Origin of the sequence: Psychrobacillus psychrotolerans, from assembly GCF_900115805.1 — a bacterium.
GTDB lineage: Bacteria > Bacillota > Bacilli > Bacillales_A > Planococcaceae > Psychrobacillus > Psychrobacillus psychrotolerans.
In genome coordinates this window covers 57,672-115,342 of record NZ_FOXU01000002.1, presented here as the reverse complement: position 1 = coordinate 115,342, position 57,671 = coordinate 57,672, and the positions used below count along the sequence as shown (strand labels likewise).

The 57,671-nt window shown below is 36.8% G+C and carries 52 protein-coding genes and 1 riboswitch; of the genes, 31 read left to right on the top strand and 21 right to left on the bottom strand.

What is annotated here, in order from left to right; all coding sequences use genetic code 11:
* Positions 1 to 132 precede the first annotated feature (132 nt).
* The 3 genes from BM260_RS05665 to BM260_RS05655 are packed head-to-tail and all read left to right on the top strand — an operon-like array spanning position 133 to position 3,911.
* Entirely contained in the window at positions 133 to 1,308 is a 1,176-nt protein-coding gene (locus BM260_RS05665) for a hypothetical protein (protein ID WP_093535969.1), read from the top strand.
* A gap of 25 nt (positions 1,309 to 1,333) precedes the next feature.
* Positions 1,334 to 3,310: a hypothetical protein gene (locus BM260_RS05660; protein ID WP_093535967.1), complete on the top strand. Its 1,977-nt coding sequence runs from the start codon at positions 1,334 to 1,336 to the stop codon at positions 3,308 to 3,310.
* Between the two features lie 13 nt (positions 3,311 to 3,323).
* Positions 3,324 to 3,911: a sortase gene (locus BM260_RS05655; protein ID WP_093535965.1), complete on the top strand. Its 588-nt coding sequence runs from the start codon at positions 3,324 to 3,326 to the stop codon at positions 3,909 to 3,911.
* A gap of 68 nt (positions 3,912 to 3,979) precedes the next feature.
* Here BM260_RS05655 and BM260_RS05650 read toward each other — a convergent pair whose 3' ends face one another.
* The 4 genes from BM260_RS05650 to BM260_RS05635 form a co-directional block, all read right to left on the bottom strand.
* On the bottom strand, positions 3,980 to 5,086 hold the full coding sequence (locus BM260_RS05650) for a 5-methyltetrahydropteroyltriglutamate--homocysteine S-methyltransferase (RefSeq protein WP_093535963.1): 1,107 nt from the start codon (positions 5,084 to 5,086) through the stop codon (positions 3,980 to 3,982).
* Between the two features lies 1 nt (position 5,087).
* Entirely contained in the window at positions 5,088 to 6,275 is a 1,188-nt protein-coding gene (gene metC / locus BM260_RS05645) for a cystathionine beta-lyase (protein ID WP_093535961.1), read from the bottom strand.
* Positions 6,272 to 7,390 (bottom strand): methionine biosynthesis PLP-dependent protein, encoded by a 1,119-nt coding sequence (locus BM260_RS05640; protein WP_093535959.1) that lies wholly within the window; start codon positions 7,388 to 7,390, stop codon positions 6,272 to 6,274. The genes metC and BM260_RS05640 overlap by 4 nt, the downstream gene beginning before the upstream one ends.
* Positions 7,391 to 7,474: 84 nt before the next feature.
* Positions 7,475 to 7,582: riboswitch (SAM riboswitch) on the bottom strand.
* An 83-nt stretch (positions 7,583 to 7,665) separates the two neighbouring features.
* Complete coding sequence (locus BM260_RS05635; RefSeq protein ID WP_093535957.1) at positions 7,666 to 7,866, bottom strand: hypothetical protein; 201 nt, start codon at positions 7,864 to 7,866, stop codon at positions 7,666 to 7,668.
* Between the two features lie 206 nt (positions 7,867 to 8,072).
* Between BM260_RS05635 and BM260_RS05630 the strand changes: the two genes are divergently transcribed.
* Positions 8,073 to 8,633, top strand: a complete 561-nt coding sequence (locus tag BM260_RS05630) for a TetR/AcrR family transcriptional regulator (protein ID WP_093535955.1) — start codon at positions 8,073 to 8,075, stop codon at positions 8,631 to 8,633.
* Positions 8,634 to 8,929: 296 nt separating this feature from the next.
* The gene (locus tag BM260_RS05625; protein WP_093535953.1) at positions 8,930 to 9,445 is read left to right on the top strand and encodes a DUF2798 domain-containing protein; all 516 of its coding nucleotides are present in this window, start codon (positions 8,930 to 8,932) and stop codon (positions 9,443 to 9,445) included.
* 203 nt (positions 9,446 to 9,648) lie between these two features.
* Here BM260_RS05625 and BM260_RS05620 read toward each other — a convergent pair whose 3' ends face one another.
* Together BM260_RS05620 and BM260_RS05615 are read right to left on the bottom strand one after the other, a co-directional pair.
* On the bottom strand, positions 9,649 to 10,095 hold the full coding sequence (locus BM260_RS05620; protein ID WP_093535951.1) for a universal stress protein: 447 nt from the start codon (positions 10,093 to 10,095) through the stop codon (positions 9,649 to 9,651).
* Between the two features lie 129 nt (positions 10,096 to 10,224).
* Complete coding sequence (locus BM260_RS05615; RefSeq protein ID WP_093535949.1) at positions 10,225 to 11,031, bottom strand: TIGR00266 family protein; 807 nt, start codon at positions 11,029 to 11,031, stop codon at positions 10,225 to 10,227.
* A 160-nt stretch (positions 11,032 to 11,191) separates the two neighbouring features.
* Between BM260_RS05615 and BM260_RS05610 the strand changes: the two genes are divergently transcribed.
* The 5 genes from BM260_RS05610 to BM260_RS05590 all read left to right on the top strand — a co-directional run bounded on the left by BM260_RS05610 (position 11,192) and on the right by BM260_RS05590 (position 16,620).
* The gene (locus BM260_RS05610; protein WP_093535947.1) at positions 11,192 to 12,670 is read left to right on the top strand and encodes an aldehyde dehydrogenase family protein; all 1,479 of its coding nucleotides are present in this window, start codon (positions 11,192 to 11,194) and stop codon (positions 12,668 to 12,670) included.
* Positions 12,671 to 12,685: 15 nt separating this feature from the next.
* Complete coding sequence (locus BM260_RS05605) at positions 12,686 to 13,843, top strand: saccharopine dehydrogenase family protein (protein ID WP_093535945.1); 1,158 nt, start codon at positions 12,686 to 12,688, stop codon at positions 13,841 to 13,843.
* A gap of 2 nt (positions 13,844 to 13,845) precedes the next feature.
* Positions 13,846 to 15,039 carry an acyl-CoA dehydrogenase family protein gene (locus tag BM260_RS05600; protein ID WP_093535943.1) on the top strand — a complete coding sequence of 398 codons (1,194 nt, stop codon included), beginning with the start codon at positions 13,846 to 13,848 and terminating at the stop codon, positions 15,037 to 15,039.
* A 351-nt stretch (positions 15,040 to 15,390) separates the two neighbouring features.
* Complete coding sequence (locus BM260_RS05595) at positions 15,391 to 16,158, top strand: threonine/serine exporter family protein (RefSeq protein ID WP_093535941.1); 768 nt, start codon at positions 15,391 to 15,393, stop codon at positions 16,156 to 16,158.
* 12 nt (positions 16,159 to 16,170) lie between these two features.
* The gene (locus BM260_RS05590) at positions 16,171 to 16,620 is read left to right on the top strand and encodes a threonine/serine exporter family protein (protein ID WP_093535939.1); all 450 of its coding nucleotides are present in this window, start codon (positions 16,171 to 16,173) and stop codon (positions 16,618 to 16,620) included.
* 202 nt (positions 16,621 to 16,822) lie between these two features.
* Here the strand turns inward: BM260_RS05590 and BM260_RS05585 are convergent, their stop codons facing one another.
* Complete coding sequence (locus tag BM260_RS05585; protein WP_093535937.1) at positions 16,823 to 18,835, bottom strand: EAL domain-containing protein; 2,013 nt, start codon at positions 18,833 to 18,835, stop codon at positions 16,823 to 16,825.
* Positions 18,836 to 18,966: 131 nt separating this feature from the next.
* Between BM260_RS05585 and BM260_RS05580 the strand changes: the two genes are divergently transcribed.
* The 4 genes from BM260_RS05580 to BM260_RS05565 all read left to right on the top strand — a co-directional run bounded on the left by BM260_RS05580 (position 18,967) and on the right by BM260_RS05565 (position 24,431).
* Positions 18,967 to 19,893: a DMT family transporter gene (locus BM260_RS05580; RefSeq protein WP_281249744.1), complete on the top strand. Its 927-nt coding sequence runs from the start codon at positions 18,967 to 18,969 to the stop codon at positions 19,891 to 19,893.
* A gap of 108 nt (positions 19,894 to 20,001) precedes the next feature.
* Positions 20,002 to 21,738, top strand: a complete 1,737-nt coding sequence (locus BM260_RS05575; protein ID WP_093535935.1) for an ABC transporter ATP-binding protein — start codon at positions 20,002 to 20,004, stop codon at positions 21,736 to 21,738.
* Positions 21,722 to 23,542 (top strand): ABC transporter ATP-binding protein, encoded by a 1,821-nt coding sequence (locus tag BM260_RS05570; RefSeq protein ID WP_139219906.1) that lies wholly within the window; start codon positions 21,722 to 21,724, stop codon positions 23,540 to 23,542. Before BM260_RS05575 ends, BM260_RS05570 begins: the two co-directional genes overlap by 17 nt.
* Before the next feature lie 10 nt (positions 23,543 to 23,552).
* On the top strand, positions 23,553 to 24,431 hold the full coding sequence (locus tag BM260_RS05565) for a GNAT family N-acetyltransferase (protein WP_093535931.1): 879 nt from the start codon (positions 23,553 to 23,555) through the stop codon (positions 24,429 to 24,431).
* Between the two features lie 142 nt (positions 24,432 to 24,573).
* On the opposite strand, the gene BM260_RS05560 is transcribed toward BM260_RS05565, so the two are convergent.
* Positions 24,574 to 24,972 carry a VOC family protein gene (locus BM260_RS05560; protein WP_093535929.1) on the bottom strand — a complete coding sequence of 133 codons (399 nt, stop codon included), beginning with the start codon at positions 24,970 to 24,972 and terminating at the stop codon, positions 24,574 to 24,576.
* A 203-nt stretch (positions 24,973 to 25,175) separates the two neighbouring features.
* Between BM260_RS05560 and BM260_RS05555 the strand changes: the two genes are divergently transcribed.
* The 3 genes from BM260_RS05555 to BM260_RS05545 all read left to right on the top strand — a co-directional run bounded on the left by BM260_RS05555 (position 25,176) and on the right by BM260_RS05545 (position 27,242).
* A complete protein-coding gene (locus tag BM260_RS05555) occupies positions 25,176 to 25,598 on the top strand; it encodes an NUDIX hydrolase (RefSeq protein ID WP_093535927.1) in 423 nt (140 codons plus the stop codon).
* A gap of 132 nt (positions 25,599 to 25,730) precedes the next feature.
* Positions 25,731 to 26,444, top strand: a complete 714-nt coding sequence (locus tag BM260_RS05550) for an AAA family ATPase (protein WP_093535925.1) — start codon at positions 25,731 to 25,733, stop codon at positions 26,442 to 26,444.
* Positions 26,445 to 26,522: 78 nt separating this feature from the next.
* Complete coding sequence (locus tag BM260_RS05545) at positions 26,523 to 27,242, top strand: glycerophosphodiester phosphodiesterase (RefSeq protein WP_093535923.1); 720 nt, start codon at positions 26,523 to 26,525, stop codon at positions 27,240 to 27,242.
* A 191-nt stretch (positions 27,243 to 27,433) separates the two neighbouring features.
* Here BM260_RS05545 and BM260_RS05540 read toward each other — a convergent pair whose 3' ends face one another.
* Genes BM260_RS05540 through BM260_RS05525 form a run of 4 tightly spaced genes read right to left on the bottom strand, consistent with a single transcriptional unit; the run spans position 27,434 to position 31,211 of the window.
* Positions 27,434 to 28,441, bottom strand: a complete 1,008-nt coding sequence (locus tag BM260_RS05540) for a FecCD family ABC transporter permease (protein WP_093535921.1) — start codon at positions 28,439 to 28,441, stop codon at positions 27,434 to 27,436.
* Positions 28,438 to 29,439, bottom strand: coding sequence for a FecCD family ABC transporter permease (locus tag BM260_RS05535; RefSeq protein ID WP_093536710.1), 1,002 nt, complete (start codon positions 29,437 to 29,439; stop codon positions 28,438 to 28,440). The genes BM260_RS05540 and BM260_RS05535 overlap by 4 nt, the downstream gene beginning before the upstream one ends.
* Positions 29,440 to 29,494: 55 nt before the next feature.
* On the bottom strand, positions 29,495 to 30,415 hold the full coding sequence (locus BM260_RS05530) for an iron-hydroxamate ABC transporter substrate-binding protein (RefSeq protein ID WP_093535919.1): 921 nt from the start codon (positions 30,413 to 30,415) through the stop codon (positions 29,495 to 29,497).
* A 4-nt stretch (positions 30,416 to 30,419) separates the two neighbouring features.
* Positions 30,420 to 31,211: an ABC transporter ATP-binding protein gene (locus BM260_RS05525; protein ID WP_093535917.1), complete on the bottom strand. Its 792-nt coding sequence runs from the start codon at positions 31,209 to 31,211 to the stop codon at positions 30,420 to 30,422.
* 126 nt (positions 31,212 to 31,337) lie between these two features.
* Between BM260_RS05525 and BM260_RS05520 the strand changes: the two genes are divergently transcribed.
* The gene (locus BM260_RS05520) at positions 31,338 to 32,378 is read left to right on the top strand and encodes an NAD(P)/FAD-dependent oxidoreductase (RefSeq protein WP_093535915.1); all 1,041 of its coding nucleotides are present in this window, start codon (positions 31,338 to 31,340) and stop codon (positions 32,376 to 32,378) included.
* Positions 32,379 to 32,579: 201 nt separating this feature from the next.
* Here the strand turns inward: BM260_RS05520 and BM260_RS05515 are convergent, their stop codons facing one another.
* A complete protein-coding gene (locus BM260_RS05515; RefSeq protein WP_093535913.1) occupies positions 32,580 to 33,602 on the bottom strand; it encodes a DUF2804 domain-containing protein in 1,023 nt (340 codons plus the stop codon).
* Positions 33,603 to 33,715: 113 nt separating this feature from the next.
* Here BM260_RS05515 and BM260_RS05510 point away from each other — a divergent pair, with 113 nt between their 5' ends.
* A complete protein-coding gene (locus BM260_RS05510) occupies positions 33,716 to 34,204 on the top strand; it encodes an amidase domain-containing protein (protein ID WP_093535911.1) in 489 nt (162 codons plus the stop codon).
* A 100-nt stretch (positions 34,205 to 34,304) separates the two neighbouring features.
* Here the strand turns inward: BM260_RS05510 and BM260_RS05505 are convergent, their stop codons facing one another.
* Positions 34,305 to 35,153, bottom strand: a complete 849-nt coding sequence (locus BM260_RS05505; RefSeq protein ID WP_175496209.1) for a DegV family protein — start codon at positions 35,151 to 35,153, stop codon at positions 34,305 to 34,307.
* A 105-nt stretch (positions 35,154 to 35,258) separates the two neighbouring features.
* Positions 35,259 to 35,831: a glycerol-3-phosphate acyltransferase gene (locus BM260_RS05500; protein WP_093535909.1), complete on the bottom strand. Its 573-nt coding sequence runs from the start codon at positions 35,829 to 35,831 to the stop codon at positions 35,259 to 35,261.
* Between the two features lie 50 nt (positions 35,832 to 35,881).
* Between BM260_RS05500 and BM260_RS05495 the strand changes: the two genes are divergently transcribed.
* Positions 35,882 to 37,699, top strand: a complete 1,818-nt coding sequence (locus BM260_RS05495; protein WP_093535907.1) for a sensor domain-containing diguanylate cyclase — start codon at positions 35,882 to 35,884, stop codon at positions 37,697 to 37,699.
* A gap of 61 nt (positions 37,700 to 37,760) precedes the next feature.
* Positions 37,761 to 38,336, top strand: a complete 576-nt coding sequence (locus tag BM260_RS05490; protein ID WP_093535905.1) for a nitroreductase family protein — start codon at positions 37,761 to 37,763, stop codon at positions 38,334 to 38,336.
* Positions 38,337 to 38,527: 191 nt separating this feature from the next.
* Here BM260_RS05490 and BM260_RS05485 read toward each other — a convergent pair whose 3' ends face one another.
* Positions 38,528 to 39,925, bottom strand: a complete 1,398-nt coding sequence (locus tag BM260_RS05485) for a dipeptidase (RefSeq protein WP_093535903.1) — start codon at positions 39,923 to 39,925, stop codon at positions 38,528 to 38,530.
* Between the two features lie 173 nt (positions 39,926 to 40,098).
* On the opposite strand from BM260_RS05485, the gene BM260_RS05480 reads away from it, so the two are divergent.
* The 3 genes from BM260_RS05480 to BM260_RS05470 all read left to right on the top strand — a co-directional run bounded on the left by BM260_RS05480 (position 40,099) and on the right by BM260_RS05470 (position 42,970).
* Complete coding sequence (locus BM260_RS05480; RefSeq protein ID WP_322788064.1) at positions 40,099 to 41,370, top strand: hemolysin family protein; 1,272 nt, start codon at positions 40,099 to 40,101, stop codon at positions 41,368 to 41,370.
* 108 nt (positions 41,371 to 41,478) lie between these two features.
* Positions 41,479 to 41,937, top strand: a complete 459-nt coding sequence (locus BM260_RS05475) for a DIP1984 family protein (RefSeq protein ID WP_093535901.1) — start codon at positions 41,479 to 41,481, stop codon at positions 41,935 to 41,937.
* Between the two features lie 484 nt (positions 41,938 to 42,421).
* The gene (locus tag BM260_RS05470; RefSeq protein ID WP_093535899.1) at positions 42,422 to 42,970 is read left to right on the top strand and encodes an RNA polymerase sigma factor; all 549 of its coding nucleotides are present in this window, start codon (positions 42,422 to 42,424) and stop codon (positions 42,968 to 42,970) included.
* 631 nt (positions 42,971 to 43,601) lie between these two features.
* Here BM260_RS05470 and BM260_RS05465 read toward each other — a convergent pair.
* Genes BM260_RS05465 through BM260_RS05455 form a run of 3 tightly spaced genes read right to left on the bottom strand, consistent with a single transcriptional unit; the run spans position 43,602 to position 46,440 of the window.
* Entirely contained in the window at positions 43,602 to 45,167 is a 1,566-nt protein-coding gene (locus tag BM260_RS05465; RefSeq protein ID WP_093535897.1) for an ABC-F family ATP-binding cassette domain-containing protein, read from the bottom strand.
* Positions 45,168 to 45,201: 34 nt separating this feature from the next.
* On the bottom strand, positions 45,202 to 45,390 hold the full coding sequence (locus tag BM260_RS05460; RefSeq protein WP_175496208.1) for an SE1832 family protein: 189 nt from the start codon (positions 45,388 to 45,390) through the stop codon (positions 45,202 to 45,204).
* Positions 45,391 to 45,435: 45 nt separating this feature from the next.
* The gene (locus BM260_RS05455) at positions 45,436 to 46,440 is read right to left on the bottom strand and encodes a hypothetical protein (RefSeq protein ID WP_093535893.1); all 1,005 of its coding nucleotides are present in this window, start codon (positions 46,438 to 46,440) and stop codon (positions 45,436 to 45,438) included.
* A 79-nt stretch (positions 46,441 to 46,519) separates the two neighbouring features.
* Here BM260_RS05455 and BM260_RS05450 point away from each other — a divergent pair, with 79 nt between their 5' ends.
* Both BM260_RS05450 and BM260_RS05445 read left to right on the top strand, forming a co-directional pair.
* The gene (locus tag BM260_RS05450; RefSeq protein ID WP_093535891.1) at positions 46,520 to 47,278 is read left to right on the top strand and encodes an NAD-dependent epimerase/dehydratase family protein; all 759 of its coding nucleotides are present in this window, start codon (positions 46,520 to 46,522) and stop codon (positions 47,276 to 47,278) included.
* A 141-nt stretch (positions 47,279 to 47,419) separates the two neighbouring features.
* Positions 47,420 to 47,983 carry an NADPH-dependent FMN reductase gene (locus tag BM260_RS05445; protein ID WP_093535889.1) on the top strand — a complete coding sequence of 188 codons (564 nt, stop codon included), beginning with the start codon at positions 47,420 to 47,422 and terminating at the stop codon, positions 47,981 to 47,983.
* A gap of 396 nt (positions 47,984 to 48,379) precedes the next feature.
* Here BM260_RS05445 and BM260_RS05440 read toward each other — a convergent pair whose 3' ends face one another.
* Complete coding sequence (locus tag BM260_RS05440) at positions 48,380 to 50,368, bottom strand: bifunctional diguanylate cyclase/phosphodiesterase (RefSeq protein WP_093535887.1); 1,989 nt, start codon at positions 50,366 to 50,368, stop codon at positions 48,380 to 48,382.
* 201 nt (positions 50,369 to 50,569) lie between these two features.
* Entirely contained in the window at positions 50,570 to 52,759 is a 2,190-nt protein-coding gene (locus tag BM260_RS05435) for a DNA topoisomerase III (protein WP_093535885.1), read from the bottom strand.
* Between the two features lie 326 nt (positions 52,760 to 53,085).
* Between BM260_RS05435 and BM260_RS05430 the strand changes: the two genes are divergently transcribed.
* The 5 genes from BM260_RS05430 (at position 53,086) to BM260_RS05410 (ending at position 57,464) form a co-directional block, all read left to right on the top strand.
* A complete protein-coding gene (locus BM260_RS05430) occupies positions 53,086 to 53,757 on the top strand; it encodes a hypothetical protein (RefSeq protein WP_139219901.1) in 672 nt (223 codons plus the stop codon).
* 16 nt (positions 53,758 to 53,773) lie between these two features.
* Positions 53,774 to 54,256 carry a Cys-tRNA(Pro) deacylase gene (gene ybaK / locus BM260_RS05425; RefSeq protein ID WP_093535881.1) on the top strand — a complete coding sequence of 161 codons (483 nt, stop codon included), beginning with the start codon at positions 53,774 to 53,776 and terminating at the stop codon, positions 54,254 to 54,256.
* An 86-nt stretch (positions 54,257 to 54,342) separates the two neighbouring features.
* On the top strand, positions 54,343 to 54,990 hold the full coding sequence (locus BM260_RS05420; RefSeq protein ID WP_093535879.1) for a YczE/YyaS/YitT family protein: 648 nt from the start codon (positions 54,343 to 54,345) through the stop codon (positions 54,988 to 54,990).
* A 78-nt stretch (positions 54,991 to 55,068) separates the two neighbouring features.
* Positions 55,069 to 56,130 (top strand): hypothetical protein, encoded by a 1,062-nt coding sequence (locus tag BM260_RS05415; protein ID WP_093535877.1) that lies wholly within the window; start codon positions 55,069 to 55,071, stop codon positions 56,128 to 56,130.
* Between the two features lie 143 nt (positions 56,131 to 56,273).
* Entirely contained in the window at positions 56,274 to 57,464 is a 1,191-nt protein-coding gene (locus tag BM260_RS05410; protein ID WP_093535875.1) for a glycine C-acetyltransferase, read from the top strand.
* Positions 57,465 to 57,671 lie beyond the last annotated feature (207 nt).

Sequence of the window (57,671 nt, the reverse complement as noted above, 5' to 3'; positions counted from 1 at the left end):
ACCTCTGCTCTATATTTACCCATTGCAACCTACCTAAAACATGGCAGGTAAAACTAAATAAGTTTAATATTCTGATATTTAGGGGAAGTAATCTATAGATGAAGCTATTTCTGAAGGCTGGGAGGTGACAATATGGTGAAAAAGATAATAGCTATGATTATATTAGGAATGTTTTTTATAGCTCCATATCAGGTTCAAGCAGAAGAATCTAAGGAAAAAACTGGCGGTATATTAAGCGAAACGACGGACCAATTATTAGGAACAACAGAGAACCTAGTAAAAACGATGCAAACAACAATTCAGGATGTAGAGAATGTTATTCCTGTCTTAAAACCGGTTACTAAGGTTGTTTCAGAAGTTGAAAAAATTACTTTGCCAATAATAGAGGATGTAGTAATAGGTGTTACAGATACGACTGAAACTACACTCACTAAAGTAGTAGAAGGTGTAGATAAAACTGTAAACACATTACCAACAGTACCGGTTGTCACACCAATTTTTACAACAACCACCCATACGTTAAATGGAGTAGTATCAGAAGTTAAAACAGTAGTGAATTCGAGCGAAGAAACAGTTAAAAATGTAGTAGATATAGTGGTAGAAGAAAAGGAAAGAAATCCTATTGTAGAGATTCCAAAAGATCAAGCTATAGTGGGAAGTCCCAAGGATCAAACTATTGTTGACTCTTCAAAAGATCCGATAATTGAGGATACACCTCCAAAAACATCTATTGAGACAATTCCAATCAATCAGCCTATCGAAAATTTAAACCAAGACAGTACTAATCTTTCTTTTGAAAAAGAGAGTGTTTACCCAATTATAGAAAAAAAGACTCCTATTGACGATACTGTTGCAATTGAAACAGTGAAAGAGGAAACTTCTCTTACAGAAGTAGCTGTTGAGGATGATTTGAGACTAGCTGAAAAAGATTTTGAAATTTACTCAAATAATATGGAAGTGCTTGACGCAAAAATGGCTCTGGATAATCGAATAAAGATCCAAGCCAAAGTAATCCAGAATAAGGATGTACAACTTCCAGTTAATCCCGCTACTCCATTAGGACCAGATTCACAAATGGTATTAACCTCCGGAATTACATGGAATGGACAGGGAAATTCATTTTCATCAAGTGGATCATTCATATCGAGTGGAAATGACATTTTACTAGGGTTCTTGCCTGCTGAAGAGATGTTAAAGGAAATGACCAAGAAAAAATGGTATCACAAAAATAGCTATGCAATCATTCAATGGATTCATACTCCTTTGAGGAAACCGCCAGAACTAACTCCTTTTTTATACGTGATTTAATTCATAATAAAAAAGGAGAGAAAAAATGATGAAAAACAATAGCTTAAAAGTAATTGGATCCGTACTTGGTCTAGGGACGTTTCTAATGATAGCACCATCATTAGTAGCAGCGGAGGAAAGTGAATCCACGATACCATCAATTAACATAAATTTATTGAGTCAAGATAATGAACATGCTGGAATTCTAGATGTGAAAGTCAGTGACTTGATTATAATTGATAATATCGATGTGAAGATTCCAAACGTTGAAGAAAATGCTGAGGAATTAGCGCACGTTTCAATTACGAATGAGGAGATAGGTACGATTGAAGCAAGTGTGTTAACGAAAACAGAAACAGTTGCATCAAACGAACAAGCGGTTGTAGATATAGGAAATCAAGATATACCTGTTGTGAATAAAGTAGATGTGGAAATACTAAAACAAGTAGAAAACACATCAAATGATTCTACTTCAAGTGAGTCAGCTTTAGTAGATGTTGCGGTAGAAGATTTAATCGTGACGGAAAACGTAGATGTGGAAGTAATAAAACAAGTAGAGAACACATCAACTGATTCTACTTCAAGTGAGTCAGCTTTAGTAGATGTTGCGGTAGAAGATTTAATCGTGACGGAAAACGTAGATGTGGAAGTAATAAAACAAGTAGAGAACACATCAACTGATTCTACTTCAAGTGAGTCAGCTTTAGTAGATGTTGCGGTAGAAGATTTAATCGTGACGGAAAACGTAGATGTGGAAGTACTAAAGCAAGTAGAGAACACATCAACTAATTCGTTCTCCAATGAATCAACTTTAGTAGATGTTGCGATAGAAGACTTAATCGTGACGGATAGAGTAGAAATAAGTGTGTTAGATAGCGAGAACTTTATGAAGGACGAAAACAAAAAAGAAACTCAAAAAGGTGTTCATTTAAAACTAAGTAACCTTCCGTTACTTGGAACGTTACATGTAGGAGTTTTAGAAAATCAATTCGTTAAAAAGAACCAAAACCAACAGAAAGATTCATCGCTAGTTACTATAGGACTTGGTGAAGAGTCATCGTTATCAAATTCACTTATAGATAAAGTGGAGTTAAATGTGCTAGAAAATAGTCAAATCTCTAGTAAGAATCTTCAAGCAGAAAAGTCAGCTGTCGTAGGGCTTGAACTAAATGATACAAGTTTAGGTGATCTTTCCACATATGTTTTATTATCTGAGTCAACAATGGACAAAGGAAATAGGAAGAATAATAGTGGTTTGCTAGAAGTTAATACAGACGATTTACTTCTTCTTAAAGATATTCATCTAGGTGTATTAGATAGACATGTAGATGAGGGTGAAAAAGCTTTTTCTTTATCTGAGGGGTTATTACAGTTAGATCTAATATCAGACTTAACGGATGAAATAAGTATTGATGTTCTAACGAATGATGAGTTTACAAATAATAGTGGAACTTACCAAAATGGAAAAACTATTTCTATTGGATTAAAGAATGATTTAGTCGGAGAAATAAATGTAGATATTCTACCGACCGAAAACTCTGTAGCGGCAACTCCGACTAATCCAATACCACCAATGGAAGATGTTGTAGAAGAAGTGGAGGGTAACGAGGGAGAGGACGGTAGTAGCGAAGAGATTATCACGGACCATATTCCAGTTGCAGAGAATGACCTTGTTACTGAAAATAATCCGGTTATAAATGAAGATGAAGATAGTGCAGATGAGCAAAATGCACCGAATGATGAAGGAATTATTGTAGTAGAGGAAGAGGGTTCAGATTCCTCAGCAAATACGTTGATTCCCAATCCCAATTTGATAGCAGATGGTGATGATGAAATTTTAACTGAAGAGAAAATAACAGAAGACGATGAAACTAGCTTGGGTGCCAATTTCTTTAATAATGATGGCAATTTTTTCAACGGTTCATCCTTACCGCAAACTGGTGGTTTTTTCACAGGGATAATGCTTTTAGTTATAGCGCTAAGTTTACTGAGTGGCGGTTGGACTATACGTAAGATTGCATAGAGGAGACCTACAGATGATAAAAAAATATGTAGGAAATATATTAATGACAATTGGAGTCGTTTTACTATTCATAGTTATCTATGGGATGTTTGAAAATAAAACACATCAAAATGAGTTAATTGAATCTTTTCATGCTATAAAAACAGAAGCCGCTTTATCTTTAAATGGAAATGTGGAAGAAAAAACAACCGAAAAGGACTCCCAGGCTGTGAGCATTTTAAGGATACCTTCCATCCAATTAGAATCTCCGATTTTAGAGGGAGCAACTTCTGTTCAGTTAAATCGAGCACTTGGAATGATAGAGAATATGGATGAACCAGGCACTATAAATGGCAGTTCAGCAATTGCAGGGCACCAATCACATCAGTTTGGACAATTTTTCAATCGTCTCAATGAATTGCAAATTGGGGACAGCTTTGAATTAGAAACAAGCAAGGATGTATTTGTCTATGAAGTATTTGATATTCAAATAGTAAGTCCAAACAATGTGGAAGTATTGGAGCGTCAGGAAGGAATATCCCTATTATCACTTGTGACTTGTTATCCAGCAAGATCTAATAAATATCGTTTAGTAGTACAAGCAAAGCAGATAGAAGTATGAGAAAGCGAGAAATTTATAAAGGTGTGCATCCATACTATCTGGATGCACACCTTTAGTTTAAAAACTCATTACTTCCATACATCCTGAGAAATTTGAATCACATGATGAATCTTAGACCATTGCTCTTTCTCCGTTAAAAGGTTTCCTTCTTCGGTTGAAGAAAACCCGCATTGAGGACTCAAGCAAAGTTGTTCTAGAGGAACATATTTAGTGGCTTCAGTAATTCTATTTTTGACAAGTTCTGTATCCTCTAAAGCTCCATGTTTGGATGTGATTAATCCTAATACAATTGATAAGTCTGAACGAGTAACGTGACGAAGTGGTTCAAATCCACCTGAGCGCTCATCGTCAAACTCTAGAAAAAGACCGTCTACATCTAGTTTTGCAAAAATAGTTTCCGACACTAACTCATAGCTTCCGCTTGTAATATATGTGGACTTGAAGTTTCCTCGACAAATATGCATAGTAATTAACAGATCATGAGGACGTTTTGCAATAGATTCATTGATGGCACGTGCCGATAAAGCTAACGCCTCATCTAATTCCATACCTTTTTCTTTTAAAGAAATAATGCCTTCCTCAGAAAAAGTAGTTGCCCAAGAAGTATCATCAATTTGAAGGTAACGACAGCCCTCGTCATATAACGCTTGAATCACATCTTGATAAGCAACAACTAAATCTGCAAACAATTCTTCTTGGCTCGCATAAACTCCCTCTTCAATAGTAGCACGGTACAATAACATATTAGGGCTAGGTATAGTAAATTTAGCTACAGCTTCACCAACTATTCCTTGAAGAAACTTAAAGTGTTCAATCATATAGTGCGTGCTAAACCGGATCTTTCCGGTTACTTTAATACCATGTGCTCTTGTTTGTACACCTTTAAACGTTAATCCTTTGTCTGTTTCATAAAACTCTACCCCGTCAAATCCACTAAGAAAATCGAAATGCCACCATTTACGTCTAAATTCTCCGTCCGTAATAGACTGGAGTCCTATATCTTTTTGTTTGGTGACTAGTTTTGTAATTTCTTCATCTTCAATTTGTTTTAAGTGATCTGCAGTTATTTCATTATTTTCGAATTGTAGACGAGCTTCTTTTAAGCGAGCTGGTCGTAAAAAACTTCCTACGTGATCTGCTTTGAATGGTGTATTTACAACTAGTGATTTTGACATTTTATATTCCTACTTTCTCCTGTTGTTTGGATGCTATTTCTAACGATTGTTCAAAGTCAGCTATTAAATCATCAACATTCTCTAATCCAACGGAAAAACGTAGAAGGCCATCTGTTATGCCCCGCTTTTCTCTTTCGGCTTTAGGCATTGCTGCATGCGACATTTGAGCAGGGTGGGAGAGGATGGATTCTACTCCGCCAAGACTAACTGCGAATACAGGAATCCTAATATTTTCTACGAATGACTTAGCAATGGATCTATTTGGTAAACGGAAGGAAAGAACTGCACCGGCACTACTCGACTGTCTGTTATGCGTATCAAATCCTGGATGAGTGGACAGTCCAGGAAAATAGACTTTTTCCACTAAATCATGCCCACTTAAATAGTTGGCAATTTTTCTCGCAGACTCAGCAGATTTTTCAAATCGTACACTTAGTGTTTTTATCCCTTGTATGAGAGAAAATGAATCTTGTGCACCTAAAATAGCACCGAATGAGTTCTGGATAAATGCTAAACGATTACCTAAATCATCATCTTTTGTAACTGCAAGTCCTGCAATAACATCGCTATGTCCGGATAAAAATTTTGTGGCACTATGTAAAACGACATCTACTCCCAAGTCCAGTGGACGTTGGTATAATGGTGTCATAAATGTATTGTCTAAAAAGGTTAAACAGTCATGGGACTTTGCAAGCTCTACTACTGCATGAATATCAGTGATACCCAAGCAAGGGTTCGAGGGTGTCTCAATGTATATTAGTTTTGTATTGGGTTGTATTGCTCTTGTAATTGCATCGATGTCAGTAAAATCTGCAAAGCTGTGCTCAATCCCAAAACGAGGCAATACTTCGGTAACAAAGCGAAAGGTACCGCCGTATACATCTTCTGTAATAACGATATGATCGCCAGAAGACAAAAGCATAAAAGCAGAAGAAATAGCTGCAATTCCCGAAGCAAATGCAAGTCCTCTAGTTCCTCCCTCTAGTTCCGCAATGGTTTTTTCAAGTGCTTCTCTTGTAGGGTTTCCCGATCGACTATAGTCATAAGGGCCGAAATTATCAAAGTTTTCTTGATGAAAAGTGGAGGATAAATAAATAGGAACATTGACAGCTCCCGTTTTTATTTCTGAATTTCCACGAGTAGAGGCGACGACTAGACTAGTTTCCAATGACTCTTTGAAATCACTCATTTTAAAACCTCACTTTCTAAAGTATTAAATACTTGTTGTAAATCTGTTATTAAATCTTCGACCTCTTCAATTCCCACCGAAAAACGAAGGAGACTATTATCAACCCCTCGTGCAATTCGTTCCATCTCCGGTATATCCGCATGTGTTTGTGTAGCAGGATAAGTAATAAAGCTCTCCACACCGCCAAGACTCTCTGCAAATACAATTAATTTCAAATTCTCTAGGAAAGGGGCAACCCACTCGCTTTTATGTAAACGGAAGGACAACATCCCACCAACCCCGGGATATATTACATCTTTAACTGCAGGCTCTTGCTTTAAAAACTCTGTAATCCTTTTAGCGTTTAAATCATGTTGCTTCATACGTAGATGAAGCGTCTTTAATCCTCTTATGAGTAACCAAGAATCGAAAGGAGAAAGGACGGCTCCTGCTGCATTATGATTAGTTTGCAGCTGTTCACTAAGTTCCGCACCCTTCGAGACGACAAGTCCCGCAAGAACGTCATTATGTCCACCAATATATTTGGTACCACTATGAATGACAATATCAGCACCCATTTCAATAGGTCGCTGTAAGTAAGGAGTAAGGAATGTATTGTCTACGATTAAAAGTAGATTATGCTCTTTTGCAACCTCAGCAAATAGTTGGATATCAATTTCCAACATCAAGGGGTTTGTTGGGGTTTCAATAAATAAAGCTTTTGTATTTTTGGTTATCAATGCTGTTACTTCTTCAGCTGATTCAAACTTTGCATAAGTGGTACGAATATTATAAGAATCTGCATACTGGTTAAATAACCGGTAGGTTCCACCATATAAATCATCAGGAGCAATTAATTCATCCCCTGAGCGAAAAAGGGACAAAACCAATTGTATAGCGGCCATGCCAGAACTACAGGCAAAGCCAGCATCTCCATCTTCTAACTTTGCAATTCCATCTTCTAAAATAGCGCGAGTTGGGTTTTTAGTTCGTGTGTAGTCATATCCTGTTGACTGCCCGATCCCATTATGTTTGTAAGCTGTTGATAGATAAATAGGGGGATTTACCGCACCAGTTTTCTCATCACTATGGTTGCCCAATTGAACTAACTGTGTATCGATACTGTTCTTTGACATTAGATGCTCATCCTTTACAATTAAAATAAAAAAAAGAGGATTCTCTAATAAGAAGAGAATCCTCAAGTAATATTGAAGTTTGTCTTCTTATCTTCAAGACGTCAAACGTCTATTTGGAATTAGCACCATACCTAAACGTGGCTGGTTGCTGAGACATCTACGGGCCAATCCCTCCGTCTCTCTGGATAAGAATAATATATTAAATTATCACAATTTTGAATTTAAATAAGCTTAACACGTAGATGTGTTTTTAACAAGATGCATTTTGTTCAACATCATAACAAAAATGTCCATATTAAAACAATTACACCGAGTATTAATGATATCCAACCTACTATTAACTTGTGAGAATAAGCTAAAGCTACTAGCCCCAAAAGAACTGCTCCAGCACCTAGCCAAAGCGGAGCATAAAAGAAACCTAGCACCCCTAAAACGATACCTAACAAACCAACCCATAATCCTGTAGAAGACTCCATCGTATCCACCTCCCATCTTGTATTGTAGGAACATAAGGCATAATGCTCCTCGTAATATTATATGAAGGTTTAGGAAAGGGAGATAAACAATCGAGGGTGTATTGGGTGCTTTGCTATTTATTTAAATAAACAAAATACTAGAATGTTGTTAAAAATTTGTTATACTAACAAACAGACCCGTCGGTATGTTAGGAGGAAATTCAGATATGGATACTAAATCACTCATAATTGAAACTGCTACAACACTGTTTCAACAAAAAGGCTACAAAACTGTAGGACTAACAGAAATTTTAAAAGCATGTAACGTTACAAAAGGGGCTCTTTACCACCACTTTCCAAATGGCAAAGACGAACTCTTAATAACTTGTTTACATGCTTTAAAAGAAGATATTACAACAGATATTAAAGTGATTTTCAGTAAGCATCCTTCGACTGAAGATGCCATAGTTTCCATGATTGATAAATTAATTCGTAGTTTTGAAAAGGATGGGACCATCACTGGCTATACATTTAGCAGTATCGTTAGTGAGATGGCGACAATGAGTGAACCTGTCCGAACCGCTTGTAGTGATTTGTATGAAAATATAGAGCAAATTTATTATATTAAACTATTAGCGGATGGTTTTTCGGTTGAAAAGGCTACTGCCATTTCATTATTATTGACTGCTTCAATTGAAGGAGCAATGATGCTGTGTTTAACTCAGCAATCAACTAATCCCTTAATAAAAATTTCAAAACTATTACCAACTTTATTAAAGAATTTCTGAAAAGGAAAACCAATATCTAAAACAGAGTACAGTAACTCTGTAATATTGTAGGAATTGTCGGCTGTTTAATGAAACAGCTTTTAATAGTGCACTTAGGAATCTGTGGACTATCTTTAATCCAAGCGAAAACCACCATAATAACATGGTTTGCATATAGGATTTAAATGAAAAAATTTTGGACACTTCAAAGAGTTTTTCTCTCTATAACGTTATCCTCTATTATAAAAATCGACTGTTTTGCTTCATATTAATTGCCAAGGTCTAAATAAGCTTTTTGAAAGGAAGATAAGTAAGATATGCATCAAGATAAAAGACTACCAAAGAATGGTAAAGAAGGCGCGATATTCGGCGCAATCATTTGTACATTATCAGTACTATTTATAGGATCGATTAACATAATTCTTGCAGCTGGAGGATTTAACAGTGAGGTTGCAATGGATATGTTAATCTTGTTGCCTATTATTTGGGTTATTGTGATGATTATTGAACCGTTAGCTATCGGTCGTTTTGCTGAATTTTTAGCATCTAAATTTATTTCACCAACAGACGGTTTTGCTGCTCGTATTATGTTCCGTACACTGTTCACAGTTTTAGGTATGTCATTTACAATGACTATTGTTGGCGATATCATGGGGAATGGATTTACAACTGATATCTTTACTAACTTTATCCAAATTTGGCCACGTAACTTTTTAATAGCTCTATTCTTAGAAAGCTTGGTTATTCAACCGATTGCACGTTTTGTAATGGTTAAAATGCATGAAGCTCAAGATAGAAAAGCATTAGTTCAAACAAATACACAAAGTATCTAGGTAAAGTAAGGTACATGGACATTGCACTTACACATCGGATGAAGCTTTCTGTAATAGGGTAAATGAATCAGGAGAAGCTACGAGATACAGTCACGTAGCTTCTCTACTTTTTTAAGTAATCCTCCAATGTCGGTTCCCTAAAAGGTGAATAAGTTAATCCTATAAAAAAAGCGTCCAGACTTTTGAAAGTCTGGACGCTTTTTTTATATTGTTGAACCAGGTGTACGAATGACTAATACATCACATTTAGCTGAACGCACGATTGCTTCAGATACCGAACCAATTAAATAGCGTTCTACTGGCGTATGTCCAGTAGCGCCGCAAATAATTAAATCTGCCTCCACTGATTTAGCAATCTCTTTTGTTATTACTGTTTTAGGTGAACCATATTCAATAATGATATTTACATTTTCAACACGAGCCGCTATAGAGCGAGCCTTATAGCGATCTAAGATTTCCCGAGATTGTTCTTTAACTTCCTCCGCAACTTCTTGATCAAAAGCTCCAAAATAACGCGTATCAATAATGTTTACGATATGTAATTGCGCTCCTTCATTTCGATATGCAATATCAATCGATTTGCGGAATGCATATTCAGCCTCTTTTGAACCATCTACCGCTACTATAATACTATTATATTGATTTTCCATTGTTTACATCTCCTCCTTTTATATATTTGGTTGAAGCTAGAACCATACCTACACCTAGCTTCCAAATTATATGTGTTAATTTCATAAAAAAAATGGCTTAAAAAGCAAGCCATTCTCAAGGATTCTGATTTATTTCCCACCTAGCAGATCAAATAATCCACCAGTTATACTACCTTCACCTTTTGAACCACCACCAGGTGTTTGGGGAGCTGCTGCAAATACTTTACTAGCCAATCTACTAAACGGAAGTGACTGGATCCATACAGTACCTGGACCACGAAGAGTAGCGAAGAATAATCCCTCTCCACCAAATAAGGCTGTTTTAACTCCTTTTACCATTTCAATATTGTAATCAACGTCGGCAGTCATTGCTACGAGACACCCAGTATCTACGCGTAAAACTTCTCCTTGCTGAAGAGACTTTCTATGAATTGCCCCACCAGCATGAACGAAAGCGAGGCCATCACCTTCTAGTTTTTGCATGATGAAACCTTCACCACCAAAAAAGCCTGCTCCTAACTTACGTTGAAATTCGATGCCAATCGTAACCCCTTTTGCTGCTGCTAAGAAAGCATCCTTTTGACAAATAATTTTGCCACGGTATTGGCTTAAATCCAATGGAATAATTTTACCTGGGTAAGGTGATGCAAAGTAGACATGTCTTTTTCCACTACCTGTATTAGTGAAAGTTGTCATGAATAAACTCTCTCCTGTAAGCATACGCTTACCTGCACCCATTAATTTGCCCATAAGACCACCGCCGCTACCAGCAGAACCGGATGAGCCATCGCCGAAAATAGTTTCCATTGAAATACCGTCTTCCATCATCATTAAACTTCCTGCTTCGGCAACAACTGTTTCCTTGGGATCTAATTCGATTTCAACAAATTGCATATCATCACCGTATAATTTGTAGTCAATTTCATGATTATTCATGAACAAATTCCTCCTTAAATTTTTCTCTACCATTTATACGAAAGCAGGGTGAAAAAGTTTCATTCTAAATATCCAAAGATTTTTAAAGGGATTTATGAAATTTTATAGAATATATGAATAATGGAAGCGTTTACATTTAAAAGTGAAAAGAGGGAATAAAATGAAATTAACTAACTTTATTAATGGCAATTGGCAAGACTCCGAGGGTGCAGATTATACACCAGTGGTAAATCCTGCAAATGGTGAACAGCTATCAGAGGTGAGGCTATCTACGGAAGAAGATGTAAATCTTGCGGTAGAAGCCGCAGTAAAAGCACAAAAAAAATGGGCACTCGTTCCTGCACCTAAACGTGCAGATTATTTATATGAAATTGGTAGGATAATGAAAGAAAAGAAAGAGCACCTTGCTCAAGTGTTAACAAAAGAAATGGGAAAAGTAATTGAAGAGGGACGCGGAGAAGTTCAGGAAGGCATTGATATGGCGTTTTACATGGCAGGAGAAGGGCGCCGATTATTTGGAGAAACAACCCCATCGGAATTGGCAGACAAGTTTGCGATGAGTGTCCGTTCACCTATTGGAGTAGTGGGGCTCATTACACCATGGAATTTTCCAGTGGCAATTGCTACGTGGAAATCCTTTCCCGCTATAGTGGCAGGAAATGCATTTATTTGGAAACCGGCAACGGAAACTCCGATGATGGCATATGAAATGGCTAAAATCTTTGAGGAAGCCGGACTTCCACCTGGAGTGGCTAATGTCGTTTTTGGGTCAGGTTCTCAAGTTGGGACGGCTATGATCGAACATCCAGATGTAAAGGTTATCTCGTTTACTGGTTCTACAGAAACAGGGAGTAAGGTAGCCGAGCTTGGTGGTCGTCACTTAAAGAAAGTTTCTCTTGAGATGGGTGGAAAGAATGCAGTAATCGTCATGGAGGATGCAGACCTACCATTAGCAGTGGAAGGTATTTTATGGAGTGCCTTTGGAACAGCGGGACAAAGATGTACAGCATGTAGCCGAGTTATTGTGCATAAAGATGTAAAAGAAGACTTAGAAAAAATGCTCCTAGAACAAATGGAAAAACTAACGATTGGCGATGGACTAGATGAAACGGTGAAAATTGGTCCGGTTATTAATAAAAATGCTCTGGAAAAAATCCATTCCTATATAAAAATTGGACAAGATGAAGGGGCAACTCTCCTAACTGGAGGGGAAATATTAAGTGAGGGTATGTTGGCAAAAGGAAGTTATTATGCCCCTACGTTATTTACAAACGTGAAGCCAAATATGCGAATAGCGCAGGAGGAGATCTTTGGTCCGGTTGTGTCCTTGATAGAAGTAGGTTCTCTAGAAGAAGCGATTGAAGTAAATAATGGAGTGAAATTTGGATTATCCAGCTCAATTTATTCGAATGATGTCAACAAAGTATTCCGTGCACAGCGTGATTTAGATACTGGAATTGTATATATTAACGCAGGTACAACAGGCGCAGAAATTCACCTGCCTTTTGGAGGAACAAAAGGGACTGGAAACGGACATCGCGATTCAGGGGTAGCAGCATTAGATGTGTATACAGAATGGAAGAGCATATATATCGACTACAGTGGGAAATTACAACGCGCACAAATAGACACAGAATAATAGGGGGAAAATTATATGATAGTTGCTGTATTAGGTGCAGGGTTAATGGGGAAAGAAGCAGCTCGTGATTTAGTGTTAAGCCCAAACGTGGATAAGGTTCTTTTATGTGATCTAGATGTAGGTCAAGCGAAGATGTTTAAGGAAAGATTGCAAAACTCCAAGATTGAAGTTTTGAGACTAGATGCTAACGAGGATGATAGCATACGCAAAATCATGAGAGAAGCGGATGTAGTTATTAATGCATTATTTTATACATTTAACGAAAAAATAGCTCGGCTTGCTGTAGAAGAGGGAATCCATTCTATTGATCTGGGAGGACATATTGGAGGAGCGACGGATCACGTATTAATGCTTCATGAAAAAGCTAAAGCTAAGGGGATTACTCTAATTCCGGATTTAGGTGTTGCTCCTGGAATGATTAATATATTGGCTGGATACGGAGCTTCCAAACTTGATGAAGTGAATGCTATTCGTTTATATGTCGGTGGAATACCAGTTGAACCAGAGGGGATTTTTGGTTACAATATTGTTTTTTCATTGGAAGGGGTCTTCGATCATTACACAGATGCTTCACATGTCGTGAGAGAAGGGAAACTTCAGGGAATTCCTTCACTTTCAGAAGTAGAACCGATTACTTTTGAAGGGTATCGTGAACTGGAGGCATTTCATACAGCAGGTGGGACTTCAACTCTACCTAAATCTTTTCCGAATGTGGATACACTTGAATACAAAACGATTCGATATAAAGGACATGCAGAAAAATTCAAACTGCTCGTAGACTTAGGGCTAACAAACAAAAATACAGTTGTTAATGTGAATGGCAATATGGTAAAGGCGCGAGATGTATTAAAGGAAGTCCTAACACCTCAGTTATTACTCGGGGATAAAGAGGATGCAGTATTGCTGCGGGTAATTGTAGAAGGTTTAAAAGATGGGATGCCTACAAGCTTCACTTACGAACTGGCGACCAAAAAAGACTCCCTTTCAGGTGAAACAGCAATGGCTAGAGCTACAGCAAATACGATTTCCATTGTTGCGCAAATGATTGGAAACAACGTCATCAAAAATCGTGGAGTATATCCACCTGAATTAATCGTTCCTGGCGAATTATATATAAGAGAGATGGCGGCAAGAGGCGTAGAAATAAAAGAATCTAGTACTAGAGGTGAGTAAAGATGAACTTTGACTTCTCAGAAGAACAAGTACTGTTGCGCAAAACAGTTCGGCAGTTTGTAGATCATGAAATAATTCCTCATATGGCAAAATGGGAATTAGATGGTGCATTTGATCCTGCCATTTGGAAAAGACTCGCAGACCTTGGATTGATGGGTGTTTGTATACCTGAAAAATATGGTGGCAGTGGAATGGATTATAATTCTCTTGCTATTGTTTGTGAGGAATTGGAGCGCGGAGATACGGCTTTTCGGACGGCAGTTTCAGTTCATACCGGTTTAAATTCCATGACCTTAATGCAATGGGCAACAGAAGAGCAGAAGGTAAAATATTTGTTGCCACAAGCAATTGGTGAAAAAATTGGAGCGTTTGGTTTAACAGAACCAGGTGCAGGTTCAGATGTAGCTTCGATGTCTACAGTAGCAGTACTTGATGGTGACGACTATATATTAAATGGCCAAAAGACATGGATCTCCCTTTGTGATGTGGCTGATCATTTTATTGTTTTTGCTTATACCGATAAATCTAAAAAGCATCATGGTATTAGTGCGTTTATCGTGGAGCGTACACTGGACGGATTTTCATCTAAAGCGATTAAAGGTAAATATGGTATTAAGTCAGGAAATACAGGAGAGCTATTTTTTGATAATATGCGGGTGCCAAAAGAAAATCTTCTTGGGAAAGAGGGAGAAGGATTTAAGATTGCCATGTCAGCCCTAGATAATGGTCGATTCACAGTAGCAGCAGGAGCTGTTGGACTTTCAATAGCTTGTTTGGAAGCAAGTGTGAAGTATAGCAAAGAACGTCAAACGTTCGGAAAAGAGATTGGCAGACATCAGCTTGTTCAACAGATGATTGCTAAGATGGAGGCCGGACTTCAAATGAGTCGCCTTCTCGTATACCGTGTAGGCGAACTAAAAAACAAAGGTGTGCGTAACACAAGAGAAACATCCCTAGCAAAATGGCAGGCATGCGATTTTGCTAATAAGGCAGCAGATGATGCGGTGCAAATACATGGGGCATATGGATACTCCGATGAATATCCAGTAGCTCGATATTTGAGAAATTCTAAGGCTCCAGTTATTTATGAAGGAACGCGAGAGATTCATACAATTATGCAAGCAGAGTACGTCCTCGGTTACCGAGAAGACAAAACGCTAAGCAATATGCTGCCGAAGTGGCCATTTGACGAATAAAGCTTTAGTAGCAGCATGACCATAAACAAAAGCTCCCGAAGAATCTATTCGGCAGGAGTTTAACTTTAATATAACCCAGTACTTATAACTAGCCCGCTAAGTGATAGGAGTTAATTTATTATATAATTTATAACACTAAGCGTGCTAATCGGGAGGAACAAGAATAATAATTGCCTCTATTTTTGCTACGGATGAATTTAAAAGTTATAATATGAATATATATTGATAAACTATATTAGAAAAATATTAAGTCTGAAAGTGGCTATTTTAGTCACTTTCTTTGTTTTTTTATAAAGTAAAGGTTTCATCAGTATTTGTTTTTTTATAGTTGGTTCTATAAGATTAGCTTAAATGGAAGAAAGAAGGTGTTCCTTATTGGATACAGATTATGAATTGGTAGTGGAGAGCTGTTTACTTGCAGGACGGTTAATGATGGAAAGTGGTGCTGAAACGTATCGAGCAGAAGATACGATGGACCGCATGGCTATTTCACAGGAACTTACGCAATCTCAAAGCTTTGTCACTCCAACAGGGATCATTTTTAGTGGGAATAAAAACCTTCCAACAAGATTAGTACGAATAAATGCTAGAACGACGGATTTAGGTAAAATCGCCTCCGTTAATAATGTATCTAGAAAATTAGCTTTTAGAGACATTACAATTGAAGAGGCATATAGCGAGCTTAAACAGATTGAAGATGAACATAAAACCTATCCATTTTGGATTCAAATAGTTGCAGCGGCAATTGCTTCAGGTGCATTTCTTTTATTATTTTCCGGAAAACTAATAGATGTACCTACTGCTTTACTTGCAGGAGGAATTGGTTATGCAATAGCAGATCGGTTAGAGATAAGGACGAGGGTTAAATTTTTTGCGGAATTTTTTGCGGCGTTTGTGGTTACTGTCATTGCAACCATTTCAGTTGCCACTGGTTTGGGAAGTGAAATAGATACCATCATTATTGGTTCTGTTATGCCACTTGTTCCAGGTCTACTCATCACCAATGCAGTCCGCGATTTAATGGCTGGTAGTTTTGTGTCCGGTCTATCCAAGGGAGCAGAAGCTTTCCTCACAGCGTTTGCAATTGGAGCCGGAGTCGCGCTAGTACTATCACTGTAGGGAGGATTCAAATTGATATATGTAGTTCAAGGTATTTTAAGTTTTATCGCAGCTGCAGCGTTTGGAGTAGTATTTAACGCACCTAAGAAATCGCTGTTTTACTGTGGAGTAGTGGGCATGACCGGTTGGATTGTTTATATGTATGTGAACTCGTTAAATCAGGATCAGGTCAGTGCATCGTTTGCAGGAGCCTTCACCGTTGCATTCGTATCCCATATAATGTCCAAAAAATTTAAAATGCCGATGATTATTTTTAGTGTTGCAGGAATCATTCCATTAGTCCCTGGAGGCACGGCTTATAATGCCATGAGAAGTGTTGTGGAAAAAGATTATGCATTAGCTCTTGAATTTGCTTCTCTAGCTTTACTGATTTCAGGTTCGATTGCAATGGGCTTAGTATTTGCTGAAATTATTACACAGCTTTGGACGAAAGCAATTCTAAGATTAAAAACAAAACCGTGAGCAAAGAGACTTTGTCTTTGCCCGCGGTTTTTAAATTTTCAAGTCCGCGAGTATATCACCAATGAGCGCTGGTAATCGAAGAACGAAAGCGAGTAACCGAATGAATACAGCGAGTAAATGCTCAGCGACCGCAAGTAAATTACCTAAAAAATAATGTAAAAAAAGTCTGCCCTGGGGACAGACTCTTTAAATGTTTCCTATTTTATAGCATTTTTTCTACTTCTTCTGCGGAAATTGGCGGGCTAATGTAATAGCCTTGGACTGCGTCACAGCCGACTCGTTTAAGTAGAGCAAACTGTTCGGCACTTTCAACACCTTCCGCGACCACTTGAAGGTCTAATGATTGGCCAAATTGCACCAAACCTTGAACAAGCTTCTCCAGTTTTTCTTGTTTAGTTACAGAATTTATGAAAGATTTGTCTATCTTCAACTTCCCAATTGGTAACATTTGCAAGTATCGTAAAGAAGCATAGCCTGTTCCGAAGTCATCTAACACAAAGACGATTCCATCTTGCTGCAGCTTCTGTATTTGCTGAACAATTGCTTTTTCTGCCTCTGCTTCGAGTGCAAATTTTTCCGTAAATTCGATTTGGATAAGTTCTGGAGAACATTTGTACTTTTCAAGTACTTTTCGAATGGTCTTTACCATATTTTTATCTCTAAATTCGCGAATAGAAGAGTTAAAGCTCACTTTGATAGGCATTCCTTTTTGAGCCCAAATAGCAGCTTGCTCACAAGACTTTTCTAACATAAACTGACCAATCTCATTGATCAATCCTGTTTCCTCAGCGATAGGAATTAGTTCCTCTGGTGAGACCGTGCCCAGTACACTATCTTCCCATCTAACTAATGCCTCTACAGAAGTTATTGCTCCAGTTTTGACATCTTGTTGAGGCAAGAACATGACGTGTAAATCACGATGATTCAATGCTTCTAATAATCGCTTTTCAATTTGAACCTTACGAGAAAGTTTTGAATGGTCAGATTTGGAAAGAGTCGCAATCATACTGCCTCCCTCTAATTTAACCTTTTGAATTGTATTAGTAGTTGCTTTTAACAAATGGAGGTAAGATTGCTGATCTTCCGGATACCTTGTAATTGCTCCACTAACAGTAATCGGGATTATTTTGCTGTCTAAATAGATTGGATTTTGCTTTAAATAATTGGCAAATCCTTGGATATACCAGTCACTTAAAGGAGTGACTATTGCAAAATCATCTCTACCGGATCTTGCTATAATAGAATCTTCAAAGTAAATTTTTAATCGTTTAGTGAACTCATTTAACATTTTTGTTTCTGTTTGATCATTAAAAATTTCTTTTAACGTATAAAATTGATCAATGCCAATGAACACAAAAGAAAATGATTTTTTTTCATTAATATATTCATTTACTACTTCTTCTAGACGATGTCTGCTTAGCAAACCTGTTTCTGTATCTACATAAGCTATTTGTTCAAGTTTAGTCTGCATTAATTTTTTTTCTGTTATTTCATCTTCCAATAATAAAAAGTAAGGAGTATTATTTTGAGTATTGTGGACTGGAATAGCGAGTAAATTCACCCAAAAAGTAGTTCCGTCTTTTGTTATTTTCTCCACGGATCCTTGAAATACTTTTCCATCTCGAAGACGCGTAATTATTTGGTTCCCAATTGCCATATGTTCAGGGGTGTCCGGGAGTAACTGCCAAAATGATTTTCCGACAATTCGTTTAGGAGTCCAGGCACTCTTTTTCAAAAACTTATCATTCGCATGCATGATTAGTCCCTCGGGATCTATATAGACGATCATGTAGGAATTAGACAATCCTTTTTTTATGAGTTGAAGCTCATGAAAAGAAGATGCTTCCATGAGATCCTTTGTATCTGTTTTAATCTGAAATAATACATAGCGCGTGTCTTGCCATGAAAAAGACTTTGCGACGATGGAAGTTTTTATAGCTATTCTATCTTTTGAATATAAAACTACAGGACTAATCTCAAAGGGATCCTCTGTTTGTAAAATAGTTTCCCAATTTGCAGTTATGTGACCTTGTGTATAGTCTGTAAAAAATGGTACATCCATGTCTTGTAGATCATTAATAGAGTAACCTAATTGTTTTACTGCTTCTTGGCTACACCAGACGATCTTGCCTTTGTTGTCCGTCATAAAACTGGGTGTCGGCAAATGTTTAAAAAAGGTGTTGCCTAGGTCTAAAGATTCTTCCTTGAGAAACATATACAGGGCCTCCTTAAATAGTCTAATATTTTTTTTATTTCGTTTCTAAAAGTCATTAGTATAATACCATATATTCATTTATTTATAAACAGGTGGGTAAAAAGTACTTTCGAAAGTGGTGTGTTTAATTGATAAAAAATGATTTTACAAGGTCCAAAGGTATACTGCTTATAATTCTTGGGTCTATACTATGGGGGGCAACCGGACCCATGATGGAATGGATATTAAATAATACAAATCTGTCTGTTTCCTTTTTTTTGACGGTCCGCTTAATAACGGCCGGTTTATGCATACTATTTTTTCTTGCCATAACTGGTAAGCAAATTTTTCTGATATGGACAGATATTAGTTGGCTTAAACAATTAGTTGTTTTCAGCGTGCTAGGAATGTTAGGTGTTCAATACACATTTGTTGCTGCAATTGAAGCAAGTAATGCATCAATCGCTACACTGCTTCAGTTTCTAGGACCTGTCTATATCATTTTATTTTTATCTTGGAAGAACAAAATATTTCCACCTAAATATCAGATTATAGGTATTATCGGTACGCTAATCGGTTTGTTTTTGTTGTTAACGAATGCAAATGTGAAGGTATTATTAATAAGTAAAGAAGCTTTACTTTGGGGCTTAGCGGTAGGTGTAGCTTTTTCCATTTATACCGTCTATCCCGCTCGATTAATGAAAGAGTGGGGAGTTCTTCTTATTGTAGGTTGGGGAATGTTAGTAGGAGGGGTAGTGCTAGCAGGAGTTACCCAAGTATGGAAATCAGATGAATGGACTCACCTTACTGTATTTCCTATAAACTTGATCGTCGTAATTATTATATTAATAGGAACCATTGCGTTTATCTTGTTTTTGTCTAGTATGAAATACATAACAGCAGTGGAAACAAGTATACTTTCTAGCATTGAGCCATTAACCGCAATGATTATATCGGTATTCTGGTTTGGACAAATACTTGGATCATGGCAATATATTGGAGTAATTATTATGCTTCTATTTGTCACCTGGCTCTCTATTGCAGGAGAAATTAAATGGATGCGTAAAAGTAAAGGATGACTTTCGAAATATTAAGTCATCTTTTTCTATGTCTTCAGAAGAGTTTATGGCATAATAGGTTTTACAAGAATTAATTCGAGTATCGAAGAATCTAGGGGTGTTTTAATTTTGAAGACAATTCTTTCTTATTTATCTCCATATAAAATATTGGTTATTGTCGCTTTAGTGTTGATGTTAGTAGAGCTTTCCGTAGAGCTTGTTCAACCATTGCTAATCGCTATTATTATTGATGATGGTATTTTGGCTGAGGACCAGCAAGCTATTATTCTTTGGGGAAGTATCATGCTCGGGATATCTTTTTTGGCATTCTTAGCAGGAATTATTAATACATATATCGCTTCTCATATTGTGCAGAGTTATGGGTTTGATATACGTCAGGCATTATTTAAAAAAGTGCAAGCCTTTACAATGGCTACTTTTTTAAAGTTTCCAACAGCTAGTTTAATCACACGTTTAACTACTGATGTGACAATTACACAAAATTTAATTTTTATGGGATTACGTATTATGCTTCGAGCGCCTTTACTAGTCGTGGGAAGTATTATTATGTCCTTTATAGTGAATCCATACTTGGCTATGTTCTTAGTAATAGGTGCTCCATTTTTAGTTGTATTCTTATACATAATGAGTAGGAATGGCTTAAAGTTATTTAGTAAAGTTCAAAAAAGGGTAGACCAGGTCACAAGAAAAATACAAGAAAATTTACAGGCGGTACGTTTAATAAAAGCATATTTGCGTGGTAATTTTGAGTCAAGTCGTTTTGCATCTGTTGCAGATAACTTAAAAGTGGATAATGTTAAAGCATTCCGTATCATGGAGTTAATACTGCCTGTATTGCTCTTTGTAATGAATGTCAGCTTATTGGCAGTATTATGGTTTGGAGCAAAAGAAATTCAAACGGGTGACGTGGAATTAGGGGAGCTAGTAGCTATTATTAACTATGCGATGCGTATGACAGGTGCCTTTTCTATGTTTGCTTTCATTATTATTTTCTTCTCTAGAGCAAAAGCATCATCGGAACGGATGGAGGAAGTGCTCAAGGTCGAGGAGGGCATTGAAATTATTAATGAAGACTCAGAAGGGACGACCCCGGGAATAGGAGAAATTGAGTTTCAGCATGTGTCATTTCATTACCCAACGACAGATTTACCTGTATTAAAAGACGTCTCCTTTAAAGTGCAACCAGGATCCAAGCTTGCGATTATGGGAGCTACTGGTTCTGGAAAATCAACGCTTCTCAATTTAATCCCGAGGTTTTTCGATACAACAGAAGGAACTATATTAATAGACGGAATCGATGTTAAAGAATGGCCACTTAAAGAGTTAAGAAAGATAATTGGACTTGTTCCTCAACAATCTATTCTTTTTACGGGAAGTATAGAAGAAAATCTTGGGTGGGGAGATCAGGCGGCGACGGAAGAGTTGCTGAGAGAAGCAGCTAAACAAGCGCAAATTCATGAATCTATCGAACAATTCCCAGACCAATATAATACGAGAGTAGGGCAAAAGGGAGTCAATCTCTCTGGAGGTCAGAAACAGAGATTATCCATTGCACGTGCACTCGTAAGGAAACCAGAAATATTATTATTAGATGATAGTACAAGTGCATTAGATGTTTCAACAGAAAATGCGTTGTGGGAAGCTCTTGAAGAAGAAAATGCAACGATGCTTGTTATTACCCAGAAAATCCGAACTGCAAAGGGCGCAGATCATATCTTACTATTAGAAGAGGGCCAGGTATCTGCTTATGGAACTCATGATGAGTTGATGAAGGACTCCACTCTTTATAAAGCAATAGCGGAATCACAACAAGAGGGGGGCGAACATGATGAACTTCATTCGTAAACCTTTCGGCTATGAGCCTATTATTACTAAAGAAGATTTACAGAAAGACCATAAAAAGAAGGTGGATAAAGCTTCCGATTGGAAGGGTGTTTTAAAGGGGATTTGGAATTTAGTAGACGAACAACGTTTTCTATTAGTCATCGTTCTTCTGATGGTAGTTGTCAGCTCGGCATTAGCTTTAGTTGGACCATATCTAATCGGAGTAATTGTGGATGACCATATCTCCAAAAGTATATTTGTCGGTCTTTCCAAAATAATTGGAGTATTACTTTTCGTTTACTTGTTTTTCTCTATTGCTACTTATTTGCAAAGTTATTGGATGATCGGCATTTCTCAGCAAACAATATTTAGACTTCGTACAGGATTATTTGAACATTTACAGAAGCTCCCCGTGTCCTTTTTTGATAAACGCCAGCACGGCGAGTTAATGAGTCGTATGACAAATGATATTGAAAACGTTAGTCAAACTTTAAATTCGTCCTTTATCCAAGTATTTTCAAGTATTCTAACTTTGGTTGGGACAACAGTTGTCATGCTTTTATTGAGCCCGCTTATGACCTTAGTGACGCTTATCATTGTGCCTTTTATGTATTTTGCAATGAGATGGATAACGAAGCGCACCTCAAAATTATTTAAGGAACAGCAAAAAGCAGTCGGTGAACTAAATGGAATGATTGAAGAAACAATTTCTGGTCAACGAATTGTAAAAGCCTTCTCACAAGAAGGAAGAATGCTAGAAGAGTTTGCTATTAAAAGTGAACGCTTAAAGAGAACTGGATTTTGGGCTTTAACTTACTCCGGTTTTATACCAAAAGTGATGAACTTATTGAATAATACAAGTTTTACACTAGTTGCTGCTGTAGGTGGGTTATTAGCCTATTATGGACATGTGACAATAGGAGAGATTGTTATTTTTACGGAGTATTCAAGGCAGTTTACTCGTCCATTAAATGATTTAGCTAACCAATTCAATACGGTATTGTCTGCAATTGCAGGTGCGGAACGTGTTTTTGCTATTATGGATGAGCCAATTGAAGACGATGCTGCTCTAGACAATGCAGATTATGTATTGAAAGGAAATGTAACATTTGAAGATGTAACGTTTTATTACAACAAAGATGATGAGTCTCCGACTATTTCCAATGTATCTTTTCATGTGGATTCAGGGAAAACTGCCGCATTAGTTGGCGCAACAGGAGCTGGAAAAACGACCATTATGCAGCTGCTAGCGCGTTTTTATGAAGTAAATGGTGGACGCATATTAGTAGACGGGATTTCTATCGATGAGTTGCCTAGACATACACTACGAAGTCAAACGGCATTTGTTTTACAGGATCCGTTTTTGTTCGAAATGACGGTAAGAGAAAATATTAGATATGGCAAATTAAATGCAACGGATGAAGAAGTGTTACACGCTGCTAAAGAAGCGAATGCACATGATTTCATCATGAAATTACCACATGGCTATGACACCATTTTATCAGCTGATGGTGGAGAAATTAGTCAAGGTCAAAAGCAGTTATTATCCATTGCACGAGCGCTAATTGCAGATCCAGCAATACTATTATTAGATGAAGCAACATCGAGTATAGATACTGTGACCGAGATGAAAATCCAAGAGGCACTTGAACGACTAATGGAGGGAAGAACGAGTTTTGTAATAGCCCATCGACTAAATACGATACGCCAAGCTGATTTAATATTCGTGATGGAAGCTGGAAAACTAATCGAGTCGGGTACACAAGATGAGTTGTTGCAAAAGAAAGGCAAATATTATAGTATGTTAACGAATTCAAAGACTTAAGGAGAAATAAATGAATATATCTATAATGACTGTGTCCTTTCCTTTAGACGAGGAGACAATGGAAGAAATAACGGAATTGATAGTTGAGGCAGAAAACATGGATAAAGTGGATTATACTTCTCTACTAAATGTAGGGGAGCTATCCGACTTCTATACAAAGGGTTTTTGCATACTAGCCTATGAGGACGATAGCGACCGTTTGGTTGGCGTGTTAACGTCCATTGATCGAATAGCGACACTCGATTTTGAATGGAGTAGTGTTGTGCTACCTGGTGTTCGGAGATTAGGGATAGGCGAACGACTGGTAAGAGAATTGGGCAAAAATCTAGAAGTAAGAGCAGCTGTTTCAGATATCGCTTTAAATCCAGAAAGCTCGGAAGCAGGTAAGCAGCTACTGCATAAACTTGGATATGCTTTTGATTTTCAAGAGCGAACAATGGTAGCAACTGCGATGAGAAAAGTGGAAATAGAAAGTGAAGTCGAAGTATTAGAATACACCAAAGAAGAGTCAGAGGTCGTTGACGTATTAGTAAGTGCATTTGGCGACACGGAAGAAGAATCTAAAGTGTTAATTGCTTTTAATACTCAAACGCCAAATCGTCATTTGATGGTTGCTTACTTACAAGGTGAAGTAGTCGGAACAGTTACTGTAGTTGAGGAAGGCGAAAAGCTATGGGCAACAGGGCTTGCTGTTCATGAAAATGCACGTAATAATGGTGTGGCAACATCCTTATTAAACTGGAGTAAAAACGAAGCTAATCGTATGGGGAAAACATCGGTCTATTTGGATGTAGAAACTGATAATACTCAGGCATTGTCTATTTATGAAAGAGCTGGATTTACGACAGTGAGTAATACTCATTTTTATACAAGAAGTTTGCTAAATTAGGCAATGTTAAAATAGGTTGCCTGATATTGAATAGAGAGGGCTTGGAGAACTTCCAAGCCCTCTTCTTGTGTTTACTAAGGCATGTCGTTAGAAATTATATTATTATTTTTGATACTAGGAGGAGAAAAACAAGGTTTTTCTATTATTTTGGGAGATTTAGTTGCCATGAAACTCCGAAACGGTCATTTAGCCAACCAAACTTTTTACTAAAACCATAGTCACCTAAAGGCATGAGTGCTTGTCCACCTTCGTTGAGTGATTGATAAAGATCGTTCAGTTCCTCTTCCGTATCACATGTAACAAATATTGAGACTGAAGGAGTAAAAGAAAATTGATGTTTCACATGACTGTCAATACACATAAATTCTTGCTGTTTTAAAGTAAAAGTAGCCTGCATTACCGTTCCTTCTTTTCCGGATTCATTAGGTCCGTAACGAACAATACTTGTAATTTGAGAATCCTCGATAAGGTTTGTGTAATAATTCATCGCTTCTTCTGCATTGTCATCTTGAAACATTAAGAATGTCGCTAACTTTTCCATTTAATCTACTCCTTTTGATATCAATCCTCTAAAGTATAAATCAATTCTTATAAAAATATCCATAATCGATTAATTGACCTTTTTCTTAAACAGCGTCTTCAATTAAATGGAACAGAGAGGATAATCATTTCTTCAAGATAAGAGGTACAAATAGAGGAAAAGACTTTTGCTATATAGAATATACAAAATGAGGGGGGAAGATAATGTTCATCGTTAATGTTGAAGGGGCAATCTACCAAAATGATAAGTGGCTGTTAATAAGAAGAAGTGAAAAAGAAGAGCACGCAGGAGGGTTATTATCTCTTGTTGGAGGTAAGGTAGAGAAAGATGGGATATCTTCCAATATATTAGAAGAAACGCTAAAAAGAGAAATTTCAGAAGAAGTGGGTGTACAGGTTTCCAATCTTAGGTATGTTAATAGTACTTTATTTGTAACTGATACGGGTTTAACTGTCGTAGACATTGTTTTTCTTTGCGAGCATGAATCTGGCATACCTTATGCTAAATGCCTGGATGAGGTGAGTGAAGTTTATTGGGTATCGACACAGGAAATTTTAGATAATCCAGACTTGCCAGTTTATCTGAAAGCAAATATTAAATTGGCATATAAACTTCTCCATTCTTAGTGTATTAGCCAGGGAAGTACCTGGAGAGACTTAGACCTTGGTATGGAACCGTTCGCAGATAGAGGATATGAATTTATAAAAGAGTTAGCTAATACATATAGTAACAAACTAATTATGGATTGAGGTGAAAGGATGTTTTTAAGAAGAATTGAACTCCAAAGAGATAATATTTCATCTTATAATCAGTATCCATTTTCTATACCATCTATCAAAAACTTAGATCAACTAGATTTACACAACAAAGTTACTTTTTTCGTAGGAGAAAATGGATCGGGAAAATCTACTTTGTTAGAAGCTATAGCAGATAAATGTGAATTCAATACGGCTGGAGGAGGAAGGAATAACTTTTACGAGGTAGATGCATCAGAATCATCACTTGGAGATTATATAAGGCTCTCCTGGCTTCCGAAAGTTACCAATGGCTTCTTTCTTCGTGCGGAGTCATTTTATAATTTTGCCACTCATATAGATACACTGGGAACTGGTCCTTACGGCGGAAAATCCTTACACCATCAATCTCATGGAGAGGCATTTTTCTCGCTTTTCTCTAATAGATTTAGAGGTAGAGGTATTTATTTGCTAGATGAGCCGGAAGCGGCTTTATCACCAGCACGTCAGCTAGCGTTTCTAAGAATTCTACATGACTTAGTACAAGAAGATGATAGCCAATTTATCATCGCCACACACTCACCTATTTTATTAGGTTACCCGGAAGCTGTTATTCTAAGTTTTGACAACGGGGAAATTACAGAAATAGAATATGAAGAAACGGACCATTTTCAACTGACGAAATACTTTTTACAAAATAGAGAAAAGTTTTTGAAAGACATTTTAGAAGAGGAATAAAAGCTGGTGATTTGTGCTTTCTTATACAAAAAACAAAGAGGTATAATAAAGTGAATATAGTACAAGGAGGTAGGCTCCATGAAAATTTATGCCCATCGAGGTTCTTCAGGTACGCATCCAGAAAACACAATCGCAGCTTTTAAAGCAGCTGCAAAACTACCAATACATGGTGTGGAATTCGATGTTCATATGACGAAAGACCATGAATTGGTTGTAATACATGATGAAACCATCAATCGTACATCCAATGGAACAGGGTTTATCAAAGATATGACATTAGCTGAATTAAAGAAATTTGACTTTGGTTCTTGGTACTCCCACGAATTTAAAAAAGAAACAATCCCCACGCTAAGAGAAGTGCTATATGTATTTAAAGATACACATCATCATCTAAATATAGAGCTGAAATCTGACGTTTTTCCATATGAAGGTATGGAGCAGGCAGTGCTACAAATGTTAAAGGATTATCGATTAGAGGCTCGTGTCGTAATCTCCTCGTTCAACCATGAGATGGTTCGGAATGTTAAACAATTGGCTCCACCTATAGAAACGGCTGTACTCTTTATGGAAGTTATGATTGAACCGCACAAATATGCTGAAGTGGTAGGAGCAGATGCCTTACATGCATTTTTCCCGACAGTTCTTAGGAAAATGGGAGCAGAAGCAATTGGAAGTGGTAAAAAAGTTCGTGTTTTTACAGTCAATGAAGAAAAGTATGCAGATTTGTTAAAACAAATTGGGATAGATGCTATTTTCACGGACTACCCAGAGAAAATGTGGAAATACCTTCAATCATAGGAAAATGGACTACGAAAAATTGTAGTCCATTTTTTTGTATAATTATTTACTTGCGCGACAGTATTGTATACTCGCGTTCTTCTGAAGATTACTTGTGGACTGGGAAATACATCCACTAATTGATCTGCACTGCTACGTTCTAAAAACTTCTGAGCAAATGAGTTCCAATTGTAAAAGAGTAAACTAAATAATTACTTTCTCATCAATAAATACATAAAGTAAGGAGCCCCTATTAAAGCAACGACTACTCCGGCTGGTATACCATTTGGTTCGATAACATTGCGACCGATAGTATCAGCAAATAGCAAGAGCCAACCGCCAATGAGGATAGAAATAGGGATGAATAATTGATGACGTGGCCCAACTAATGATTTGGCAATATGAGGGGCCATTAAGCCTACAAAAGCAATTCCTCCAGTTACAGACACTGCAGATGCTGCAAGAGCCACAGCGGCTAATAAAAGGGTAATACGCTCCTTCTCAATTGCAACACCTACGCCAATTGCTACAGGTTCATTTAAGTTGAGTAAGTTTAATTTATTTGCCTTATATAACGTAAACGGAATAAGTACGATTAGCCAAGGTAAAAGTGCCAAAATAAATGGCCAATCTGCACCCCAAATATTCCCTGCCATCCAATTAGCAATGAAGTCTACTTTTTGACGATCAGCTGAAGAGATGAAGACAATCATTAAGCCTGAAAGAGCCATAGAGAATCCAACACCAACTAAAATTAATCGAACTGGCTGTAGCCCTGTTCCTCGGTTATACGAAAGGATATATATAAAAATTGCAGTAATCAAAGCGCCAACAAATGCCACTAAAGGTAGTAAGTATACAAAAGAACCAGATTGAATCGGTATGAATAAGAAGAAAATTGAAACTGCCACTCCGGCTCCGGAGTTAATCCCAATAATACCGGGATCTGCTAAATCATTACGTGTAATGCTTTGTAAAATAGCACCAGATAGCGCTAAAGCCATTCCAGCAAGAATTGTAATGATAATTCTTGGTAAGCGAACAGAGAACAAAACAAATTCCTCTTTAAATGTGCCTTGCCCTAAAAAAGTTGGTAATAGACGATTAAAGGTTAGGGTAGAATAACCAATACCTGCACTTATAAAAGCAGTAATAACGATCAACGATAGTAAAACAATAAAAAGTATACGTTGTTTTTTAACTTGCTGACGATGAATCATTGAAAAATACGCCCTCCTTTACGAACGATCACTAAAAAGAAAGGTAATCCCATAATAGCTATAATGGCAGCGACTGGTGTCTCATACGGAATATTTATAGTTCGTCCAATTGTATCAGCAATAAGCATTAGGAATGCTCCTGCTATAACGGACATAGGAATAATTAGACGGTAGTCTGTTCCAACTATTGATCGAACAATATGAGGGACCATTAAACCGACAAAAGCCATATTTCCTACAAGTGCTACAGAGGCTCCGGCAAGTAGAATAACAACTATAAATAAAATTGTTTTCGTTTGAGTAGTTTTTTGCCCAAGTCCGACTGCTACTTCTTCATTTAAACTTAAAATAGTTAACTGTCTAGATAGTAAAAGTGCTACAACGATTCCCATAGCGATAAAGGGAGTAATCATCTGGAGCTGACTCCAGGAAGTTCCTATTAATCCACCCGCTGTCCACATAGAGACATCTTTCGAAATCTTAAAATAGATTCCCACTCCGTCGGCAACAGCATACAAAAACGCGGATACTGCTGCACCAGCTAGAACTATTCGGAGAGGGGAAAAGCCACCTTTTTTCGTTGCCCCAATACCAAATACCATCACTGCACCAACTGCAGCTCCTATAAAACATGCAATAGTGATACCAAAGTAATTTATCCCAGGAATTAGTGCAAGGCTAATAGCGAGGGCTGCGTTCGCACCCGATGTCAATCCTAATAATCCAGGATCGGCGAGGGGATTGCGCGTTATACCTTGCATAATAGCACCTGACACCGCTAAAGCAGCACCAACCAACATTGCTGCAACTTCTCTAGGTAGTCTTAGCTCTCTTAATATATTGATAGAATCGCTTTTGACACCAGTAAAAATTGATTGCCATACATCTTGTAAGGATGTCGAAGCTGCGCCAAAAACCATCGAAACACAGAACATTCCTACCAATAAAATAAGCCCAATAATAAACTTTAAACTAAAATGAATAGAGGTTTTCATCATGTTATCCTTTCTACAAAAATAGTGGAGGAATCCCAATAGAATTCCTCCACTATTATTACTTATTGTTTAAGAAACTTTCTTTAAAGAACTCCAATTGATAGTCTAATGATATAGGATCATTAAAGTAAAATTCTTCTGCATTTGCTTCAAATAGTTGGTCGTTTTTAACAGCAGGGATATTTTTAAAAACATCTGTTTCTTGGAACGAGTTATCTTGATCTGCGACTTTACTTAAAATCACATAGTCTCCCGAATATTCAGGGAGAACTTCTAAAGATAATGCATAATATCCAGCCTCTAAAGCCATTTCTTTTACTTTGTCAGGCATTTTTAGACCCATTGCTTGATAAAGAACTTCCGTTCCGCGACCCCAATTATCGCCGAAGACATATAATTGTTTGTCAAAGTTTTCGAAAACTGAAACAGTAGCATTTTCTCCAATTACTGCTTTAATTTCTTCTCCAGCTACTGCCGAACGTTCTTTGAAATCATCAATCCATGTTTGTGCTTCTTGTTCTTTATTCAGTAGTTTTCCTATTTCTAAATGCTGCGTCAAATAATCTACTTTTCCATAAGTGAATGTGACTGTCGGTGCAATTTCTTTAATTTTATCTAAGTTTTGAGTAGTAGAGGATCCGATGATTAAATCTGGGTCTAATTCAATAATTTTTTCTAAGTTTTCTTCTGATACTTCCTCCACATCTGCTAGGTATGCATCGTATCCAGGATTAGATTTTGACCATGAATCAACTCCCACTAAATTTACATCTAGTGCAGCTACGTTTCCTGCATAAGTTGAAAGAACGACAACTCGTTTAGGATCTGCTGGAACTTCTACCGGTCCAGTTTCCGATTCATATGTAATAGTAGTGGCTTCTTCTTTCTTCTCAGGACCTTTAGTATCTGTCGTTTCACTGTTGCAAGCACCGAGGATAAGTACTAATAAGATAGTAAATGGCAATAATAATTTATTCATTTGTCTATTCTCCCTTTAGTAAATCGTATGTAATACACATTGGTTTGTTTGTTCTTGGGTCTATTCCAATTTCGGCGTCTATATTAAAGACACCACGTAAAACTTCTTTTGTAATTACTTCTTCACATGGACCAGCCTTCACAATTTGTCCGTCCTTTAAAGCAACGATATAGTCTGCGAAGCGGGCTGCTTGGTTTAGATCGTGTAATACCATTACAATAGTACGTTTTTCTTCTTTGTTTAGGCGTTGCAAAAGCTCAAGAACTTCCAATTGATGCGCCATATCTAGGTAAGTTGTAGGCTCATCAAGAAAAATAATCTCCGTCTCTTGTGCAAGAGCCATCGCTATCCATACGCGTTGACGTTGACCGCCAGAAAGAGAATCGACTGGTAAATACTTAAAAGTACTTGTGTTTGTAACTTTCATTGCCCAATCTATTACTTCATAATCCTTTTGAGAAAGCCGACCAAAACCTGTTTGATATGGGAAGCGTCCGTAAGAAACTAATTCACCTACTGTTAGACCGCTAGCACTTTCTGGAGTCTGAGGTAAAATTGCCATCTTTTTGGCAAGAACCTTCGTGTTTTCTTTGGATACATTTTTACCATCTAATACGACCGTACCAGACTGATGAGAAATGATACGTGTAATAGCTTTAAGCAGGGTGGACTTCCCGCATCCGTTAGGTCCAATTATTGTAGTTATTTTCTGATTTGGAATTTGTACAGATAAATCTTTTACGATCAGTTGCTCACCGTAGCCAATGGATAAATCGTCCGTATATAAACGAACCATTTTAAATACCTCCAAACTAATTCTTGCTAAATTTACTGATAACGATTATCATTATCATATTAGCAACTATATTTAATTATTCAACTTATGTCAACAAATAATTTTTAGGGGTAGGAGACTAAAAAAATGCATAATGTATTTGATGTGACGGTTATTGGTGGAGGTCCAGCGGGGTTGTATTCTGCTTTTTATAGTGGTTTAAGAGAAATGAAAGTGAAAATTATAGAGTTCCAACCTCAATTAGGTGGAAAGTTGCATGTATATCCGGAGAAAATGATTTGGGACGTAGGTGGCCAGACGCCAATTTCCGGTGAACGATTAATCGAACAATTAGTTCAACAAGGACTAACGTTCGACCCAGAAGTTGTAGTGAATGAGAAAGTAGAGTCCATTACTCGCCGAGAAGACGGTATTTTTGTTTTGCACGCCGCTTCAGGAGTGGAACATTTTTCGAAAACTATCATCATTGCAGTAGGAAGTGGGATTTTGAAGCCTACCAAACTAGAAATTGAAGGGGCCGAGCGGTTCGAGGTCAGCAACTTAAACTACACAGTCAAATCAATTCAACGTTTTAAAGATAAGACAGTCATTATCTCAGGTGGAGGAAACGCAGCAATTGATTGGGCAAATGAATTGGAGCCTATTGCCAAAAAAGTATATGTGACTTATCGTAAAGATTCGTTAAATGGTCATGAAGCACAGGTAACTCAGTTGCTAGAAAGCTCTGTGACCTGCTTCTTCAATACGAAGATTACTAAGCTATTCGCTAATGCAAATCATGACATGATAGAACGAGTTGCAGTTCTTAACAATGAGACAGGCGAGGTTATTCAAGTAGAAGTCGATGAGGTTATTATTAATCATGGCTATGATCAGGATGCAGAACTTCTGAAAAAGAGTAAAATATCCATTGATATTGCAGATGATTTCTATGTGAAAGGTACTAGTAGAGGGGAATCATCTGTCGCTGGGATTTATGCAGCAGGGGATATCATCCAATATCCAGGCAAAGTAAATCTAATAGCCGGGACATTCCAAGATGCAGCCAATGCAGTGAATCAGGCAAAGCAATATATCCAACCAGATGCTAACAAATTTGCAATGGTCTCCTCACACAATGAAGTATTTAAAGAACGAAATAAAAAGTTAGTGAAGCAACTCGTATAACATGAGCGCATAATGTTCTCCTACCTAAAAAAGTTGTCTCTAAGTAACCAATACTTACTTGAGACAACTTTTTTTTATGCAGAAAACGTACTAGCGAAAACCTTACAATTCCAACTGAAATGCAAAAACTCCAACTAGCAAAGGTGTACTAAAGGGAAAAGAGGATCGTGACATTAGTCGCAATCCTCTTTTTCTTGCCACTCACCATTTAGCTTGATGTTCTTCGATGCATCCGAGTAATTGTTTTACTTCAAGAGTTGGTCCATTTTCTAATTGAATTCTACCATTGAAATAACCCATCATTTGATTTACTTCGGAGTATATAAATTTCATATCCGTTTTAGCAATCCGGTGGAAAAAGGGAGTGAATGTCATATTCACATCTTCAGAGAATTTTGTATGGACTTTCCATGGTTTCATAAAGTCTTTTGTATCGTATGTAAAAAGTAAGTCTTCATGAATTTTGGTCATTTTCCCATCTATGAAAATCGCGTTTTCCGTCATACCTGTACCATCTGTCCATTTGCCTCCAAAATTTAAACCAATTCTTTTGGAGCCAACTCGTTGAGAAGCAAATCCCCAGTTCCAAATAGCAGCTCTTGGCCAAACTCCTCTACCATAGTCAAGAACAGCAAAATTGTCCTCTGGCTGGAATGTGAAGCGGGAATCTCCAATCTTTACAAAACCGGTCGTCGGTAGAGTATGGTGCTTCCCAGTAAATTGAAATTGTTGGCGATTCCAAGGAATAACAACATTTAACGAATCATCTTCAATTGGATGAGATATATGTAAATCTGCATGTAATAAGTCTCCATCAAAATCAGGAATTGTTACGGTCATATGCGTTTCGTTTTGTATATACATTAGTTGGATAGACATTTCTTTGGAATGAAGTTGAATACTTTCTAATATATTTGTTGGCATTTTTAGTTTATTTCCCAGGGGAATCGTAACTGTCTTTTCAACATAACGTTGTGTTTCATAATTAAGGAAATAGACAAAGCAAACTGCTGCGTAATCTAGGTGACTAATCGTCGCAGAAAAAAGAATATCGTCCCCAAAAACACACCAATAATTCCATTTCTTCTTGCGCATATAATGACCTTTCAAGTTGCTTTCAATTAGAGGCTTCTTTGCATATCCAATTGCCTTGGGGTTCAAATTACCTTTTTTATCGCAAAGTAGAGTGGGCTCTGAAATTTCTTTTTCTGCATGCTGTTTCACGGACCATCTTCCTTTCTAAAAGTAATTTGTCGAAAAAATTAATTAGTTCATTTATTCCATACTAGCATATATTTCCTGTTTAATCATATAAACAAAATAGAGGAGGATGAAAATTGGCGACATACAATCGTGAGGCTGCAGTAGCCTATGCACAGAAATGGTGGAACAGTAATAATCCAAGGTTTCCAATGTTCGATGTGGACTGCACTAATTATATTTCACAATGCCTGTTTGCAGGAGGGGCTCCAATGAGAGGGCAACCCAACAGGGAGAGAGGGTGGTGGTTGAGCAGTGAAACATGGAGTTTGAGTTGGAGCACTCCGCATTCATTGCGTTGGTACTTAGCAGGCTCTACAAAGGGTTTGCAAGCAACACAAGTAAATTCGCCTGATCAGTTACTCCCAGGGGATCTTATTTTTTATGATTTCCAAGGCGATGGCAGATATGATCACTCGACCATAGTAACAAGTGTTCAAAATGGTGTTCCTTACGTTAATGCCCATACAAATAATAGCCGCAATAGATACTGGAACTACGAGGATTCTTATGCACATACACCGAGGACGAAGTATATATTTTTCCATATAAAAGATAAGTTTTAATGCGAAAACTTTCGGTAAAAATAATATAATAATTGTCAAAAGACTTCCGAAAAATAGATATTCGGAAGTCTTTTAATATGAGCTATATCTTGTTTAGTTCCTACAAATACCATAGTAACGCAACTGTATCCTCTCCAGCATGTACTGCTAGGGATGTACTAATCTCACCAATTGTAAACTGTAAATGTGGTGCTTGTTGTAAAATGGCTTCTTTTAAATCATTTGCTTGCTGCTCGGCATTCGCGTGCATTATATATACATGTTGTAAACCATCATTTACCGAGGCTTCAACTGCCTTATTGATGAGATACTGGATTGCTTTTTTATGAGAACGTACCTTATCTAATTCCTTAAGCTCTCCTTGTGGAGTAATTTGAATAACAGGTTTTATTTTAAGGAGGCTTCCTAAATAGAATTGTACACTACTTAGCCTTCCACCTTTATATAGTTGAGTTAAATTTCCTATTAGAATATAGTTGCGAAACTTCGATACCATTCCTCTTAATGCTGCTGCAATTTCCTGGTATGATTGACCTGCTTCTTGTAATTGCAGACCTCTTTCAACTAATCCTGTAATCCCAGCAGATAAGGAAAGGGAGTCAATAAATTCAACTTGAACTTGTGCGATACCAGCTCCACTAATAGAGGAAGAAAGTGTTCCGCTAAGACTTTTAGAGACATGAATTGCTATGATAGAATTATATTCTTTCCCTAATTTTTCATACAACAGAGCAAATTCACCTGCGGAAGGTTGAGAAGTTTTAATAGACGCTGTTCCATTTCGTATACGATCGTATAGTTGTTCGTGTGTAAGATCTACACCATCTACAAACTGCTCTAATCCAAAATGAATGTTGATAGGGATTACGTATACATCGGGGTGGTCTTTTAGTGTGTTGCTCAAGTACGCACTACTATCGATTAACCACGCGATTTTATTCATAGTCATTTTGAACATCCTATCTTGTTTAGTATTTAAATAATAGTAATTATATCATACGAATACAGATTTTATAATTGTATAATCAAGGAAAATACTATGATAGTAATAGTATTATGCTTTCTTATTCCACCATCTTTCCTCCCAAGATTCTACAATGTCGAAGCGGTGACGAATGAGAATAATGATAATGGCAATAGAAACCGGCCAAAGAAAATAAAATGCAGGAATTATCCATATTAAAATAGCATATGCACTAAATGCAACAGTCATACTAAGGGTTGCACTTCTGAATAGCATTATTAAAGCGAGAAAACAAAGGACTAACATCCCAAACAATTGTGGTTGTATAATCATGGAGACACCGATGAACGTGGCAATCCCTTTACCCCCACGCCCTTTTAACCAAAAAGGGAATAGATGTCCTAAAATTACTGCTAGGCCGCCAGCGGCTATATATTCCAGTGGATACTGAAGATAAAAACCGATATAAATAATAAGGACACCTTTTAAAAAGTCACCCAAGAAGGTAAGGAAAAATGCAGATTTACCAAGCACAGCACCCGCATTTCTTGCGCCAAGATTTCCACTTCTTTGTTTACTTAAATCGACTTTTTTCCATTTGCCAATCCACCATGCTGAAAGAAAATTACCGACTATATAACTTAATAACCAATATAAGAGCATATTGTCACCTCAATATATATTCTATTTGTTAGTAAAGGGGGGAATACTTTTTGAAGCTTAAATTATATTTGTTATGTATTCCGTTATTATTTTTACTTGCATCTTGTACGAACTCCGAAAATAATTTACCTAAAGCAAAAGATGGAGTTCTAGTTTTATCTAACGATAATTTCTCAGCTAACAACAAAATACCTCTCAATGGAGAATGGGAGTTTTTTTGGGAAGAGTTACTGAATGAAAGCGATATAAAAGAACGTACGAAAAAAATGAATCCACCTAACATAAATGTACCATCTTACTGGGAGGATTCGGTTTATACAGCACATGGTTATGGTACATATTATTTGAAAGTGATTTTACCAGTAGACAAAGTAGGGAATACTTTAGCGATTACTACCGTCAATCAGGGAACCTCTTATACGCTCACTGTAGATGGAGAGCGAATAGCAGCTAATGGGTATGCTGGAAATAGTAAAGAAACAAGTATTCCGGAATATTCCGATCGTTTAGTTTATTTTACACCAAGGGATAGGGAAATAAATATCGTATTACATGTTTCTAATTTTACACACAAATTTGGTGGAGCATTTAACCCAGTTTATATAGGGACACCTGAGAAAGTAATGTATAGTCACAATATTCAACTTGCAACCTCCATGTTTATAATTGGAGGTATTCTAATAATGGGCGTTTATGAAATATTTATTTACTTGTTCAGAAGAAAGGAGAAGGTCTTCCTTTATTTTGGGTTGATAAATATTGTGATCGCCATATACTCGCTCTTTAAAATGCCATACTATTACAACAAGATATTTACAGAGGTTCCATGGATCTGGGGACATCGTATAGAGATAATTTCAATTTATTTATTGTTTTTACTTTACTTACTGTTAGGAAAGTCCATGTATCCAAAAGAAATGAAGAAGACGCCAGTACTAATTGGCGTAATTATTTCGTTAGTATGCATAGTTCTCACTTTAGTGTCGCAGCCAAGTTTTTATAGTTCTTTATTAGAATATGTTTTTATCATTTTGGGAATATATATGATTTATAATCTATACGTTGTTCTACTAGCCTATAGGAGGAAGCGACCAACTGCACTCGTTAATTTAATAGCAATCATGGTATTCTTTGCATCAGTTGTAAATGATGTATTCGCATCTTTGAACTTTATCGAATCTCTTCCGTTTGTGACTATTGGATTCTTTTTTTATGTATTAATACAGTCGATCAATTTAAGTCGTGAATTTGCGCTAAAATTAAATGAAGCGGAGGAACTTTCTTTTGATTTGAAAAAATTGAACTTATCATTAGATGAAAAGATAAAAGACAGAACGGAAGAGCTCAATCAAAAAAATGAAGAACTAGAGCGATTGACTTTACTAGATGGTTTGACTGGTATATATAATCGGAGGTACTTTGAAGAACATTTGACTATCTATTTCGAGGAAGCACGATTGTCTACCAAGCTATTAGCTGTTTTAATGATTGATGTGGATAACTTTAAATTGTATAACGATCAAAAAGGACATGTTGCAGGGGACCATTTGTTGATTAATCTTGCTCAACTTTTGAACGATCTCTGTATACCAAATAGTTTTGTTGCTAGATACGGAGGGGAGGAGTTTTCTATTGTTCTAATGGATTACTCTGTTCAAGAGATCATCCAGTTTGCAGAAAATGTTCGTCTGGCAGTGGAGGAAGAAAAGTATGAGCAAAGTTCTAACTCGACCTATATCACAATTAGTATTGGGGTATCCTCTACAGAAAATCATTCGTTTGTTCATAAAGAAGAGCTTGTAAAAAGAGCAGATCAGGCTTTATACGCTTCTAAGTCGAACGGAAAAAATCAAGTCACTTTCTTATAAATGATTAAATTGGTATGATGGAGAAAATAACTATTAGTGAAAAGGGAGAATGGAATAGTAAATGGTGCAATCACTGACAGTACGAGATGCGATAATTCAAAGAAGATCTATAAAATTATTTAATGGACAGCCTGTAGATAGAGAAATGTTGTTATCTATTTTAGATGATGCTGTTTGGGCGCCCAACCATCAATTGAGACAGCCATGGAGATTTATCGTGGCATGTGGGAAAGAATTAGAAGATTTATATACTGTACTTAAGGAATTTGCAATTCCAAAATGGAATGAGCTTTCTGAAGAAGACTTAGAAAAGCAAATGAAGAAATTTACTACTCCTGGAGGTTACGTCTTTGTTGTAGTTCCTGAGGATGCTCGTCAAAAAGAACGTTTAGAGGATTATGCAGCAGCAAGCATGCTTGTACAAAACATCCAATTACTAGCTTGGGATCATGGTATTGGATCTTGTTGGAAAACGCCAGGATATTTAGATAATCCATTGTTCCGAAAAACACTTGGAATTCAACCTGGGGAACGTATTATTAGTATGCTACAAGTCGGATACTTTGATGAAATGCCAAAACCAAGAGATCGCAAGGGCGTGGAAGATCTAGTAACGATTTTTGAGAAAAAAGAATAACTAAAAGTAAAGCGGGTGAGAGGCATAGGTCTCTCACTCGCTTTTTTTAGATATTTAGTGCATAAAAATTTACCGTGCTTACTGAGTTCAATGAACTTAGCTTACGGGAGTTAAAACTAACTCTAGCTGTATCCATAACACCCTCTTATATAAAAAAACACATGGATTAGAAGATCCATGTGTTCTCATAGTTATTTTTTTAAATCTTCTTTTGAAAGCTCAGCTAACTCGAAATAATAATCACCAATTACACGAAGCCCTTGGTCGAAATTTTCTAAATGGAAATGCTCGTTAGGTGCATGGAAGTTTTCTGAAGATAATCCGAAGCCCATTAATACGACTGGAAGTCCAAGAATTTCATCAAATGCAGCTACAATCGGAATAGATCCTCCGCCACGAGTATATGCTGTAGGAACGTTATACACTTTTTCATAACTACGCCCAGCAGCTTGAATAGCAGGGTGGTCGAAAGGAGTGATGAACGGCTTACCTTTATCGAATTCTGTAAGGGTAACAGCAACTCCAACTGGCTTGTTTTTTTCAATATGTGCTCTTAATTTAGCAACAATTTCATCTGGATCTTGATCAGGGACTAGGCGGCAAGTTATTTTTGCCCCAGCTTCACTTGGAAGCACTGTTTTAATACCTTCACCCGAGAAACCTCCGAAGACACCGTTAATCTCTAAAGTAGGTCGTGCCCACACTCGTTCTAAATGAGTGAAGCCTTTTTCACCGAATAATTCATCGACACCAACTTCGGCCTTCAAATCATCTTCATTGAAGCCAAGGGAAGCATAAGCTTCTCTTTCTTCATCAGCTAAAGGACGAACATTGTCATAGAAACCTTCTACTTCAATGGTTCCTTCTGCATCACGGAAAGATTCCAAGATAGAAACTAGTGCGTGGATGGAGTTTTGAACACCGCCACCATAGAGACCAGAGTGAAGATCGCCTTTTGCACCTTTGACATCAATTTGAACACCACATAATCCACGTAACCCATAGCACACTGCCGGTTGACCAGGTCCTTGCATACCCGTATCAGATATGACAATAACGTCTGCTGAAAGTTTTGCTTTATTATTTTCAATATATTCTTCCAGATTAGGGCTACCAACCTCTTCTTCACCTTCTATTAAAAACTTAACATTTACTGGTAAGGATTTATTTGTTTGAAGAAGTGCTTCAATAGCTTTTACATGCATAAATACTTGTCCTTTATCATCACTTGACCCACGAGCATATAATTTATTGGCTCTCACTTGTGGTTCAAATGGTTCGCTATCCCATAAGTGAAGTGGATCTACTGGTTGAACATCATAATGTCCGTATATAAGCATAGTAGGTTTACCTTCTGCATGTAACCAATCAGCATAGACGACGGGATGGCCACTAGTTTTATCGACTACCACATTGTCTAAACCTGCTTTAGTTAGAGAATCCGCAAGCCACTCGGCACCTTTTTGCATATCAGCTTTATGTTCAGATAAAGAAGAAATACTTGGAATACGTAAAAATTGTTTCAATTCTTCTAAATGTTCTTCTCTTTTCTCTGTGAAATAATGGTCTAATGTAGTTAGTTGACTCATTACAATCCCTCTTTTCAAAAAGTTTCGTGAATAGAAATAGTATAGCATAATTTATCATTATACTCGGTATAATTAGTCATGATCGATATTAGTTTTGTGACAACTAAAATCACAATATGATATAGTAGTAAGAAACATATGAACGTATTTAATACTCACAGGAGGCAACAATTTTGTACATAGAATTTGTACTTTTTGCTATTTCAATACTTGTATCGCTTTTTCTATCAGGTAGTGAAACGGCGTTAATGACAGTTAATAGGACGAAGGTCCAGCTAAGAGCAGAACAAGGAGACAAAGAATCGGAGAAACTACTTGCACTGCTATCAAAGCCGGACCGTATGATCATTACTATCTTAGTAGGGAATACAATAGCCAATATAAGTATGGCTGTCATTTTAATATTAATCGCAGAACACTTTGCATGGCATATTGGCTGGTCAATCACGATATTAACCGTCTTTATTATTTTATTTTGTGAAGTACTTCCTAAAACAATTGCCGCAACATTTTCGGATCGGGTTGTATATGTGGTGTCACCACTGATACGTTTCCTTGTTATCCTTTTGCGTCCAATTACCGCGTTTATAGCTGAAATAACGAATCTATTTATTCGCATTGGTTCAAAAGGAGCAATAACAGAGACGACAATTACGAAAGAAGAGTTACTGTCGATGGTTGATCTTGCTTCAACCGACGGAACTTTTGAAGACGACGAATCAGAACGTATTAAAGGAATGCTGGATTTTCCAAATAAGGACGTTTCTGATGTTTTATCTACTCATAGAACAGAAGTAGTTGGTATTCCTATGGAAGCTACATATGAAGATGTTCGAGATACCATCTTGGAGCACCATTATACTAGGTATCCTGTGTATGACGATAGCTTAGATACTATTGTTGGTATGTTTTACTCAAAAAAGTTTATCGAATGGTCTATGGATACTTCTGTAGGGATTGATACATTTATCGATAAAGATCCATTATTTGTCGTACAAACTTTAAGTGTGGAGAAAGTATTTAAATTGATGCTGACTCGCAAAAAACATATGGCTGTTGTTTTAGATGAATATGGCGGAACACTTGGTATCGTCACGCATGAAGATTTAATAGAAGAAATGATAGGGCAAGAAATTGAAGATGAAACAGATAATGACGAAGAAATTCTTGTGCATGAGATGACAGAAAGCCGTTTAGTCTGTGCAGGTAGAATGGAAATTGAAGAAGTCAATTCGCTATTCAACATTTCAATTGTGAATGAAAACGAAACGATAGGTGGCTTTGTCTTAGATCAGTTAGGGCATGTGCCAGAAGAGAATGAACAATTCGCCTATGAAAATCTAATGGTCGAGATCAATGAAATGGATCGTAGTCGCATAGTTAAATTGACTATTACAAAAAGAGAAGAAGTAACTGAACCGGAGACCGAAAAACAAGAGGATTAATCGCCTCTTGTTTTTTTTGGCGTTAAATAGCAAAGGTATTTTTTTCATGAAAAAGAGGACTTACCCTATTGAAAAGCGAATAGCTTTATTATATAGGGGGAGATAAGCATGAAATTAGGAGAAGCTCTAATAGTCCGATCAGATTACCAAAAGCGGATTGAACAGTTGAGAAATAGATTACTTCAAAATGCTAAAATACAAGAAGGGGAAACCCCGAACGAGGATCCTTATGAATTAACAAAAGAACTGAATCAAATATTTAGTAACTTAAAACAGCTTATAAAAAATATAAATCGGACCAATTTACTGACTACTTTTGGTGAGCAACAATCTCTTGCCGATGCCTTAACGGAACGAGACTTACTTGGTCAAGAAAGGAAGATATATAGTGCTTTACTGGATGTTGCTGCCATGCAACACGAAAGATACTCTAGAACCGAGATTAAATCTATCACAACAATTAATGTAAAAGATACGCAGAAATATGTGGATGAACTATCCCGAAAACATCGAATGTTGGATACTAAAATACAAGAAATTAATTGGCTTACTAATGTAATCGAATAGTCGAAAGTTGGTAGCGAAATGTGAAGGCGAGTACAAACCTTCCGACAGGTCAAGTCGGACTTACCGGCAGAGGTTTCGGGGTAACCTCGAGGTTCAACTCCTCATAATACAAGTTACACCCAGTACTGTCACACAAGTACAAGTTATCTAGAACAATTAACTACCGCGTACTGATTTTCATTTCGTGAGGGTGGATAAGGGGAACTTTTATAAGTAATGACTTTCATATGGCTCTTTGACTGCAGTTGAACTAGAGGAACTCTAGTTTTTCTACAGTCTTTTTCTGAGTTAACTAGTATTGGTTGAAGACGATTATGTAAAAAAGAGTGGAACAAAAGTAGAGTAGGGCCATGGATAGTTATTATCCTCCTAAATTTTGGCTTACACCTTTGTAATTCTTCTGAAAGAGAATACGATGGAGGGTAAGGTTAAAGTTTGGCATTATAGAGTTAACAAGAAAGAAAAGCCGAGCGGAGGAAATAACATGCAGGTTCAATTAGAAGAAATTTACGAGCAATATAACCGTTACATATATTATTTATCATTGAAATTAACAAAAAATCAAACAGAAGCAGAAGACTTAATGCAAGAAGTTTGGGTAAAAGTCGTAAGATACGAATCTTATATGAAAGAAGTAGATCATGTCAAAGCATGGTTAACTACCATTTGTATGAATACATTTCGTGATCGCTATCGCAAACAAGTTAGACGTAGTAAATATGTAGCCAATCAGCCAGAACAATTGGATATTTCATTGCTGGACTTAATAGCAGCGGATGTTCTATCCGTTGAAGAGCAATTAGAAAAAGAAGATGTTGGTGAAATGATTCGTTCTAAAGTAAGCGAATTGGATAGCATCTATCAAAAAACAGTTATGTATTTCTATGTACATCAATTTTCATTAATCGAAATTGCTGAAGTAATGAAAGTGTCCATTGGCACAGTAAAATCTAGACTATTCCGTGCTAAACAGCGTTTAAAGGAACTAATCATGAATGATGAATTTGCAAAAGATTCATTAGTACTTGCGTAGAAAGTAAGAGCCTTCCACTTTAGAAGGCTCAGACTGTAGACAAACTTAATTTTAGATGTATAGAGTTGAATATTAAACTTGGCAATGCCCACCACTTCGCTTTCCGTGGGCTTGGCTTCAGCCTCCTCGTCACTACGTTCCTGCGGGGTCTTCAGCTCAAGCTATTCCCACAGGAGTCTTCGTGGTGGACCTTGCCTTATAAACAGTTCCAATAGAGTATTCAATATCTTACTTTTAATAAGATGAATAAAACCCTTATGAATATTTATTACTATTCATATCCATTTATAAAAATACCTTTGTCGTCAAACTGAGCCTTCCACTTTGGAAGGCTTTTTTTAAACAATGTGCATAGGCTAAACATATTTTTTAGAATGAATAATACTACTGATTTTCGTTCAACGCCTTTCATGTTTCGAAGCTAGAGTAGCGATGCGGAATCAGGTGGATACCAGTATACTTTCTCTAGTTATCCTTATCCAAAATTGCACTTACTTGTTTTTAAGGGTTGAAGAAGGCGTAGGAGAGACAAGCCCACAAAAATACTGAAAAAAAGGATGCTGTTGGTTGTGACCGATGTCACAACCAACAGCATCCTAAAAAATCTACTCTGTAATAATATAGCAAAATGCTACTCTTTAATAACTTCTTTACCAGTAGAGAACCATTCTTCCACGTTCCATACTTTTGTAACAAGCCCCTCATAAAATTCAGGTTCATGGCTTACTAGCACAATTGTACCTTTGAATTCTTTCATAGCTCGTTTTAACTCTTCTTTCGCATGAATATCCAGATGGTTGGTCGGCTCATCAAAGATTAACCAGTTTGTTTCTTCCATCATTAATTTACATAGACGAACTTTAGCTTGCTCGCCACCGCTTAAACTTGAAAGGGGACGAGAGATATGATCGCTTTTTAGTCCAGTACGAGCTAAAGCACCACGTACCTGTGCTTGTCCCATGCTTGGGTATGTTTCCCAAATAGCTTCAATCGGTGTGATATCTCCAGCTTTTACTTCCTGTTCGAAATAACAAGGAGTTAAAAAGTCGCCACGTGTTACTTTTCCGTTTAAAGGAGGTATTTTTCCAAGAATTGTTTTAAGCAAAGTCGATTTACCGACTCCGTTCATTCCGACTAAGGCAATTTTTTCGCCACGCTCAATGGAAAAAGTCAATGGAGGTAGTAAAGCCTTGTCGTAACCGATTTCCAAGTGCTCTGCTTCTACAACATAGCGACTAGGGCTACGAGATTCCTTGAAACTAAACTCTGGTTTGGCTGCCGTTTCCGGGCGGTCGATTCGTTCTATTCGATCCAGTTGTTTCTGACGAGATTTTGCTCGTCCAGTCGTAGAGTATCGTGCTTTGTTTTTGGCGATAAAATCTTCTTGTTTTTTAATGAAATCCTGCTGCTTTTCATAAGCATCAATATGCTGTCTTTTGTTTAGTTCAGCAAGCTCTAAGAATTTCTCATAAGATGCGGTGTATCTTGTCAGTTTCGAAAATTCTAGCTGGAAGATAACGCCTACGATACCATTCATAAATTCAGTATCATGGGATATCAATAAAAATGCGTGTGGATAGTTTTTTAAATAATTGGAAAGCCAGTTTACATGCTCTTCATCTAAATAGTTGGTAGGCTCATCCAATAGCAAAACTTTAGGTTTTTCTAATAATAGCTTTGCAAGTAAAACCTTTGTACGCTGACCACCAGAAAGTGCTTCGACTGGTCGATCTAAACCAACAGCATCTAACCCAAGACCTCTAGCAACCTCTTCTATCTTCATATCTAACGAATAAAAGTCACCGGCATCTAAAGCATCTTGAATGTCCGCCATTTGCTCTAATAACACTTCAAGCTCCTCGGGAGTAGCTTCTGCCATTTTTCCAATAATTTCGTTTAACTCTGCTTCTTTTTTATAAAGCGGTAAATAAGCATCGCGTAGTGTATCAAACATTGTACGTCCTGGTTGTAGACGAGTATGCTGATCTAAGTAACCGTAATGGGTACCTGGCAGCCATTCTACACGTCCTTCGTCATGAATGATTTCACCTGTTAATATATTCATTAATGTTGACTTTCCAACACCATTGGCACCTACAAGTCCAACATGCTCACCCTCGACTAAGCGAAATGAAACATCCTTAAATAGGGTACGATCTCCGAATGTATGTCCTAAATTTTCTACTAATAAGCTCATGTATCTATTTCCTCCAAAAAGAAAGCTCTGCGGATTATAATAATTCCGCGAGCTGTTTGTTTAGTTCTGCAAGTTTTTCTTCCATTGTTGCTAGTCTACGTTCAGCATTTTCAACTTGAGTAGGATGGCCATTTGACTCTAACTTTTCCATATCACCTTGCAAGTTAATATAGTCCAATTTTAGCTCAGCAATTTCTGATTGTAGCTGTGATTTTGTCATCATCGATCACCTTCAGTATTTTGCATTCATTGTAGCATAAAAAAGGACCTAGCGTACGATTTCTTGTTCCTCTTTCGAACTTGCAATGGTTTGTTCAATCAGTTTGACTAATTCTACTAAGTTATTACTAAAATCAAAACGTTTCTGCTTTTGTATAAAGGCGTTTCTTCTATTATCATGAAGGATAATTTCCATCACCGCATTTTGAAGGTAAGATTGTTTTATCTTTCTACCAAGTCCTAGGTTTGCGAAGCCATGTCCTTCCTGAGGGAATGCGTAGTTAACTTCATCTTCGTGTGCACAAAGAACGATGCAAGGAATTTGAAATTGGGCTACTAGGAATGGCATATATGTTCCGGAAGTTATTACTATATCACCGTTTGGAAGGAATGTTTCAGGTTCTGACGTAGAGACAATTTTTATCGATTTGCGTGTAAGTGCAAATCGTTTCAGTTCGAGTATATCATGCTTGTAATGTTCGTCCACTAATACGCTAATCTGAAGTGGAATATGAAGTTGTACAAGATGTCTTAAAGTTCGGTAAGTTAAATTTTCGGGATCTTCATGCGGAAAACTTACGATAATATGCGGGGGATCCTGTATCGTGTTATTATTTTTATAGACCGTTTTTTTGGTTGGAATATAGCCAAGCGGACCAAATACATATTGCTCTTTAGTTAAGTCCTTTGGATTTTCATACAATGATTGAATGACAAGATCAGCCAATGTCCCACCATCTCCATGGTCGTCCAAATGAATAAGCGTACTATTGAACATTTTTAAACGACGGATAAGATCCTTTTCCGAATTTCCGCCATCATGCATAATACAAGTAGGATCAAAAACTTTCATTTCCTCGATTAGGTGTGAATTATTTCTATACAAAAGAGGTTGGATTTGCTGTTTTTTTAAATATTGAATGAGGCTTGTATTAGAGTTATGCACAAAAATTTCGAAGTTAGTTGGTTTTAATGAAGAAAGTAATGCTACTGCACGATCAGCAGGATAAAGTCCACGATGTGGCAGTGTATTTAATATATAAGCTAGTTTCATATTACATCTTCCTTTCCAATAGTTATCTTTTAAGTGTATGGAAATGGACAGGTGCTTATGACAAAAGGGGGGAAGTAAAATGGCTAAAAGAGTGGCTATAGTAGTAGGTGCTACTGGTTTTACTGGAAAATTCTTAGTAAAACAACTATGTGAAAGTGAAGAATATGCTGCAGTATCAGTAATAGTAAGAAGAGATTTTGCTTATAAGCATGCCAAACTTGATGTTCAGGTTAAGGATTTTGATAAATTAGAAGAAAACGATTTAGATATTGCAGACGATCTATTTTGCTGTCTAGGTACCACGATGAAAAAAGCTAAGTCAAAAGAAAATTTTGAACGAGTAGATTTAGAATATCCATTAAGAATTGCTTCGTTAGCCAAAAAACGTGGGATTCCAAATTTTCACGTTATCTCGGCAATCGGCTCCAGTAAAAAGTCACCTTTTTTCTATAGTCAAGTGAAGGGCAGATTGGAGGAGGGGTTATTAGCAATAGACCTACCGCATCTGTTCATTTATAGACCTTCGTTGCTTACTGGAAATCGAGAAGAATTTCGTTTAGGGGAGCGCCTATCAGAAGGTGTTTTCAAACTTTTAAATCCTATTTTAATAGGGCCGTTTAAAAGACTTCGCTCTATTCAAGGGGAACAGCTGGCTTTTGCTATGTACCATTATGCATTACATAATACAAAGAATAATGTAAACGTCTATAAACCACTGGACATTTTAAATGCCAAGCCATTTGAGACAGTGGAAGTAGAGCCCATTTCACGGGAAGAGTTGTTTAATTGGGATAATCGAGAGGATATTTTTGTTGATAAAGATACTTCGAAAGATTAAGCTTTCTGAAAAAAATTAAAATGTCCGAAAGCGTCATAACCTCTCCGTCAAAAGGATGAACTTTGATAAATTGGATCTCATTTTACAATTTTAGCGTCTTTTTTTGATACAATAAAGGACGAATAAGGAGGTTTTTGTAAGATGAAAATTCTACTCGTAGACGGAACGGTAATTGGTACGAAAACTGGTGTCATCTTAGAACAAGTGAAGGACTATATAGAAGAAGTCAATTCAGAGTACACTTTAGAAATTATTCACCTTTCAAATTATGAACATCAGTTTGTAGATGGACGTCCCTTTGAAAACTACAATGATGACATGAAACTATTGGTGAGTAAATTTGACCAAGCAGATGGTTTCATTATCGCATCACCTATTTTCCAAGGTTCTATACCAGGAGTACTGAAAAATACCTTTGATTTTCTTCACCCCAAATCCATGCGTTATAAACCAGTATCAATCGTTGCCAATGGTGGAACATACCAACATCATCTTGTCATAGAAAATCAGCTCAAACCAATTTTAGATTACTTTAGATGCCTAGTAACACCTAATTATGTTTACACACATAAAAGTCATTTTGATGAAAACAATGTCATTATCGATAATGATGTACATGATCGTTTAAGAGAGCTTGCTCGTGTATTTGTTCAATACGCAGAAATGAGCAAAAACCTTTCTAAGGAACCGATGGATGTCCGCTAAAAATGTAAGATGTCTCTGTAAATAGAGATGTCTTTTTTTATGGCCATTATTTATCCTTCAACAAAAATTATATTCAAATGAACTTTATTGGCTTTGCGATGTCTAATATGTATAGCAGACAAGGGGGTGACTGAGTGGAGACAATTGAAATTGTTAGGAAAGCCATTAAAGGGGATGACGAGGCTTTCTTAGCAATTGGGGAGATCAAGATGAACAATTTACAAAAGTAACTATAGATGCAAAAGGCATTATTAACCCAGTTAAAATAGAGTTCGTTGCATATCCCAATTACTTAAATGGGTCTGTTTCGCTCCAAGTAAAATAGGTGGTTGGATATAGAGATTAGATAGGTAATAATAACAGGTGAAGAAAACATGCTTTTTCTTCACCTGTTTATTAATTATTTATTAAGTAAGTTTGTTCAAATTCTTCGAGAGAAACAGGCTTAGAGAAATAGTAACCTTGAAAATATGTAAGACCAAGGCTATTCAAGTAATCGACCTGCTCTTTTGTTTCTACACCCTCTGCAAGAACATCGCATTTTAATCCTTTGGCAAGATTCATAAATGTATGCAATATGAGCTCCGCATTAGTTTCTTTACCGATTTTATCCACAAAATACTTATCTATTTTCAATTTATCGATTGGAAAATCGACAAGATCTGCTAACTTAGAATACCCCGTTCCAAAATCGTCTAAGGATAAGCGGATTCCATATTTTCGACAAAAGGCAATATTACTTAATATATTTTGGTCGGTGTCTAAATTAGCATTCTCAGTAATTTCGATATCTACCATCTGTGGTGGAATATTATAAAACTGAATAAAGTGAATTAAATCATTAAAAAATTTCCTGTTTCCAAGTAGCTTCGGAGTAATATTAATAGCTACTGGCTTATTAAAACCATAGTCCTGGATCCATTTAGAAACTTTGGAAAACACCTCGCAGATCAAATACTTTGTGAGTTCCTCTATTCTTCCACTATTATCAGCAATTCCAATAAACTCTGGAGGAGTAATATACCCGTACTTCGGATGAATCCAACGAGTGAGCACCTCTACGCCGATTACTTCATTATTTGTAGAATCGAATTGAGGTTGCACAACAAAGTGAATCGCAGTATCTTTTAGATTCCCATGTAACTCATTTTCAATATGGACCTTACGTTCTATCTCCTCAATCATCGAGTATTCAAAGAAACTGAAGTTATTAATACTTCGTTTTTTGGAAGTATACATAGCAACATTAGCGTAACGAAATAGTAAATCGGTATTAGACGCATCCTGAGGATATCTAGAAATTCCAATGCTTAGACTTAACGGAATAGAAGGTACTGATTTGGATTCAGAAATTTCTTGGAAGTCTTGAACCAATTTATTTGCAATAATACTTAACTTTTTTTTATCTACTTCATCTGTGAAAATAACAAACTCATCGCCACCCACTCGGGAGACTACCTTGTCTACTTTGATAGTTTGGTTAAAAAAATTAGCCATTTCCACAAGAATTGCATCCCCGCGTGTATGCCCATACATATCATTTATCAATTTAAAGCCATCTAAATCTATATAAAAAAATGAAAAAGGCTCACCGTTTTTTATTTTACGCTGTAGCAGGTCATAGGTCATTCTACGATTAGGTAAATGTGTTAAAAAGTCAAAATAAGCTAAATTCCTTAAATCTTTTTCAATATTTTTTCTTTCGGCTATATGATGGAAAAAAACAGACAAACCACCTTCTGCTATTGGATAAGCTTTAACCTCGAACCATGTTGGTATTGATGGGATGAAAATTTCTTGTTGTCGAGTTTCCTGTTCTAACATTACTTGTTGAAGAAAAGGGAAAAATTCTGTCTCTAACAAAGAAGGGCTTTCGGAACTTTTATAGTTAAAGCTTGGAAGTACTTGGCTGAGTAGGGTTTTTCCATACTCATTTATGTATGTAATATTCCAACTTTTATCGACTGAAAAGAAAGCATCTGTCATACTTTCTAAAATATTCTTCATCTCTGAGACTACTTCTTGCTTATATGCTGAGTAAATAATAATTGCACCTACTCGATTGGAAGAGAGGGTCAATTTGTACGTACGAAATAAATAGTAATACTGCTTTTGTTCTATAGAAATTGTAAACTTCTTTTGAAATTCATCTGTATCTCCACGCAGTATTTGTTGAATAGAATCCAATTGCTCGTAATTCTGTGTTGACTCTAATAAGTCCGTGAAGTTTGAGTTCTTAACAATTAGAGGAACAAATTCATTCACTGTTTCAATCTTTTCCCACGCACTATTCATGTTTATTATGTTTCCAGTATCGTCCAGTACAATGATTAAATCTTCTGAGGCATTTAATATTGTATTTTTTAAGGGGACAGCTATATCCAACTATTTCACCTCATAAGTTCAGTGTTATTATGTCAATAATACCACCTATCGGATAAAAAAGGGTGAGAAAATAGTAATGTAAATGTAAAAAAATGATGTAATTATGATTATATTGGAGTAATAGTTGAAAAGTATGTGGAAATAATAGATAGAAAAAAATATACATCAGATCCTAGTTAGGAAATGATGTATAGTTTTATATTATTTTAAATTTAATTTTTTTAATGCTTCTGCTAGTGCTGTATTTACAGGTTCTTCTTCTTGGTTTTGTTTCTTTAAATACTTTTGTACATCGCGTTTATCCACTTTACCACCTGAATTTTTTTTCCGGCGTTCGAAAGCAGATAATTTTTCTCGGAATCCACATTTACATGTGAAGATCTGACCATCACCCTCACCGCGCAATTCCAGTTTTTTCTTACATTGTGGACAACGGGCATTAGTAACTCTTGCGACGTTTTTGCGATGGCCGCATTCACGATCTTGACATACAAGCATTTTCCCTTTTTTTCCGTTCACTTCAAGCATAGGTTTGCCACAATCAGGACAGCTTTTTGTGGATATATTATCATGCTTGAATTTTTTATCACTATTTTTGATATTGCTAACAATTGTTTTCGTATAAGTTTTCATTTCATTAATAAATACGTTTTTACTCAATTTCCCTTTTGCAATTGCATCCAATTTTTGCTCCCATTCAGCTGTAAGGGCAGGTGTTTTTAGATCTTCTGGAACTAATTCAAGTAATTGTTTCCCTTTAGAAGTTAAGTAAATATCCTTTCCTTTTTTCTCCATAAGGAATGAATTGAACAGTTTTTCAATAATATCTGCCCTTGTAGCAACTGTTCCTAATCCACCTGTTTTATCCAGTGTTTTAGCTAGTTCCTTATCCTGTGTACCCATATACTTTGCCGGATTTTCCATAGCTGTAAGTAAAGAACCTTCATTGAACCTTGCCGGCGCTTTCGTTTGTCCTGATGTTTCAGTAACTAATTTCACGGAAAGTTTATCGCCTTTGTTTATGCTAGGAAGTAGTTGTTCTTTCATGTCTTCAGTATTTTCTTCCTCATCAAAACGATTTTCATATACTTCCTTCCAACCTGACGAAAGAATCGTTTTTCCTTTTGCTACAAATAATTCATCACCAATAGACGCTTTGACCGTAATTTGCTCATATTCAAAAGGAGGATAAAGTACTGCTATAAAACGTTTAATCACTAAGTCATAAATTTTGCGTTCTTTATCTGTAAAGTTAGACTGTATTACTGTTTCTTCTGTTGGAATAATAGCGTGGTGATCTGAAACCTTACTATCATCTACAAATGCTTTGGTTGCTTTTATAGGCTTTTGTAATACTTTGTTAGCAAATGGTCTATATTGCCCAATGCCAGATGACTTTAGACGTTCTGGTAATGTCTCTACAATATCAGTAGAAATATATCTTGAATCCGTACGAGGATACGTTAGCACTTTATGTCGCTCATACAAAGTTTGCATAATACCAAGTGTTTCTTTCGCTGAATATCCAAATATTTTGTTGGCATCTCGTTGGAGCTCAGTTAAGTCATATAGTTGAGGTGCAAAGCTTTTCTTATGTTTTTTATCGACCTCTACGATGGTTCCCTGTTTGTTGTCCACTTTAGAAACAATTTGTTCTACTTTTTCTTTAGTGAAAGTACGAGAGTCATTTGTTTGTTTGTCCACCCAAGTAAGCTTTAACTTTTGATCTGTATGTGCTTCCACACCGTAATATGTTTTCGGTTTAAAGTTTCTTATTTCGTTTTCTCTTTGAGCAATAATCGCGACAGTTGGAGTCTGCACACGTCCACATGAAAGTTGTGCATTGAATTTACTTGTAAGTGCGCGAGTTGCATTTAACCCGATATACCAATCTGCCTCAGACCTTGCAACAGCTGCGTGATATAAATTTTCATAAGCTTTACCTGGTTTTAAATTTTGAAAACCATCTTTAATAGCTTTATCCGTTACAGATGAAATCCAAAGTCGTTGAACAGGTTTTTTAACCTTAGCTTTTTCAATAATCCATCTCGCTACTAATTCACCTTCACGACCAGCATCGGTTGCAATGATAATATCACTGACATCCGTACGAACTAACTGACTTTTGACCGCATTATATTGTTTGCTTGTTTGTTTAATAACGACTAGCTTCAAATCATTTGGGAGCATTGGTAAATCATCCAAATTCCACGTTTTATATTTAACATCATAAGTTTCAGGATCTGCTAATGTTACTAAATGTCCTAATGCCCAAGTAACGATATATTTGTCACCTTCTAAATAACCGTTTCCTTTTTTATGACACTTGAGGACATTTGCGATGTCTCTTGCTACAGAGGGCTTCTCTGCAATTACAATACTTTTCTTCATTTTATAACATCCCTTCGAACTACCATTAAAATTTAATATATCATATAGTAAGGGCTTTTGCAGTGGCGGACGCCCTTAGTCAACCTGGTAGTTAGCGACTTATATTCAATGTTCAGATTGCGTAAAAAACAGTTTTGGCTCTTTTATGAATTTTATAAGACATTTTAAAAATTACGGATAAGTATAAAAGACCTATAAAATTAAAAATTTTATAAAAAACTATTTGAGTCTTTATGCATGTGAAATTCATGACAATAGTTAGTTTGAATATTTTGTGAAAGTGGTAAAATGTTAAGAAGGAGAACTATATGGAAAGAGGTGGAAGAATGATGTTGGTGAGGGCGACAGGAAACGGTACTTTGAACTTAATAGCAGAAGCAGAACAACGTAAACAAGCCTTTCAGCGTAAAGATGTAGGACAAGCCTATCGTAAAAATGCTGAATATTATCAGCCTAAAAAGAATCCTACATTAGCAGACTTAGAGGATTTGTTACTTGGGAAGAAGGAAAAAGAAAGTGATTCCCCCGAAATAAGTGCGGCAGTTAAAGAGTTTCAGCAACTAGAAAAAAGCAAAAGTATGCTAGAAATAAAAGGACCTGCAGTTCCAGTGCAAATAGTAGGCGGTCCTACCCCTGAAAAGACGATAGAGCTATTAGAGAAAGTTAGAAGTTCTGCACTTGCTCCTGATTACCTGAGTTCCGAAGACTTGCGACTAGCGGCTAATGCTACTGCAAAAATACAAACCGTTCAAACACAAATTACATTAAACGAAGAAGCAACTAGACAAATCGAGGTTGAAGCAAAAAGACAAAGAGAAGATGAGGCTGCGGTATCTAATCGTTCTGTTCAATATGATCTTCAATCCCCTGAGGTGCAACGGGAGGATTTACAGAAAAAAAGATATATAGAACAAGCAATTGCAAAATACTCATTTCAAGTGCAAATGAAAAAATATGGCTTTACTGACCAACAGCCAAGTTTCTTCCGCATAGCATAAGAAGGGGCTTCCAAATATGAGCAAAAAACAAAAGACGAATGCGGTGCGTAAACTTGAACAGCAAAACATTGCGTTCGAAACAATAGAATATGAGCTAACTGGCGATCAAGTAGACGGGATAACTGTAGCAGATAAAATAGGCTATCCCGTTTTTGTTGTCTATAAAACACTGCTTGTTACCGCTGGAGCAAATAAGCATTTTGTTTGTATTATTCCAGTACATAAAGAATTAGATTTAAAAGCAGTAGCAAAAGTGGTAGGCGAGAAGAAAGTTGAGTTGTTGCCGTTAAAGGAATTGCAACCAACTACTGGTTATATTAGAGGGGGATGCTCCCCAATTGGGATGAAGAAATTATTCCCAACATGGATAGATGCAAGTGCAGAGAGTCTTGATTTTATCCTCGTAAGTGGCGGGAGAATAGGTCTTCAACTAAAACTAAGTCTACAGGATTTACTTCAGCTAACGAATGGGGGAATTGCAACAATTATTAAAATGTAATCATTTGATAAAAACACCGTTATAATTGACCTACTATATTACTGGAGACTTCTAGGCGGTTTTCAGAAACAGGAAGTAGGATTCGAATGAAGCAATTAGTTTGGCGTTGGATTTTTTTTGTTACGGGAGTCACTACTATGGCGTTGGGAATTTCGATGACCATTAAAGGACAGCAATTTGGAATTGGACCATGGGATGTATTTCATGTTGGTTTATATAATCATCTTGGTTTAACTATCGGGACTTGGGCAATTTTGACGGGTATCACGATTGTATTGGTCACGATGATTGGAACGAAGAAATTTCCACAGCTTGGTACATGGTTAAATATTCTTTTTATAGGATCGTTTATTGATGTGTTTAACTGGATTTTACCTGATATCACAAGCTATATAGGGCAAATAATTATATTTGTTATTGGGGTTGTTATAACTGCAGTCGGTGTAGGGGTTTATGTTTCTCCAAATGTTGGAGCAGGTCCACGTGATTCTCTTATGCTGTTACTCATGGCTAAAACAGGTTGGAGTATTAAAAAAGTAAGAACCGGAATTGAAATAATTGTGGCACTTGCTGGCTGGGCACTTGGTGGACCGGTTGGACTAGGTACTATTATTATCGCGTTATTGCTTGGACAGATAGTTCATTATTCATTGCCTTTGTCTCAAAAACTACTATATACCATTTCCGGTTATACATTGCCGTATGTGAAAAAGAGTGTGGAAAATCAAACTTGATTTTCCACACTCTTTTTCATATTTTACTAGGACAGTGCATATAGTATTTCTTGAAGGAATGATAGGGAGGATGACGCTATGAACGGGGTAATTACTCATTATATGGGAAGGTCATATACGGGACAAGGTGTGAAAAACTTTTACAAGGAAATTATTCAAGAGGCGAACAAAGTATATTTCTTTAAAGGGCCGACCACCTATCGATTGACCGAGATATTCAAGGAAATAGGCTATAATGCAGTGCGTAGAGGTAAAAATATGGAGTGGTTTTATGACCCGATGCATGAGGATTTGCTGGAAGGCTTGTATATTAATGAAACAAAAACACTTTACTTACAAGCTGACACTGTAGACCCTATCTATTACGGGGCAGGACACGAATGGGTACCCTATTATGAAGCATATAATGACCGCAAACTTCATGATATTGGACCAATAGTAAAAGAAAAGCAGATTACTAATGATGTATGGCTATCAAAAGGGCTTCAAGCATTATCTCGAGCAAAAAAAATTCATGACGAATGGGAACTGCTTATACAAGGAGCCATCAATTGGGATGGTATAAACACATTGCTTGAAGAACGTACTAAGAAAAGTATCGGTAATATACAACTTCAAAAGAATCCAAAGGTTACACATCGGTTAATGGGTTCTCTTACTCCACTTGGTGCAAAGGATACTTTGGAGTCTATTTCTAAAAACTTGAAAAATAGATTGTATATAAAAGGATTACCGGGTAGTGGAAAGTCTTCTTTTATGAAGAACTTTGGGGAAGAGGCAAAGCTACATGGATTAGATGTAAGGTATATTTGGTGTGGCTTGGATGCAAATAGTGTAGACGGGATAGTGATTCCAGAACTCCAATTATGTGTGGTCGATGCGACGAGTCCTCATGTTTATGAGCCAGAACGTAATGGAGATGAAATTATAGACTTCTTTCCGCATATCAATCAAACCATGTTAAATGAAGATAAAATAGTAGAGGTAAGAAATGAATATGCAAGTGAGATGGAACTTGCTCAAGATTATTTATGCACATATTCGGGAGAATCGAAAATGATTAAGATGCTTTACGACTCAGCAATTGAAGAGGAAAAGTGGAGAGAATTACAGGAGAAAATGCTTGAAACGATAAGATGAAAACATGGAATTAATCGGAGAATAGCAATAACAAGGCCCTACGGACAAATGTCTGTAGGGCTTTAAAATAGCAGCTTTATTTTCCTCAAACCTTTTCACATGGTAAGATAGAGTAGAATATGACCCGTGAAAGGATGAGTAACATGTCTCACATATTAAATAATTTTTTAACTGAAAACTTAAATGAATTGAAGAACCAAGGTTTATATAATGAAATCGACCCAGTAGAAGGTCCTAATGGCGCGAAAATAAGTGTGAAGGGCTCTGAGCTCATTAATCTCTCATCGAATAACTATTTAGGACTTGCAACAAATCCAGAGCTAAAACAAATTGCAAAAGATGCGGTGGACAAGTATGGAGTTGGAGCTGGAGCTGTCCGTACGATTAATGGAACACTAGATCTACATGTGAAGTTAGAACAAAAGCTAGCGGAATTCAAAGGAACGGAAGCGGCTATATCTTACCAATCAGGTTTCAACTGTAACATGGCAGCTATTTCTGCAGTGATGGACAAAAACGATGCCATTTTGTCAGACCAACTAAATCATGCGTCTATTATTGATGGATGCCGACTGTCTCGTGCGAAAATCATAGCATTTAACCACTCCGATATGGATGATTTACGTGCTAAAGCAAAAGCCGCAACAGAATCAGGTCAATATAACAAGGTGATGGTTATTACAGATGGCGTTTTCTCCATGGATGGAGATATTGCGAAGCTTCCAGAAATCGTGGAGATTGCGAAGGAGTTTGATCTAATAACTTATGTAGACGATGCACATGGTTCAGGTGTAACTGGTAAAGGGAAGGGAACTGTGAAGCATTTCGGTTTAGAAAAAGAAATCGATTTCCAAATTGGTACTCTTTCTAAAGCAATCGGTGTTGTAGGTGGATACGTTGCAGGTAAAAAGGATTTAATCGACTGGTTAAAGGTTCGTTCACGTCCATTTTTATTCTCCACAGCATTACCACCAGGTGATGTAGCAGCAATTACTGCAGCAGTTCAAATGATTATTGATTCCACTGAATTACACGACAAACTTTGGGATAATGGTGACTACTTAAAAGCAGGTTTATCGAAACTTGGATTTAACATCGGAGCATCCGAAACACCGATTACACCATGTATTATTGGCGATGAAAAATTAACGCAAGTCTTCTCCAAACGACTATTCGAGGAAGGCGTTTATGCCAAATCTATTGTCTTCCCAACCGTACCAAAAGGGACAGGACGCGTTCGTAATATGCCTACCGCAGCCCATACGAAAGAAATGCTAGATGAAGCCATCGCTGTTTATGAGAAAGTTGGTAAAGAGCTTGGCGTAATTAAATAGTTTAAAACAGCTACCAAGTTTAAAACTTGGTAGCCTTTTTTATGAGAACAAAGTTAAGTTTAATTTTTCATATTTGTTTCTATCCATTTAAATGAATAAAAAAATTATAATTTTGGACATCCTTTGACTAAACAAAATGCTATCCTCAGCTACTAATCGAAAAGTGCTCAAATCATCTTTTTCTTACTATAATTACATCTATTGCAT

What these genes read in the sequence shown, in the direction of transcription:
- BM260_RS05615 (WP_093535949.1), bottom strand. Translation starts at nt 11,031, where the DNA reads ATGAATAATCATGAAATTGACTACAAATTATACGGTGATGATATGCAA.
- BM260_RS05485 (WP_093535903.1), bottom strand. Translation starts at nt 39,925, where the DNA reads ATGAGTCAACTAACTACATTAGACCATTATTTCACAGAGAAAAGAGAA.
- BM260_RS05640 (WP_093535959.1), bottom strand. Translation starts at nt 7,390, where the DNA reads ATGTCAAAGAACAGTATCGATACACAGTTAGTTCAATTGGGCAACCAT.
- ybaK (WP_093535881.1), top strand. Translation starts at nt 53,774, where the DNA reads ATGAGCAAAAAACAAAAGACGAATGCGGTGCGTAAACTTGAACAGCAA.
- BM260_RS05625 (WP_093535953.1), top strand. Translation starts at nt 8,930, where the DNA reads ATGCATCAAGATAAAAGACTACCAAAGAATGGTAAAGAAGGCGCGATA.
- BM260_RS05450 (WP_093535891.1), top strand. Translation starts at nt 46,520, where the DNA reads ATGGCTAAAAGAGTGGCTATAGTAGTAGGTGCTACTGGTTTTACTGGA.
- BM260_RS05600 (WP_093535943.1), top strand. Translation starts at nt 13,846, where the DNA reads ATGAACTTTGACTTCTCAGAAGAACAAGTACTGTTGCGCAAAACAGTT.
- BM260_RS05545 (WP_093535923.1), top strand. Translation starts at nt 26,523, where the DNA reads ATGAAAATTTATGCCCATCGAGGTTCTTCAGGTACGCATCCAGAAAAC.
- BM260_RS05540 (WP_093535921.1), bottom strand. Translation starts at nt 28,441, where the DNA reads ATGATTCATCGTCAGCAAGTTAAAAAACAACGTATACTTTTTATTGTT.
- BM260_RS05655 (WP_093535965.1), top strand. Translation starts at nt 3,324, where the DNA reads ATGATAAAAAAATATGTAGGAAATATATTAATGACAATTGGAGTCGTT.
- BM260_RS05505 (WP_175496209.1), bottom strand. Translation starts at nt 35,153, where the DNA reads ATGACTATGAATAAAATCGCGTGGTTAATCGATAGTAGTGCGTACTTG.
- metC (WP_093535961.1), bottom strand. Translation starts at nt 6,275, where the DNA reads ATGAGTGATTTCAAAGAGTCATTGGAAACTAGTCTAGTCGTCGCCTCT.
- BM260_RS05635 (WP_093535957.1), bottom strand. Translation starts at nt 7,866, where the DNA reads ATGGAGTCTTCTACAGGATTATGGGTTGGTTTGTTAGGTATCGTTTTA.
- BM260_RS05570 (WP_139219906.1), top strand. Translation starts at nt 21,722, where the DNA reads ATGAACTTCATTCGTAAACCTTTCGGCTATGAGCCTATTATTACTAAA.
- BM260_RS05630 (WP_093535955.1), top strand. Translation starts at nt 8,073, where the DNA reads ATGGATACTAAATCACTCATAATTGAAACTGCTACAACACTGTTTCAA.
- BM260_RS05455 (WP_093535893.1), bottom strand. Translation starts at nt 46,440, where the DNA reads ATGAAACTAGCTTATATATTAAATACACTGCCACATCGTGGACTTTAT.
- BM260_RS05470 (WP_093535899.1), top strand. Translation starts at nt 42,422, where the DNA reads ATGCAGGTTCAATTAGAAGAAATTTACGAGCAATATAACCGTTACATA.
- BM260_RS05555 (WP_093535927.1), top strand. Translation starts at nt 25,176, where the DNA reads ATGTTCATCGTTAATGTTGAAGGGGCAATCTACCAAAATGATAAGTGG.
- BM260_RS05560 (WP_093535929.1), bottom strand. Translation starts at nt 24,972, where the DNA reads ATGGAAAAGTTAGCGACATTCTTAATGTTTCAAGATGACAATGCAGAA.
- BM260_RS05535 (WP_093536710.1), bottom strand. Translation starts at nt 29,439, where the DNA reads ATGATGAAAACCTCTATTCATTTTAGTTTAAAGTTTATTATTGGGCTT.
- BM260_RS05565 (WP_093535931.1), top strand. Translation starts at nt 23,553, where the DNA reads ATGAATATATCTATAATGACTGTGTCCTTTCCTTTAGACGAGGAGACA.
- BM260_RS05595 (WP_093535941.1), top strand. Translation starts at nt 15,391, where the DNA reads ATGGAAGAAAGAAGGTGTTCCTTATTGGATACAGATTATGAATTGGTA.
- BM260_RS05435 (WP_093535885.1), bottom strand. Translation starts at nt 52,759, where the DNA reads ATGAAGAAAAGTATTGTAATTGCAGAGAAGCCCTCTGTAGCAAGAGAC.
- BM260_RS05445 (WP_093535889.1), top strand. Translation starts at nt 47,420, where the DNA reads ATGAAAATTCTACTCGTAGACGGAACGGTAATTGGTACGAAAACTGGT.
- BM260_RS05465 (WP_093535897.1), bottom strand. Translation starts at nt 45,167, where the DNA reads ATGAGCTTATTAGTAGAAAATTTAGGACATACATTCGGAGATCGTACC.
- BM260_RS05475 (WP_093535901.1), top strand. Translation starts at nt 41,479, where the DNA reads ATGAAATTAGGAGAAGCTCTAATAGTCCGATCAGATTACCAAAAGCGG.
- BM260_RS05610 (WP_093535947.1), top strand. Translation starts at nt 11,192, where the DNA reads ATGAAATTAACTAACTTTATTAATGGCAATTGGCAAGACTCCGAGGGT.
- BM260_RS05530 (WP_093535919.1), bottom strand. Translation starts at nt 30,415, where the DNA reads ATGAATAAATTATTATTGCCATTTACTATCTTATTAGTACTTATCCTC.
- BM260_RS05660 (WP_093535967.1), top strand. Translation starts at nt 1,334, where the DNA reads ATGATGAAAAACAATAGCTTAAAAGTAATTGGATCCGTACTTGGTCTA.
- BM260_RS05525 (WP_093535917.1), bottom strand. Translation starts at nt 31,211, where the DNA reads ATGGTTCGTTTATATACGGACGATTTATCCATTGGCTACGGTGAGCAA.
- BM260_RS05605 (WP_093535945.1), top strand. Translation starts at nt 12,686, where the DNA reads ATGATAGTTGCTGTATTAGGTGCAGGGTTAATGGGGAAAGAAGCAGCT.
- BM260_RS05665 (WP_093535969.1), top strand. Translation starts at nt 133, where the DNA reads ATGGTGAAAAAGATAATAGCTATGATTATATTAGGAATGTTTTTTATA.
- BM260_RS05410 (WP_093535875.1), top strand. Translation starts at nt 56,274, where the DNA reads ATGTCTCACATATTAAATAATTTTTTAACTGAAAACTTAAATGAATTG.
- BM260_RS05415 (WP_093535877.1), top strand. Translation starts at nt 55,069, where the DNA reads ATGAACGGGGTAATTACTCATTATATGGGAAGGTCATATACGGGACAA.
- BM260_RS05430 (WP_139219901.1), top strand. Translation starts at nt 53,086, where the DNA reads ATGATGTTGGTGAGGGCGACAGGAAACGGTACTTTGAACTTAATAGCA.
- BM260_RS05460 (WP_175496208.1), bottom strand. Translation starts at nt 45,390, where the DNA reads ATGATGACAAAATCACAGCTACAATCAGAAATTGCTGAGCTAAAATTG.
- BM260_RS05550 (WP_093535925.1), top strand. Translation starts at nt 25,731, where the DNA reads ATGTTTTTAAGAAGAATTGAACTCCAAAGAGATAATATTTCATCTTAT.
- BM260_RS05650 (WP_093535963.1), bottom strand. Translation starts at nt 5,086, where the DNA reads ATGTCAAAATCACTAGTTGTAAATACACCATTCAAAGCAGATCACGTA.
- BM260_RS05500 (WP_093535909.1), bottom strand. Translation starts at nt 35,831, where the DNA reads ATGCTCTTATATTGGTTATTAAGTTATATAGTCGGTAATTTTCTTTCA.
- BM260_RS05490 (WP_093535905.1), top strand. Translation starts at nt 37,761, where the DNA reads ATGGTGCAATCACTGACAGTACGAGATGCGATAATTCAAAGAAGATCT.
- BM260_RS05420 (WP_093535879.1), top strand. Translation starts at nt 54,343, where the DNA reads ATGAAGCAATTAGTTTGGCGTTGGATTTTTTTTGTTACGGGAGTCACT.
- BM260_RS05620 (WP_093535951.1), bottom strand. Translation starts at nt 10,095, where the DNA reads ATGGAAAATCAATATAATAGTATTATAGTAGCGGTAGATGGTTCAAAA.
- BM260_RS05585 (WP_093535937.1), bottom strand. Translation starts at nt 18,835, where the DNA reads ATGTTTCTCAAGGAAGAATCTTTAGACCTAGGCAACACCTTTTTTAAA.
- BM260_RS05520 (WP_093535915.1), top strand. Translation starts at nt 31,338, where the DNA reads ATGCATAATGTATTTGATGTGACGGTTATTGGTGGAGGTCCAGCGGGG.